Consider the following 57,671-nt stretch of genomic DNA (forward strand, 5'->3'; position numbering starts at 1 on the left):
TCTCCGGCAAGCAGGACATCGAGGCGTACGGCATCGCCGCCTTCAACGACAAGTGCCGCGAGTCCGTGCTCCGCCACACCGACGCCTTCTCCGAGCTGACGACCCGCATGGGCTACTGGGTCGACCTCGACGACGCCTACGTCACGATGGACCCCGAGTACATCGAGTCGGTCTGGTGGTCGCTGAAGGAGATCTTCAACAAGGGCCTGCTGGTCCAGGACCACCGCGTCGCCCCCTGGTGCCCCCGCTGCGGCACGGGTCTGTCCGACCACGAGCTGGCCCAGGGCTACGAGACGGTCGTCGACCCCTCCGTGTACGTCCGTTTCCCGCTCACCTCCGGTCCGCTCGCCGGCGAGGCCGCCCTCCTGGTGTGGACGACGACCCCCTGGACGCTGGTCTCCAACACGGCCGTGGCCGCGCACCCCGAGGTCGCCTACGTCGTGGCGACCAACGGCGAGGAGAAGCTCGTCGTCGCCGAGCCGCTGGTGGCCAAGGCGCTCGGCGAGGGCTGGGAGACCACCGGCCAGACCTTCACCGGCGCCGAAATGGAGCGCTGGACCTATCAACGTCCGTTCGAGCTCGTGGAGTTCCCGGAACCCGCCCACTACGTGGTGAACGCCGAGTACGTCACCACCGAGGACGGCACCGGTCTGGTCCACCAGTCCCCCGCCTTCGGTGAGGACGACCTCAAGGTCTGCCGCTCCTACGGCCTGCCGGTCGTCAACCCGGTACGCCCGGACGGCACCTTCGAGGAGTCCGTCCCGATGGTGGGCGGCGTCTTCTTCAAGAAGGCGGACGAAAAGCTCACCGAGGACCTCCAGCAGCGCGGCCTGCTCTTCAGGCACATCCCGTACGAGCACAGCTACCCGCACTGCTGGCGCTGCCACACCGCGCTCCTCTACTACGCGCAGCCGTCCTGGTACATCCGCACCACGGCCGTCAAGGACCGCCTCCTCCAGGAGAACGAGAAGACCAACTGGTTCCCCGACACGGTCAAGCACGGCCGGTACGGCGACTGGCTGAACAACAACATCGACTGGGCGCTCTCCCGCAACCGCTACTGGGGCACCCCGCTGCCGATCTGGCGCTGCGAGGACGACCACCTCACCGTCGCCGGCTCCCGCGCGGAGCTCACCGAGCTGACCGGCACCGACCAGTCCGAGCTGGACCCGCACCGCCCGTACATCGACGCGGTCACCTTCGCCTGCCCCCACGACGACTGCGGGCGGACGGCCACGCGCGTGCCGGAGGTCATCGACGCCTGGTACGACTCGGGTTCGATGCCGTTCGCGCAGTGGGGCTACCCGTACAAGAACAAGGACCTCTTCGAGTCCCGCTACCCGGCGCAGTTCATCAGCGAGGCCATCGACCAGACCCGCGGCTGGTTCTACACGCTGATGGCCGTCGGCACGCTGGTCTTCGACAAGTCGTCGTACGAGAACGTCGTCTGCCTCGGCCACATCCTCGCCGAGGACGGCCGCAAGATGTCCAAGCACCTGGGCAACATCCTCCAGCCGATCCCGCTGATGGACCAGCACGGCGCCGACGCGGTCCGCTGGTTCATGGCGGCCGGCGGCTCCCCGTGGGCGGCCCGCCGCGTGGGCCACAACACCATCCAGGAGGTCGTCCGCAAGACGCTCCTGACGTACTGGAACACCGTCGCCTTCCAGGCCCTGTACGCCCGTACGTCCGGCTGGGCGCCGAGCGAGGCCGACCCGGCCCCGGCCGACCGCCCGGTCCTGGACCGCTGGCTGCTGTCCGAACTCCACGCGCTCACCGACCAGGTGACGCAGGCTCTGGAGGCGTACGACACCCAGCGCGCCGGCAAGCTGCTCTCCGCGTTCGTCGACGACCTGTCCAACTGGTACGTCCGCCGCAGCCGTCGCCGCTTCTGGCAGGGCGACAAGGCCGCGCTGCGCACCCTGCACGAGGTCGTCGAGACGGTCACCAAGCTGATGGCCCCGCTGACCCCGTTCATCACCGAGCGCGTCTGGCAGGACCTCGTCGTGCCGGTCACCCCGGGCGCCCCGGACTCCGTCCACCTGGCCGCCTGGCCGGAGGCCGACCTCGCCGCGATCGACCCGGAGCTGTCGAAGCAGATGGTCCTGGTCCGCCGCCTGGTGGAGCTGGGCCGCGCCACCCGCGCGGAGTCGGGCGTGAAGACCCGCCAGCCCCTGAAGCGCGCCCTGATCGCCGCGAGCGGCTTCGGCTCCCTCGACCCCGAGCTGCACGGGCAGATCACGGAGGAGCTCAACGTCGAGTCGCTGGCGTCCCTCTCCGAGGTCGGCGGCAGTCTGGTCGACACGACCGCCAAGGCCAACTTCCGGGCCCTGGGCAAGCGGTTCGGCAAGCGCGTCCAGGACGTGGCCAAGGCCGTCGCCAATGCCGACGCCGCCGCGCTCTCCCTCGCCCTGCGCGAGGGCACGGCCTCGGTGGAGGTCGACGGCGAGACGATCACCCTGGCCCCAGACGAGGTCATCATCACGGAGACCCCGCGCGAAGGCTGGTCGGTCGCCTCCGACTCCGGCGCGACGGTCGCCCTCGACCTGGAGATCACCGAGGAGCTGCGCCGCGCGGGCCTGGCACGGGACGCGATCAGGCTGATCCAGGAGGCCCGCAAGAACAGCGGCCTCGACGTCGCCGACCGCATCGCGCTGCGCTGGACCGCGACCGACCCGGCGACCGCCGACGCGCTGTCCGGCCACGCCGGCCTCATCGCCGACGAGGTCCTCGCCACGGACTTCGCCCAGGGTGAGGCGGACGACACCTACGGCGCCCCGTTCACGGACGAGGGCCTGACGCTGACGTTCCGTCTGCGCAAGGCGTAAGGCACCTCCGCGAGGGCCCGGCTCCCCCGGTGGGGGCCGGGCCCCGCGCATGTCCGGCGTGCGGACTCCCGGCGGCCTCACGGGGGAAATCGCGCGCATGATCGCCGTCAACACGCGTAAAAAGGGCGGGACCCCGGATGGTGATCCGGGGTCCCGCCCTTTGAACGCTGCCGACGCCTAAGGCGTACTACAGGCCGTCAGTTGTCGTCCTCGTCGATGAGGAAGCCACGCATCGGCGAGGGAGCCTGGCCCATGGGCGACGGGCCCTGCGGCCGCACCGGCGCCATCGGCTGGGTCATCGCCGGGGACATCTGCTGCTGCCCGCCGTAGGACGGAGCGGCCGGGCTGGGAGCACCCATGCCCGGGTTGCCGCCGTAGGACGGAGCACCGGCGCCGGCCGGAGCCATGGAAGGCGCCGGGGACGGCGGCAGCGATGCCGTGGCCGGAGTCCGCGGCGGAGCGAGCGAGTCGTCGGCCTGGGTCTCCAGCTGACGCAGCTGGGACTCGAGGTAGGACTTCAGACGCGTGCGGTACTCGCGCTCGAAGCCACGCAGGTCCTCGACCTTGCGCTCCAGCGTGGCGCGGGCGGACTCCAGGGAGCCCATCGCGACGCGGTGCTTCTCCTGCGCGTCCCGCTCCAGGGCGTCGGCCTTGGCACGGGCGTCCCGCTCGAGACCCTCGGCACGCGAACGCGCCTCACCGACGATCTTGTTGGCCTCGGAACGGGCCTCGGCGATCGCCTGGTCGGCGGTCTGCTGGGCCAGCGAGAGGACACGGGCGGCGCTGTCGCCACCGGGGCCCTGACCGGGGCCGCCCATCGGACCGCCCATCGGGCCACCCATCTGCTGCTGCATGGGGTTCTGACCCATCGGACCCTGACCCATGGGGCCCTGACCCATCGGACCCTGACCCATCGGACCCTGACCCATGGGGCCCTGGCCCATCTGCTGCTGCATGGGGTTCTGACCCATCGGACCCTGGCCCATCGGACCCTGGCCCTGCGGACCACCCTGACCACCGCCAGGACCGGCGGGCAACTGCGGCGCACCGCTGGGCAGCTGGGGCGGGCCACCCATGGGGCCACCCATCTGCTGCTGCGGCGGGCCCGATATGCCGGCGGGCACCGGGGCGCCGGGGCCTCGCATGCCCTGCTGCGGCATGCCCTGCGGAGGCATCCCCTGCTGGGGCATGCCCTGCTGCTGCATACCGCCCTGCTGCATGCCGCCTTGCTGGGGCATGCCACCCTGCTGCTGGTCCTGTTCGGGCGGCTTGCGCATGTTCTGCTGGTTCTGGGCAGCAGCGCGCGTGGCCGCGGCCAGCTTGGCCCGCAGGTCCTCGTTCTCACGAAGCAGGCGGGTCAGTTCGGCTTCGACCTCATCGAGGAAGGCATCGACCTCGTCCTCGTCATAGCCTTCTCGGAGGCGGACGGTCGTGAACTGCTTGTTCCGCACGTCCTCGGGGGTCAACGGCATCTCTTCACCTCAACGTAGTCTTCGGCATCGGCAAGACGGTAGTTCACATCGCTCACAGCCGACTCACGATCGAGATCAGGATGTAGACGATGATCATCAGTACGAAGAAGGACAGGTCGAGCGCCACGCCCCCGAGACGCAACGGCGGGATGACCCGCCGCAGAAGCTTGAGCGGTGGATCGGTGACAGTGTAGGTGGCCTCCAGAACGACCACCATCGCCTTGCCGGGCTGCCATGAGCGGGCGAACTGGAAGACGTAGTCCATGACCAACCGGAAGATGAGCACGATGAGGAAGACCATCAGCGCGATGTAGACGACATCCAGGACCACGCTCATGTTCGGTGCTTCCCTCTCCCCTGTTCCGTGCTTCTCTGTACTGCCGTTTCCGGTCGAGCGTCTCAGCTCTGGTTGAAGAACCCGCCCTCTGCGATGCGGGCCTTGTCCTCCGCCGTGACATCGACGTTAGCAGGCGACAACAGGAACACCTTCTGCGTCACCCGCTCGATGCTGCCGTGAAGACCAAACACCAAACCGGCTGCAAAGTCGACAAGTCGCTTCGCGTCTGTGTCATCCATCTCAGTCAGATTCATGATCACCGGGGTGCCCTCACGGAAGTGTTCCCCGATGGTACGGGCCTCGTTGTAGGTCCGGGGGTGAAGCGTGGTGATCCGGTACGGCTCTCGTTCCGACACGACCTTGGGCATGATCACCGGTGCGTTCTTCTCCAGGGACTGACGTTCTTGTGTGATGGATGCCACGGGCGCGATGCGCGCCGGACGCCCGGATTCCGCGCCTAGCGAAGCGGAACGAGCCACCGGCTCACGCGGCGCGGGCGGCTGTACGATTCGCACCTCTTCGTCCCTTTGGGACTGATGTGCGCCATGTGACTGGTGGGACGGCTCGTGTCGCCGGTGGTCCCGCTCGGGCTCCGGGTCGAGCTCGGGTTCGAAGTCGTCGTCGGGGTCGAATCCCCGGCCGTCGTACCCATCGTCCTCCACGAGGCCGAGGTAGACCGCCATCTTGCGCATCGCGCCGGCCATTCTCTGAGTCCTCCGCTCTGTGGTGGATCGACTTTCAACTGCCAAGTCCCGCGATCCACGTGGCCCTTGTGTCCGCCCTTCGGCGGTAATGACCATATTTTCTGCTGTGGTCCGACTTCCTGGCGACGTTACCCGAGCCTGGGGCGGACTCCGAGTACCGCAGTGCCGACGCGTACATGTGTCGCTCCGGCCGCCACTGCGTCCTCGAGGTCCGCACTCATCCCTGCCGACACCATGTTCGCAGCCGGATGGGCTCGGCGCAGGTCAGTCGACAAATCCATCAACCGCCCGAAGGCCTCGCGTTGGCGCCCGGCGTACTCCCCGGTCAGAGGTGCGACGGTCATCAGTCCGTCAAGCCGCAGCCCCGGCGATCCGGCGACCAGAGCGGCCAACTCCCCGACGCCGCCCGGAGCCACACCGCCCCGCTCGCCCCGCTCGCTCGCCCCGGCGTCGAGCGCCACCTGAAGCAGACAGCCCACCTCACGCCCGGCCCGCACCGCCTCCTTCGACAGGGCCGTCACCAGCCGGGCCCGGTCGACGGACTGCACCACATCCGCGTAACCGACGACGGAACGGACCTTGTTGGTCTGCAACTGGCCGACGAAGTGCCACCGCAGCGGCAGCTCGGCACACTCGGCCGCCTTGGGCGCCGCGTCCTGGTCCTTGTTCTCGGCGACATGGCGCACACCGAGTTCCGACAGCAGCCGCACATCGCTCGCCGGGTAGGTCTTGGTGACCACGATCAGGGTCACCTCCTCCCGAGCGCGGCCCGCGGCCGCGCAGGCGGCGGCGATCCGCTCCTCCACCTTCGCGAGGTTTGCGGTGAGTTCGTACTTACGGTCCGTCATGCCCCATCAGTCCAGCCAGACATATCCCGCGAGTCGCCCCGTGGAGCGGTCGCGGCGATACGAGAAGTGATCGTTCGACTCCCGTGTGCACACCGGCGAACGCTCCCGGTCGTGCACCCCGAGCCGGTCGAGCTGCGCGTGCACCCCGGCGATCACGTCGACGGCGGGGGTGCCCCAGCTCGTCTCGGCACTCGCCGCCGGCTCGACGGCGGCCACCTCGGCGCGCATCGCCTCCGGCACCTCGTAGCACCGCCCGCACACGGCGGGCCCGGTGCGGGCGACGATCCGGGAGGGGACGGCGCCGAGCGACTCCATCGCGTCGACGGCCGCCGGCACGATCCCCTTGACCATGCCGGGCCGTCCCGCGTGCGCGGCCGCGACCACCCCGGCGACGGGGTCGGCGAGCAGGACGGGCACACAGTCCGCCGTCAGCACGGCGAGGGCGAGTCCACGGGTCGCGGTCACCAGACCGTCGACCGGCGGGGTGAGCCCGGTGGTCCACGGTCCGTCGACCTCGGCGACGTCGTTGCCGTGCACCTGGTTCATCCAGACCACCAGGCCGGGGTCCAGACCCAGCGACTTGGCGGCCAGTTCACGATTGACGCGTACGGCGTCGGGGTCGTCGCCGACCGCTCCGCCGAGGTTGAGCTCCTCATACGGAGCGGCGCTCACCCCGCCCCACCGGTCGGTGAAGGCGAAGTGCGCGCCGCTCACGCTCTCGCGCTGTCCTATCACTTCAGGAAGTCCGGCACGTCCAGCTCCTCGGCCGCGCTGTCCGAGTAGGAGCGCGACGGCGGCACCGGAGGCGAGACCGGCAGGTCGGCCACCGGCTCGGGCGCCGGCAGCACCTCCTCCTTGGGAGTCACGCTGCCGAGCGAGCCGAAGGACGGCCGGCTCTCGGGCTGCCGTACCGGAGTGGGCTCCTCGCGGCGCGCCGAGGACGAGGACGAGCCCATGACGGTCTCCCGGCGGGCCGGGGGCTGACCCCCGTCGAAGCCGGCCGCGATGACCGTGACCCGCACCTCGTCGCCGAGGGCGTCATCGATGACCGCACCGAAGATGATGTTGGCCTCGGGGTGCGCGGCCTCACTGACCAGCTGGGCGGCCTCGTTGATCTCGAACAGGCCGAGGTCGGAGCCGCCGGAGATGGAGAGCAGGACGCCCCGGGCGCCGTCGATCGAGGCCTCCAGGAGCGGCGAGGAGATCGCCATCTCGGCGGCGGCCACCGCGCGGTCGTCGCCACGGGCCGAGCCGATGCCCATGAGGGCCGAACCGGCCTCGGACATGACCGACTTCACGTCGGCGAAGTCGAGGTTGATCAGACCGGGGGTGGTGATCAGGTCGGTGATGCCCTGGACACCGGAGAGCAGGACCTGGTCGGCCGACTTGAAGGCGTCGAGGACCGAGACCTGGCGGTCCGAGATGGAGAGCAGCCGGTCGTTGGGGATGACGATGAGGGTGTCGACCTCTTCGCGGAGTTCGGCGATGCCGTCCTCGGCCTGGTTGGCGCGGCGCCGGCCCTCGAAGGTGAAGGGGCGGGTGACCACGCCGATGGTGAGGGCGCCGAGGTTGCGTGCGATGTTGGCCACGACGGGCGCGCCGCCGGTGCCGGTGCCGCCACCCTCTCCGGCCGTCACGAAGACCATGTCGGCCCCCTTGAGGACCTCCTCGATCTCCTCGCGGTGGTCCTCGGCGGCCTTGCGGCCCACGGCCGGGTTGGCGCCGGCGCCGAGTCCGCGCGTGAGTTCACGGCCGACGTCGAGCTTGACGTCGGCGTCGCTCATCAACAGCGCCTGCGCGTCGGTGTTGATGGCGATGAACTCGACGCCCTTGAGACCGACCTCGATCATCCGGTTGATGGCATTGACACCACCGCCGCCGACACCGATGACTTTGATGACTGCGAGGTAGTTCTGCGGTGCTGCCACGTCGAAGGCCTCTCGCCTCGAGTTACGTGTCGTCGCCTCGCAGGTGATGCGATCCGACGACTGATGCCGAATGGGACGGTCCGTTTCGCCGACCCGAACCCTAACGCTGAAGTTTAGGGTTACCAGTGTGTCTGTTCCTTGGAGTCTTCCGAACAGGACACTAAGTCGACAAGTGGCGCCCGTTCAACGAACACGCCGAACCTCCCGTTTTTCTTTTCACCCTATGTGATCAGGCGTGTCACTGCCCAACCAGGGTGCTGGCCTGCGCGGACGTGCGTCAACTCCCCGCTGACGCAGGGGCGGTGGGAGCGCTGACATCGAAGTGCCGCGCAGCCGGGGCGGCTTTCATGAGAGCGGTGAGTGTACGGCCCTTCGCCGCGGCCTTCTCGGCACTTCCCCACGCGACCGTGCGACCGCCGCTCAGCTCCAGCGAGATGTCGTCGTAGGAACGGACCTTGACGACCCGGGTGGCCCGCGCGACGCCGGCAGGCAGGGAACCGGCCGCCTTCACCGCCTCCCGCACCAGCCGGGCCTCGCCGAAGCGGCGCAGGCTCGCGGCGGCCGAACGCGACGAGGAAACGGTCATCTCCAGCATCGGGACGCCTTTCGGGGCCTCGGAAACCGTGGCGAAACGGACGCCTTCGTCGTCCACTTCCACGAAGTTCGACCCCTTTCGCACGAGCAGAACCGGCGTACGCTCCGTCACTTTCAGGCCGATTCCATGGGGCCACGAACGCACCACGTCGACCGAGTGAATTCGGGGCAGTTCCGTACGCAGCCGGGCCTCGATCGCGTCGATGTCGACCGAGACCAGCGGCGATCCGACCGGTACGGCGGCGGCTTCACGCACCTGCGGCGGCGTCAGCACCTTCGTGCCGGACACGGAGACCCGCTCCACGCGCAGCCACTGCGAGCCGTACAGCACCCAGCCGGTGCCCCCGCCCAGGAGCACGACGGCCAGCGCGAGAATGATGATCGTACGAAGTCGGCGCGGCCCCAACCACCGGACGAGGGGCGGGCCGGACGTCTCCTGCTGGCGTGCACCACGCTCGGCGGTGGCGGATCCGGCCACGCACACTCCCTTTCCTGGCTCGGTTCACCTCCAAAGCGCCACAGCCGGTGCCGAGAGCACGGCCGCGCTCGGCCTCTCGGGCCTTTGCGGGCTCGGCCCTCGACACCGACGCGCCCCTTCGGCTCACTCGCCGACGCGTTTCCTAACGGCGTGCACGACTGGCGGCGATCGCCTCGTACACCATGCCGACGAGCAGCTCGTCGGCGTCCCTGCGGCCGAACTCGCTGGCGGCGCGGGACATCTCGTACAGCCGGTGCGGGTCGGCGAGGACGGGCAGGACGGTCTCCCGGACCCACTCGGGGGTCAGTTCCGCGTCGTCGACCAGCAGGCCGCCGCCCGCCTTGACCACCGGCTGGGCGTTCAGCCGCTGTTCACCGTTGCCGATGGGCAGCGGGACGTAGGCGGCCGGAAGCCCGACGGCGGAGAGTTCGGCGACGGTCATCGCGCCCGCGCGGCAGAGCATCATGTCGGCGGCGGCGTACGCGAGGTCCATCCGGTCCACGTACGGTACCGGGATGTAGGGGGGCATCCCCGGCATCTGCTGCACCTGCGGCAGTTCGTTCTTCGGGCCGACCGCGTGCAGGATCTGGATACCGGCCTGCTGGAGCCAGGGCGCGACCTGCTGGACGACCTCGTTGAGGCGGCGGGCGCCCTGCGAACCGCCGGAGACCAGCAGGGTGGGCAGGTTGGGGTCGAGCCCGAACATGTGCCGTGCCTCGGGGCGCATGGCAGCGCGGTCCAGGGTGGCGATGGAGCGGCGCAGCGGGATGCCGATGTAGCGGGCGTCCCGCAGCTTGCTGTCGGGCGTGGAGACGGCGACCCGGGCCGCGTAGCGCGAGCCGATCTTGTTGGCCAGGCCGGGGCGGGCGTTCGCCTCGTGGACGACGATCGGGACGCCCAGGCGCTTGGCGGCCAGGTAACCGGGCAGCGCCACGTAGCCGCCGAAGCCGACGACCGCGTCCGCCTTGGTGCGCTCCAGGATCTGCTCGGCGGCCTTGATCGTGCCGCGCAGCCGGCCCGGCACGGTGATCAGTTCGGGGGTGGGCTTGCGCGGCAGCGGGACGGCGGGGATCAGCGCGAGGTCGTAGCCCCGCTGCGGAACGAGCGTGGTCTCCAGACCGCGCTCCGTGCCCAGTGCCGTGATCCCCACAGTGGGGTCCTGCCTGCGCAGGGCGTCCGCGAGGGCGAGCGCGGGCTCGATGTGGCCGGCGGTCCCCCCACCAGCGAGTACGACATGCACCGAAATTCACCGCTCTCCGGACGGACGCGCCGCCGAGGCACGCCGTCGCATCGTGTTCCATCTCCGGGGGCTCCGGTCGAAAGCGGAGCCCCCAGCCCCCCGCTTTCTACCAAAGCGGGGGTGCCGCATCGCAAGCGCCGCCCGCGCACCGGGCTCGTCGCGTGCGAAAGCGATGAGCAGCCCGATGGCGAACATGGTCGGCAGCAGGGCGGAACCCCCGTAGGAGAACAGCGGGAGCGGGACGCCGGCGATCGGCAGCAGGCCGAGCACCGCACCGATGTTGATCACCGCCTGAGCGGTGATCCAGGTGGTCACGCCTCCCGCGGCATACCTCACGAAGGGGTCCTCCGTGCGTCCGGCCACGCGGATACCCGCATAGCCTAGAGCCGCGAACAGGGCGAGTACCGACAGCGTCCCCGCGAGACCCAGTTCCTCGCCGGTGACGGCGAAGATGAAGTCGGTGTGGGCTTCGGGGAGTTGGCCCCATTTCTCCACACTCGCACCGAGTCCCGAGCCGAAGATCCCGCCGGAGGCCAGGGCGTAGATCCCGTGCACCGCCTGCCAGCAGGCGTCGCCGGGGCCGGGGTCGGTCGCGCCGATGCACTGCAGGCGGGCCATCCGGTTCGGGCTGGTCTTGATAAGGATCACACCGAGGGCCGCCGCGATCGACAGCACCCCGACGAAGAGCCGCGTGGGCGCTCCCGCCAGCCACAGGAGCCCGAACAGGATCGCCGTCAGGATGATCGCCGTGCCCATGTCGCCGCCGAGCATGATCAGCCCGAGCAGCATGAACGCGACCGGCACCAGCGGCACCAGCATGTGTTTCCACTGCGCGAGCAGCTTCTTGTCCTGTTTGCGGGCGAGCAGATCGGCGCCCCAGAGCACCAGCGCGAGCTTGCCGAACTCGCTGGGCTGGATCTGGAAGGAGCCGCCGAGCGAGATCCAGTTCTGGTTGCCGTTGACCGACATCCCTATCCCGGGCACCTGCACCAGCGCCATCATGAACACGGCGCCCGCGAGGATCGGGTAGGCGAGCCCCCGGTGCAGTTTCACCGGCATCCGGGAGGCGACCAGCAGCAGCGCGGCCCCGATGGAGGCGGCCAGGAACTGTTTGCGGAAGAAGAACGATCCCGGCAACGACATCTGGAGCGCGGTGATCTGGGAGGCCGAGTAGACCATCACGAGGCCCAGGACGGTGATCAGCAGGCTGCCGCCGAAGATCAGGTAGTACGCGGTCAGCGGCCGGTCCCAGGCCTTCTGCGCACGCGTGTAGAGCCGTCGTACGGGGTTGTCGCGCAGCGGGCGGGAGGCTGTCGCGGGTCTGCGGACGGTCCGCTGGACAGGCGGACGCCCGGTACGGCTACCGGGCATCGGCTGCTCCCCGGTGCGCGGCGCAACCGCTGTACCCGGCTGCCGCGCCGTACGTCGGCCGTGACGGTCCCACGCGTCCCTCCCAAGGTCGCCCGGCAGGCGGCCGGGTCAGGTTCCGAGTTCGCCAACCGCCTGGGCGAACATGTCACCGCGCTGGTTGTAGTTGACGAACATGTCCATGGAGGCGCAGGCCGGGGCGAGGAGCACCGTGTCGCCTTCGACGGCGAGGCGCCGAGCCTCCTGGACAGCCGCGAGCATCGCCCCAGTGTCCGTCCGCTCGAGGTCGACGACGGGTACTTCCGGGGCGTGTCGCGCCAGGGCTTCACGGATCAGGGCGCGATCGGCACCGATGAGCACCGCCGCGCGAAGCCGCTTGGCCGACTTGGCGACCAGCTCGTCGAAGGTGGCGCCCTTCGCCAGTCCGCCGGCGATCCAGACGATCGACTCGTAGGCCGCCAACGAGGCTTCCGCCGCGTGCGTGTTGGTCGCCTTGGAGTCGTCGATGTACGCGACGCCGTCCACGTCCGCCACGTGGGCGATGCGGTGGGCGTCCGGTGTGAAGGCCCGCAGGCCGTCCCGTACGGCCTTGGCGGGCACCCCGAAGGCGCGCGCGAGGGCCGCCGCGGCAAGGGCGTTGGCGATGTTGTGCGGGGCGGGCGGGCGGACGTCGGAGACCTCGGCGAGCTCCTGGGCGTTCTGCTGCCGGTTCTCGACGAAGGCGCGGTCGACCAGGATGCCGTCCACGACGCCGAGTTGGGACGGCGCGGGGGCGCCCAGGGTGAAGCCGATCGCCCGGCAGCCCTCCTCGACGTCCGCCTCCCGGACCAGGTCCTCGGTGGCCTTGTCGGCGACGTTGTAGACGCAGGCGACCTGATTGCCCTCGTAGGCACGGCCCTTGTCCTTGGCGTACGCCTCCATGGAGCCGTGCCAGTCGAGGTGGTCGGGGGCGAGGTTCAGGACGGCGGCCGAGTGGGCGCGCAGCGAGGGCGCCCAGTGCAGCTGGTAGCTGGACAGCTCCACGGCGAGGACGTCGTACGGCTCCTCGCCGAGGACGGCGTCCAGCAGGGAGACACCGATGTTGCCGACGGCCGCCGTGCGCAGGCCGGCCGCCTTCAGGACGGACGCCAGCATCTGGGTGGTGGTCGTCTTGCCGTTGGTGCCGGTGACGCACAGCCAGGGGGCGGCCTTTCGGCCGTCCAGTTCCCTGAGCCGCCAGGCGAGTTCGACATCGCCCCAGACCGGTACCCCGGCCTCGTGCGCCGCCGTGAACAGCGGCTTGTCGGGCTTCCAGCCGGGTGCGGTGACGACGAGTTCGGTGCCCTCGGGCAGGGTCGCCCCGTCACCGAGGCGCACGGTGACGCCCAGTGCCTGAAGCTCGGCGGCCTGCTCACGCGCGCGTGCGTCGTCTCCGTCGTTGACGACGGTGACCTTCGCGCCGAGCCCGTGCAGCACCTTGGCCGCCGGGATGCCGGAGACGCCGAGCCCGGCGACGGTGACGTTCTTCCCCTGCCAGTCGGTCACTTGTCCGCTGCCCATCCCGCGTAGAAGATGCCCAGTCCGACGATCACGCAGATGCCCTGGATGATCCAGAAACGGACCACCACCAGGACTTCGGACCAGCCCTTGAGTTCGAAGTGGTGCTGAAGCGGCGCCATCCGGAAGACGCGCTTGCCGGTGAGCTTGAAGGAGCCGACCTGGATGACCACCGACATGGTGATCAGCACGAACAGGCCGCCCAGGAGGGCGATCAGCAGCTCGGTGCGGGAGCAGATCGCGAGGCCGGCGAGCACACCGCCGAGCGCCAGTGAACCGGTGTCGCCCATGAAGATCTTGGCCGGCGAGGTGTTCCACCACAGAAAACCGAGGCAGGCGCCCATCAGCGCCGAGGCGATGACCGCGAGGTCCAGCGGATCGCGTACCTCGTAACAGGCGCTGGGGTTGGTCAGGGTCTCGCCGTTGGCGCAGGACTCCTGGAACTGCCAGACGCCGATGAAGGTGTAGGCGCCGAAGACGAGGACGGAGGCGCCGGTGGCGAGGCCGTCCAGACCGTCCGTCAGGTTCACGCCGTTGGACATCGCGAGGATCATGAACAGCGCCCAGACGACGAACAGCACCGGGCCGATCGTCCAGCCGAAGTCCGTGATGAACGACAGCTTCGTGGAGGCCGGGGTGTTGCCGCGCGAGTCGGAGAACTGCAGCGAGAGCACCGCGAAGGCGATACCGACGATCAGCTGGCCGGCCATCTTCGCCTTGGCCCGCAGACCCAGCGAACGCCGCTTGACGATCTTGATGTAGTCGTCGAGGAAACCGACCAGACCCATGCCCGTCATCAGGCCGAGCACCAGCAGACCCGAGTAGGTCGGGGGCTTGCCGGTGATCACCTTGGACAGGAAGTAGGCGGCGATCGTCGCGAAGATGAAGGCGATGCCGCCCATGGTCGGCGTACCGCGCTTGCTGGCGTGCTCGCGCGGGCCGTCGTCGCGGATGTACTGGCCGTAACCCTTGCGCGCCAGCAGCTTGATCAGCAGCGGCGTACCGACCAGCGTCAGGAAGAGGCCGATCACACCCGCGAACAGGATCTGATTCATCATCGGGCGGCGACCTCACCCTCGGTGCCGGTCGCGAGCAACGCCTGCGCGACGCTCTCGAGGCCGACCGAACGGGACGCCTTCACGAGTACGACATCCCCCGGGCGCAACTCGCTGCGCAACAGGTCGACCGCCGCCTGTGCGTCGGACACGTGCACCGACTCCTCACCCCACGAACCCTCGTTATATGCGCCCAGTTGCAGCCAGGCGGCTTCCCTGCCCCCGACCGCGACGAGCTTGCCGACATTGAGCCGGACGGCGAGCCGTCCGACCGCGTCGTGCTCGGCGAGCGCCTCGTCCCCGAGCTCGGCCATCTTGCCGAGCACCGCCCACGTACGGCCCCCCTTGCCCATGGCCGCGAGCGCGCGCAGAGCGGCTCGCATGGACTCGGGGTTCGCGTTGTAGGCGTCGTTGACGATCGTCACGCCGTCCGGGCGCTCGGTGACCTCCATCCGCCAGCGGGAGAGGGAGCCCGCCTCGGAGAGCGCGGTGGCGATCTCTTCCGCGGACATGCCCAGCTCATGGGCGACGGCGGCCGCTGCGAGCGCGTTCGACACGTGGTGCTCACCGTACAGGCGCATGGTCACGTCGCTGCACCCGGAGGGTGTGTGAAGGCTGAAGGCGGGCTGTCCGCTGTCCGTGAGTCGCACGTTCTCGGCCCGTACGTCCGCTTCGCCGGACTCTCCGAAAAAGACCACCTTCGCCTTCGTTCGGGGGGCCATGGCCCGTACCAACGGGTCGTCGGCGTTGAGGATCGCGACGCCCCCCTCGTCGGCCGGCGGCAGGCTCTCGACGAGCTCGCCCTTTGCCTGTGCGATCTGTTCGCGGCCGCCGAACTCGCCGATGTGCGCGGTGCCGACGTTGAGGACGAGGCCGATCTTCGGGGGCGTCAGATCGGCGAGGTAGCGGATGTGGCCGATTCCGCGGGCGCCCATCTCGAGCACGAGGAACTTCGTCTCCTCGGTCGCGGACAGGGCGGTCAGGGGCAGCCCGATCTCGTTGTTGAGCGAGCCCGGTGTGAAGACGGTGGGCGCCTTGCGGCGCAGGACCTGTGCGATGAGGTCCTTGGTGCTGGTCTTGCCGGCCGAGCCGGTGAGCGCGACGAGGGTCGCGCCGAGCTTGCGTACGACGTGCCGGGCGAGGGCGCCCAGCGCCGTCTGGACGTCGTCCACGACGATCGCGGGGGCGCCGACGGGGCGCGAGGCCAGTACGGCCGCCGCGCCCGCCTCGACGACCGCGGCCGCGTAGTCGTGGCCGTCCACGCGTTCGCCGACGAAGGCGACGAAGAGGCTGCCGGGCACCACCTCACGGGAGTCCCGGACGACCGGTCCGGTGACTTCCGCGGACGGATCCGGTATGTCGTGGGTCTGCCCGCCGACGACTGCTGCGATCTCGGCGAGGGAGAGGGCGATCACAAGTTCATCCCTGGGTCTGCTGGATAGCTTCGCGAAGCACCTGGCGGTCGTCGAACGGACGGACCACCCCGGCGATGTCCTGGCCCTGCTCGTGGCCCTTGCCCGCGACCAGCACGGTGTCCCCGGCGTGCGCGCGGCCGACGACCGCGGCGATCGCGGCGGCCCGGTCCTCGAACAGCAGGACCTCACCGCGCTCGTGCGCGGGCACGGACGCCGCGCCCTGGAGCATCGTCGCGAGGATCGCGAGGGGGTCCTCGGAGCGGGGGTTGTCGGAGGTGAGTACGGCGGTGTCGGCGAGCCGGGCCACCGCGGCGCCCATCGGGACGCGCTTGGTGCGGTCCCGGTCGCCGCCGCAGCCGAGGACGACGTGCAGCCGGCCCTTGGTGACCTTGCGCAGCGCCTTCAGGACCGACTCGACGGCGTCCGTCTTGTGGGCGTAGTCGACGACCGCGAGGTAGGGCTGCCCGGCGTCCACGCGCTCCAGCCGGCCCGGCACGCCCGGTACCGCGGCGACACCGTCGGCGGCGGTCCGCGGGTCGATCCCGGCGACGGCGAGGGCGACGATCGCGGCGAGGGTGTTCGCCACGTTGAAGGAACCCGGCAGCGGCGCCCTGGCGGCGACCCGCACCCCGTCCGGGCCCACGACGGTGAACGTCGAGTCCAGCGGACCGATCTCGACGTCGGCCGCGCGCCAGTCGGCGTCCGGATCGCCCTCGGCGGAGAAGCTCACGACCGGGACCTCCGCCTCCCGGATCAGCCGGCGGCCGTACTCGTCGTCGAAGTTGACCACGCCGAGTTTGCTGCGTTTCCGGGTGAACAGCTGCGCCTTGGCCTGGAAGTAGTCCTCCATGCCGGAGTGGAACTCCATGTGCTCCGGGCTGAGGTTGTTGAACACGGCGACGTCGAAGACGCAGCCGTCGACCCGGCCGAGCACCAGGGCATGGCTGGAAACCTCCATGGCGACCGCCTCGACACCGCGCTCGCGCATGACCGCGAACAGCGCCTGGAGGTCGGTGGCCTCGGGGGTGGTGCGCTCGGACTTGATCCGCTCGTCGCCGATGCGCGTCTCGACGGTGCCGATCAGTCCGGTCGACCTGACCGGCTTGAGGCCGCCCTCCATGAGGTACGCGGTGGTGGTCTTGCCGGAGGTGCCGGTGATGCCGATCTGGAGCAGGTCGCGGCCCGGGGCTCCGTAGATCGTGGCCGCCAGTGTGCCCATCCGCCCGCGCGGGTCGTCGACCACCAGGACCGGCAGGCCGGTCGCGGCGGCGCGTTCCGCGCCGGTGGGATCGGTCAGGACGGCGACCGCGCCCAGGCCCGCGGCCTGGGTGACGAAGTCGGCGCCGTGCAGGCGGGCGCCCGGCAGGGCGGCGTACAGGTCGCCGGGGCGGACCGCGCGCGAGTCGTGGGTGATTCCCGTGACCTCGACGGCGGCGCTTCCCGGCTGTTCGGCACCCAGCTGATCGGCGAGCTCCGCGAGGGGTGTGGCGGAGACCTGAGCCGGTCGCGGCGGTCCCGGATATGTCACGGAAGCGCCCTTCTGGGGGGTTTGGGACTGATCAGCGTGTGGCACGGCGGTGAGCGTACCGGGCGCACCCGCCTGCGGGCGAAGCGAGGGCGGGGCCGCGGACGGCGATGCGGGCGGCGCGGGGTTCCCGGGGTCGGGAGTGATCATGGTCACGGGCTGGTTCCTGGCTTGTTCGGCGCTGAACAGTGACGGGGCGGGGGTCGGAGGCGGGGGTGCGGGACGGTCAGGGAGTGAAGGAGACCGGGAGGCTCGCGGCCTTGGCGCCGGTCGGTGGGATCTGGAGGGTCTTCAGGGCGAACTCCATGACCTTCTTGAAGACGGGACCGCAGATCTGGCCGCCGAAGTAGCTGCCCTTGGTGGCGTTCTGGATGGCGCAGTACACGGTGACCCGGGGGTTGTCGGCGGGCGCGAATCCGGCGAACGAGGAGGTGTAGCCCTTGTAGGTGCCGGTGGCCGGGTCGACCCGGTTGGCGGTACCGGTCTTACCCGCGACGCGGTAGCCGGGGATCCGCGCCTTGGCGCCCGTGCCCTCCTCGTCGTCCACGACCGACTCCAGCATCTGGGCGAGGGTCTTCGCCGTCTTCTGGCTGACCACCCGGGTCTTCGCGGGCGCCTCGGCGGGGGTGAAGCGTCCGTCCGGGCCCTTGGTGCCGCGCACCAGGGTGGGCTCGACACGGACGCCGCCGTTGGCGATCGTCGAGTACACGGAGGCCGCCTGGAGCGCGTTCAGCGACATGCCCTGGCCGAAGGGGATCGTGTACTGCTGCGAGGTCGACCACTTGCCGGGCTGGGCCAGGATGCCCTTCGTCTCGCCGGGGAAGCCGAGTCCGGTCTGGCTGCCGATGCCGAACTTGCGCAGGTACGAGTAGAGCACCTGGTTGGCCTGGGCCTGTGTCTTGCCGAGCTGGCCGGTGGCCAGGATGGTGCCGATGTTGCTGGACTTGGCGAGCACGCCGTTGAGCGTGAGGTACCAGGTGGCGTGGTCGATGTCGTCCTGGAAGAGCCGGTCGCCGCGGTGCAGCCGGTTGGGCACGGTGACATGCGTCAGCGGTGTGGCGGCGTTCTCCTCCAGCACGGCGGCCATCGACATGACCTTGGCCGTGGAGCCGGGTTCGTAGGCGTCCTGGACGGAGGCGTTGCCCATGTCCGCGGACCTGGCCTGCGAGAGGTCGCCCGGGTCGAAGCCCGGCGAGTTGGCCATGGCGAGGATCTCGCCGGTGCGGTTGTCCTGGACGATGACGTATCCGCGGTCCGCCCGGGACTCCTCCACCTGCTCGGTGATGGCGTTCTGCGCGGCCCACTGGATGTCGCGGTCGATCGTCAGCTCGACGTCGGAGCCGGGCACCGCGGGGGTCTCGGTGGAGCCCACGGTGGGCACCTGGCGGCCGCCGGACTGGGCGTAGCGGATCTTGCCGTCCTTGCCGGTCAGGGTCGCGTTCAGCTGCTGCTCGACACCGCCGCCGCCCTTGCCGTCGGCGTTGACCCAGCCCAGTATCCCGGCGGCGAGGTTCCCGTTGGGGTACACGCGCTTGCTGCTGGGAACGGAGAAGACGCCGGCGAGGACGTTGGCGGTGGACTTGTCCGTCTCCGCCTTGGTGGACAGGGCGGACCTCAGGTCCTTGATCTGCTTCCAGACCTGCGGGGTCTGCCGGCCGGCCAGCTTGACGTAACGCAGGCTCGCGTCCTTCGGCCGCAGCTTCTTGACCAGCGCGGACTGCTCCTGGCCGAGGATCGGCGCGAGGAGGGCGGCCGCCTGCTCGGGGGCGTCGTCGACCTTCAGCTGCGCGCGCGTGAACATCGTGGGGTCGGCCGTGATGTCGTAGGCGTCCACGCTGGACGCGAAGGCCACTCCGGCCCGGTCGGTGATCTCGCCCCGCTCGGCGGCCAGCACCTGGCCGACGTACCGGTTCTGCTGGGCCTTGGCGGCGTAGGCGCTCGCGTCGACGGCCTGCACCTGAAGCAGCCGGACGACGAAGGCGATCAGCACCAGGGTCAGCGCGAGGCCGACCATCCGCAGGCGCGGACGGGGACTGCCGAGCCGGATGGCATTCTGCGCGGCGGGGCGTGGAGCGGGTGCGGTCGGGCGGCGGGCGGGACGGGCGCCGGGGCCCGGCCGCCGCTGGGCGGACACGGGGCGGGAGGGCCGGGCGGGGCCGGGCACGCGCCGGCGCGGCGGTTCCCTGTCGGACACTTCCGTCACCTGCCGGGGGTCTCGGGGATGGCTTCGGTCTGGGCGGCGCTGGGGGCCGGGGGCTCGGAAAGCGTGTTCGGCGAGGGTGTCGCGGGGGACGGCGGCGCCTCGATCGTCTGGGGGAACAGGATGGCCTCCGGCGGCCGTACGGCGGCGGGAGCCTCCTCCAGGGACTGCTGGGCGGCGGGCGAGGGGACGCCCTTCACGGTGCCGTCGGGGTTCAGGAAGGCCGGGTCACCGCCGGGGACCATGCCGAGTTCGCGCGCGCGGCGCTGGAGGGCGTCAGGGGCGGAGTAGGAGTCGATGTCCCGCTGGAGCGCCTGCTCCTCGTCGGTGAGGCTCTTGGTGTCCTTCTGGAGGTCGTCCATCTTGAACGAACCCTCGCTGAGCGCGGAGTTCAGCACCAGCAGTCCGATGAGACCGCCGCCCAGGAGAAGGACGACGAGGAGGACGAACGGGGTACGGGCCGCCTGCCGCGGGCCGGCCGGGAAAAGCCGCGCGAGCCGGGCGGCCCTCCCCTTCAGTTCGGGTTTCCTACTCACTCGGCCTCCCCCGGGTCGGAATTGCGAACCCTCGGCTCACGCCCGTCATTCGATGGACTCCCTGATTCGCTCGGCCCCGCGCAGGCGCGCCGGGGTGGCACGCCGGTTCTCGGCGATCTCTTCCTCGGTGGGAAGTTCGGCACCGCGGGTGAGCAGCTTGAGCCGGGGCTGGTAGCGCTCGGGGACGACCGGCAGGCCGGGCGGCGCGGTGTTGGCGGCACCGGCCGCGAACACCTGCTTCACGAGCCGGTCTTCGAGCGACTGGTAGGACAGGACGGCGATCCGCCCGCCCACGTCGATCGCCTCCACCGCCGCCGGGATCGCCCGCTCCAGGACGGAGAGTTCGCCGTTGACCTCGATGCGCAGCGCCTGGAAGGTGCGCTTGGCAGGGTTGCCGCCGGTGCGCTTGGCGGCCTGGGGAAGGGCGTTGCGGATCAGCTCCACGAGCCGCGCGCTGTTGGTGAACGGCTCCTTGTCGCGCTCGCGCACCACCGCGGAGACGATCCGCTTGGCCTGCTTCTCCTCGCCGTACGCCCGCAGGATCCGCACCAGTTCACCGGGCGGGTACGTGTTGAGGACCTCGGCCGCGCTGACGCCGGTCGTCTGGTCCATCCGCATGTCGAGCGGGGCGTCCTGGGCGTAGGCGAAGCCGCGGTCGGCCTCGTCGAGTTGCATGGAGGACACGCCGAGGTCGAACAGGACGCCCTGCACGCGCGCGATGCCGAGCCGGTCCAGTACCTCGGGCAGCTCGTCGTAGACGGCGTGCACGAGGGTGGCGCGGTCGCCGAACGGGGCGAGGCGCTCACCGGACAGGCGCAGCGCCTCCTTGTCGCGGTCGAGGGCGACGAGCCGGACCTCGGGGAACTGCGTCAGCAGGGCCTCGCTGTGGCCGCCGAGGCCGAGCGTGCAGTCGACCACCACCGATCCCGGCCGCTGGAGGGCGGGGGCCAACAGGTCCAGGCACCGCTGGAGCATCACCGGGACGTGTCGACTGTGACTCAAGGGGCCCTCTCAGATCCGGCGGGTGTACGCATCGCCGGGTCCCCGCCCCCTGAGGAAGGGAAGGCCTGCCGGCGCCGCGGGGAGATCTCCGGCGGCCGGGCCGGGGTCTCACGGGTTCAGTCCAGCAGGGAGATCGTCGCCTCCCGCTTCGCGTCACTTTAGTCCACGGTGTCTCGCGGTCAATCAACCGGCCTGCGCGGCGCGGCCCGACGGGGTCCCCCTCCCCGCCTCCCCTGTGGCTTACCTCACAAAGAGGACGTGATGACACTCTTTTTCCCTCCTCACAGCAGGCCCGGACCGCACGTGACCAGTACCGTCATCGGTATGACGACTTCTGCATCGGTTCCCGCACGGCCCGAAGGCGCCATAACCGACGACACCGTCACCGACCGCCTCGTCGAGGCGAACGAGCGGTACGCGGCCGCCTTCTCCGACCCCGGCATGGACGCCCGCCCCGTTCTGCACGTCGCGGTCGTGGCCTGTATGGACGCCCGTCTCGACCTGCACGCGGCGCTCGGCCTCGAGCTCGGCGACTGCCACACGATCCGCAACGCCGGCGGTGTGGTCACCGACGACGTGATCCGCTCGCTCACCATCAGCCAGCGCAAGCTGGGCACGCGCAGCATCGTCCTCATCCACCACACCGGCTGCGGCCTCGAGGCGATCACCGAGGAGTTCCGCACCGAACTGGAGATGGAGGTCGGCCAGCGTCCGGCCTGGGCGGTGGAGGCCTTCCGGGACGTCGACCAGGACGTACGGCAGTCGATGCAGCGGGTGCGCACCTCCCCGTTCCTGGTGCACACCGACGACGTGCGCGGCTTCGTGTTCGACGTGAGGACGGGCCTGCTGCGCGAGATCGACCCCGCGTAATCGCCGCCGCGGTCCCGTGCGAGCGTTCACGGACGCCGTCGTTCGCTGTCGTTTGGCTGTTGATTTCCGCACCCCGGACGCCCGAATGGTCATAACACCGACATATCGCGGACAGTTGTCCACAGGCGAGTGACACGAATCGGTAACGGCAGCAAGAATGCGAGTGTGACGTCACGCTGAGCAGTTCGTGCACGGCGTCCGTGATTCGGGGTGGGCCGGTTTGCCGCACAGAGCGTCGGCCCGGAGAAAGTTTGGGCCGAGGAGGGCCGGGTGACGACCTATGACGAGCGAGCGAGCCTCACAGATCTGACCGCCACTGCGGAGCGTGTCCGCAGTTCGGTGGAGGGAGTGATCGAGGGCAAGCCCGAGGTCGTACGGCTTTCGCTGACCGTGCTCCTCGCCGAGGGGCATCTGCTGATCGAGGACGTGCCGGGCGTCGGCAAGACGATGCTGGCCAAGGCGCTGGCGAAGTCCATCGACTGCTCGGTCCGCCGTATCCAGTTCACGCCCGACCTGCTGCCCTCGGACATCACCGGGGTGTCCATCTGGGACCAGCAGCGCCGGGAATTCGAGTTCAAGCCGGGCGCGATCTTCTCGCAGATCGTGATCGGCGACGAGATCAACCGCGCCTCGCCCAAGACGCAGTCGGCGCTCCTGGAGTCGCTGGAGGAGCGCCAGGTCACCATCGACGGGACGACGTACGAGCTGCCCAGTCCCTTCATGGTGGTGGCCACCCAGAACCCGGTCGAGATGGAGGGCACCTACCCGCTGCCCGAGGCCCAGCGCGACCGTTTCATGGCCCGTGTCTCCATCGGCTACCCGAGCCCGGAGGCCGAGCTCCAGATGCTCGACGTGCACGGCGGGATCAGCCCGCTGGACGACCTCCAGCCGGTCGCGCACGCCCACGAGATCGTCAAGCTGATCGACGCCGTCCGCGGTGTCCACGTCGCCGACTCGGTCCGCCGCTACGCGGTCGACCTGGTCTCCGCCACGCGCACCCACCCGGACCTCAGACTCGGCGCCTCCCCGCGCGCGACGCTGCACCTGGTGCGCGCGGCCAAGGCGACCGCCGCCCTCAGCGGCCGGGACTACGCGCTCCCGGACGACGTGCAGAACCTCGCCGTGGCCGTCCTGGCCCACCGTCTGCTGCCCACCGCACAGGCGCAGCTGAACCGCCGCACGGCGGAGCAGGTCGTCGAGGAGATCATCCAGCACACCTCGGTGCCCGCGAGCCCCCAGCAGCACGGATACGGACTCGGCCACGGCCCACAGGCGTACGGCCAGCAGCAGTCGCGGAGGCTGTGATGACCGCCGGGGGCACCGGGCAGCCGTCCACGGGCCACGGGGAGAAGAGCGAGAAGGGCGGCGCACGCACGGCCCTGGCCGGTCTGACCACCCGCGGCCGCTCCTTCCTCGCCGCCGGCATCGCGGCCGCCATCTGCGCCTATGTTCTCGGGCAGCCCGACCTGCTGCGGGTCGGGCTGCTGCTGGCCGCGCTGCCGCTGATCTGCGCGGCCGTCGTCTACCGCACCCGCTACCGGGTCGCCGGCAGCCGCCGGCTCTCTCCCGCGCGCGTGCCCGCCGGCAGCGAGGCCCGGGTCCACCTGCGGATGGACAACGTCTCGCGGCTGCCCACCGGCCTGCTGATGCTCCAGGACCGGGTGCCGTACGTCCTCGGTCCGCGCCCCCGCTTCGTCCTGGACCGGGTCGAGGCGGGCGGCCGCCGCGAGGTGTCCTACCGGGTCCGCTCCGACCTGCGCGGCCGCTACCCGCTGGGCCCGCTGCAACTGCGCCTGAGCGATCCCTTCGGCATGTGCGAACTCACCAGGGCCTTCTCCACCTACGACACACTGACCGTGATCCCGCGCGTGGAGCCGCTGCCCCCGGTCCGCCTGAGCGGCGAGGCCAAGGGGTACGGCGACGGACGGCTGCGCGCGCTGGCGCTGGCCGGCGAGGACGACGTGATCCCGCGCGGCTACCGCTACGGCGACGACCTGCGCCGGGTGCACTGGCGTCTGACCGCCCGCTACGGCGAGCTGATGGTGCGCCGCGAGGAGCAGCCGCAACGCTCCCGCTGCACGGTGCTGCTGGACACCCGGGGCCTGTCCTACCAGGGCGCGGGCCCGGACTCCGCCTTCGAATGGGCGGTCTCGGGCGCCGCGTCCGTCCTGGTGCACATGCTGGAGCGGGGCTTCTCGGTGCGGCTGCTGACGGACACGGGCAACTCGGTACCCGGTGAGGGCTCCGACGGGTTCGCCGGCGCGAGCCAGGAGTCGGCGGACGCGGCCGGGCTGATGATGGACACCCTGGCGGTGGTCGACCACTCCGACGGCACGGGCCTGTCCCGGGCGTACGACGTGCTGCGCGGCGGCAACGAGGGACTGCTGGTGGCCTTCCTCGGCGATCTCGACGAGGAGCAGGCGGCGGTGGCCGCGAAGATGCGCCAGCGCAGCGGAGGCGCGGTCGCCTTCCTGCTGGACGGCGACAGCTGGGCGCGTGAACCGAACGGCGCTCCCGATCCGATGAACAGGCAGGAGGAGCGGCTGCGGATGCTGCGCGAGGCGGGTTGGACGGCCCTCGGCGTGCCGCGGGGCGCTCCGCTGAGCGGGCTGTGGCGCCAGGCGGACCGCGAGCGGGCGGGCGCGATGACGACGAGCGGCGGGGAGGGACGGTCATGAGCGGGCGGGCACGACTGACGCTGTGCTCGGCGGCGGCGACGCTGATGGCCTCGTGCGCCCTGCTGCCCCTTGTCACCCCGGCCACCTGGCTCCTCCAGGCGGCGTTCCTGCTGGCCGTCCAGTCGGGGGTGGGCGCGGCGACCCGGCGGGTGCCGCTGGCCCGGCCGCTGACCGTGGCCGCCCAGAGCCTGGTCACGCTGGTACTGCTGACCCTGCTCTTCGCCCGGGAGCACGCCCTCGCCGGCCTGATCCCCGGCCCGGAGGCCTTCCGCCATTTCGGTGACCTGCTCCAGGCGGGCACCGACGACGTGGGGCGTTACGCGATCCCGGCCCCGCTGTCCGACGGCATCCGGCTGATGGTGCTCGGCGGGGTGCTGGTGATCGGTCTGGCGGTGGACACCCTCGCGGTGACCTACCGCAACGCCGCCCCGGCCGGCCTGCCGCTGCTGGCCCTGTACTCGGTCGCCGCGGGTCTGTCCGACGGGGTGACCGACTGGCTGTGGTTCCTGGTCGCCGCGGCCGGCTATCTGATGCTGCTGCTCGCCGAGGGCCGGGAACGGCTCTCGCAGTGGGGCCGGGTCTTCGGCGGGGCGCCGCGCGGCCCGGGCGCACCGTCCGGCCCGGTGGCCCCGGTGCGCACCGGCCGCCGCATCGGCATGGCCGCGCTGGGCGTCGCCCTCGTGGTGCCGCTCCTGCCGCTGCCGGCGATAGAGGGCGGCCTGCTGGGCGGGGCGGGCACCGGCGTCGGCGCGGGCACCGGCAGCGGGGGCACGATCTCCGCGGTCAACCCGCTGGTGTCGCTGCGCGACAGCCTGAACGTGGACGAGGACCGCACGGTCCTGACCCTGCGGACCACCACCAGCAACGTCTCGGACATGTACCTGCGGATCGTGTCGCTGGACGACTTCGACGGCACGACGTGGAAGCCGGCGAAGCGTCACATCATCGCCGTGCCGGACGAGTTCCCCTCGCCCACCGGCCTGGGCCAGGACGTCAAGCGCACGGAGGTCACGACCCGGATCGCGGCCGCCGCCGGTTACGGCCAGGACTGGCTGCCGATGCCGTACCCGCCGAGCAGCGTGCAGATCAAGGGCAACTGGCGGTACGAGCCGGTCGGCATGACCCTGGTCGGCGACCACGGCCAGAAGACCAACGGCAAGACGTACCAGGTGACGAGCCTCGATGTGCAGCCGACGGCGGAGCAGCTGGCCTCGGCGCCCGAGGCGCCCGGCTCCGTGAAGAGCACCTACACCAAGGTCCCGGACTCCCTGCCCTCGGTGGTGGCGCAGCAGGCCCGGGAGATCACCAAGGGTGCCACCAGCGACTACGAGAAGGCGGTTGCGCTCCAGGACTACTTCGCGGTGACGGGCGGCTTCGAGTACGACACCGACGTCGAGGTCGGCAGCGGCCCCAACGCGATCGCCCGCTTCCTGAAGGACAAGCAGGGCTTCTGCGTCCACTTCTCGTTCGCGATGGCCGCGATGGCCCGCACGCTGGGCATACCGGCGCGGGTCGCGGTGGGCTTCGCGCCGGGTTCCCCGCAGGCGGACGGTTCGTTGGCGGTGGGCCTGAAGGACGCGCACGCCTGGCCGGAGCTGTACTTCGAGGGCGTCGGCTGGACCCGTTTCGAGCCGACCCCGACCCGGGGCTCGACGCCCACGTACACGCTGCCGGACAGTTCGGGCGAGACCGTTCCCGACCTGCCGCAGGCCTCCCGTTCGGCGGACGCGGCGCCTTCGACCGAGCCGTCGGCTAGCACCAGCTGCTCGGCCCAGGACAAGAAGATCGAGGGCTGCGCCGCCGCGCTGCCGCTGGACCCGACGGAGCAGGACGGCGGTGGTACCCCCTGGTACGCGGTCGCCGGCTGGACGCTGCTGGGGGCGGCGGCGCTCGCCCTGCCGCTGCTGCCGATGCTGTGGCGGCTGAGACGACGTGCGGTGCGGCTGGCGTCCGCCCAGCACTCCGCCTCCTCGCCCGCCGCGGCACCCCCGGGCCGACTCAGGGACGGCGGTGAGGTCGGGGACGGCCGGCAGCCGGGCGACCCCGGTCCTGCGGTGCTGCTGGACGTGCCGCAGCCGGAGGCCGGTGAGGCGGCCGTCGCGCATGTGCTGGCGGTGTGGCGCGAGCTCACCGACTCGGCCTGGGACTACGGCATCGAGCCGGACGGCGCCCTGACCCCGCGGCGAGCGGCCGCGCGCATCGTCCGGATCGGGGAGCTGGACGAGACGGTGGGCCGTTCGGTGCACCGGGTGGCCGGCGCCGTGGAGCAGGTGCTGTTCGCTCCGGAGCCCAGAGCCGAGGCCGGCCTGGCCGACGAGGTGCGCAAGGTACGGGGGGCCCTGCGCGAGCGGGTCGGCTGGACCACGCGCGTGCGTGCCGTCGTGGCACCGCGTTCGGCCATCCGCGCGGTCTGGGACCTCAACGACCGCTGGACGGCCCTCAAGGCGTCCTGGGCGGCCCGTCTGACGACTCTCGTACGCCGCCCGTCCGGGCCGCAGGGCCAAGAGCAGAGCGGCTGAGAAAGGGCCGAGCCGGCGCCCGGCTGGGCCCGTGCTCAGCCCCAGCCGGGCCCGAGCCAGGCTCGAGCCCGGCCTGGACACCGGTCGGCCCGAGCACCGATCGGCCCTTGCAGAACACCGGCCGCCCGTGCCGAGCAACAGCCCACGTGCGGCCCGCACGGCCCGCGGGGCTCACCGAGGCTCCGCGGAAGCCGGGGACGCGCGGGACCGGGACGGCGAAACGTTGAGGGGGCGACCACCCGGCCGGGTGGGCGCCCCCTCAACGTTTCTTCGCATGGGGGTGGTGCTGCGGTCAGTGACCGCCCTGCTCGTCACGGCGGCGCTGCCAGCGCTGCTCGATCCGGTCCATCATGGAGCGCTTCTGCCGACCCTGACCACGACTGTGCGGGGTACCCGGGGCTCCTGCCGCGGGTTGCTCGCCCGGCTTGGGCGCCTTGCGCCAGCCGGTCACGGCGAGAACCGCGCAGCCCAGCATGACGAGGAAGCCCACCACGCTCAGCCAGACCTGCTTGGCGACCATACCGGCCATGAGGAGCGCGATACCCACGAGGAAGCCTGCGACCGCCTGGTAGACCCGCCGCCGGGTGTACGTACGCAGCCCGCTTCCCTCGAGCGCCGACGCGAACTTGGGATCTTCGGCGTACAGCGCTCGCTCCATCTGCTCGAGCATGCGCTGCTCGTGCTCCGAGAGCGGCACGGAGTCCTCCTCATCGTGCAGTCGCCGGGGCGACCCGGGGGGTCCCTTCAGGATAGGCAGGGAATCGCCCCCGTGAAACCCGCCCCTCTACGCCAATTGGCCAACCGGAGCCCGTCATGGACGTCCCGGCCCGCTGAGGTTTCCATTCCCCAGGAGCCGACCCGTCATGCCGGGCGGTCTCCCTCGATCATACGGCGCACTGCGCCCGAACGGGGGGCCTGTGGCGTACTCCATGCGCTGCCAAGGCCCTGATCAGCGGTGCGCCCCAGGAGGCGCTCAGCTCCCGTCGGCCCCCTGCGTCTCCCCCAGCACGTGAAGCTGGGTCGCCACGGAGTGGAAGGCGGCGAGTTCGGCGGCGGCCTCCTCGAGCTTCAGCAGGGCTTCCATGGCGCCGGGCTCGGTGTCCACGAGCACGCCGGGGACGAGGTCGGCGAAGACCCGCACGCCGTGCACCGACCCGACCCGCAGGCCCGCGCCCTCGACCAGGGCGGTGAGCTGCTCGGCCGTGAAGCGGCGCGGCACCGGGTCGCCCTCGCCCCAGCGGCCGTCCGGGCCGGTGAGGGCCTGCCGGGCCTCCTTGAAGCGGCCGGCGAGGGCACGCGCGAGCACGGCTCCGCCGAGACCGGCGGCGAGCAGGCTGAGGACGCCGCCGGCGCGCAGGGCGGCCACCACGTTGCGGACGCCCTCGGCCGGGTCGTCCACGTACTCCAGGACGCCGTGGCACAGGACCGCGTCGTAGCCGCCCCGCTCGACCACGTCGAAGAGCCCGTGGGCATCGCCCTGGACGCCCTTCACGCGATCGGCGACGCCGGCCTCGGCGGTACGGCGCTCCAGGGCGAACAGCGCGTTGGGGCTGGGGTCGACGACGGTGACCCGGTGCCCGAGGAGGGCGACGGGCACCGCGAAGTTCCCGCTGCCGCCGCCGGTGTCGAGGACGTCGAGCGACTCACGCCCGGTCGTCTTGACCCGGCGCTCGAGGGCGTCCTGAAGGACCTCCCAGACCACGGCCGTACGGAGAGCGGCGCGGGGCCGAGGGGGGTCGGAGCGTAGCGGCGTCGAGTGCGGGCTGTGGTGGGAGACGGGCGGGCGCATCGGGTCCGACACGGCAGTTGACTCCTCGGCGCGGCACCGCCTCTTGCGCGGCGGAGCGAACGGGCTGCCTTCCCGGCCCGATCCGATCCGGCCCGGTGAGCGGGCGGGGCGGGGTGGGCCGGGGAAAGGCTTCAGGCGTCTTCCACCCTATTGCCTCCGACGCCTTTGCCCGGTCACGGTGGTGCGCCCCGGCGGCGGGCATGTCAGCCCGCGTCCGGCAGGTCGCGCCCCGCACCGGAGCCGTCCGGGCCGTCCCCCTCCTGTCGCGGCTGCGGGAGGACCGGCTGGAGCACCAGCATGCGTTCGACGAGGCGGAGGAACATCGCCACGTCGCGTATCAGGTCGTCGGCGTCCCGGCGGGTGGCCGCGCCCTGGATGCCCGCCTCGGCCCGGGCACGGCGCCGGGCCCCGGAGGCGAACAGCGCGCTCCACTCGGTGAGTTCGGGCGCTATCTCGGGGAGCACTTCCCAGGCGCTCCGGATGCGGGCCCGGCGGCGCGGTGCGGGATCCGGGCGGCCCCGGGCGGCGAGCACGGCCGCCGCGGTGCGCAGGGCCGCCAGATGCGCCGTGGCGTAGCGCTCGTTGGGGGTTTCGAGGACGGCCGCCTCGTCCAGCCCGGCGCGGGCCTGGGCGAGCAGGTCGAGGGCGGCGGGCGGGGCCGTGGTGCGGCGCAGCACGGGGTGCACATCGCTCGCCGGGCCGTTCAGTGAGGGGGCAGGGCCGGCGGCGCGGCGCCGGTTTGCGGCGGCTGCGTGGTGGGTGGCCATGACGAACCTCCTGTCGTCTGTGTGACGGCACGCCCTGATACGGGTTGCCGTATGTGCCCATCGTGGGGTATGGCACTGACAATCCGTTCTGACCTGGGCTTTTGCTTCGATCGAAGGTTCGGGCTAGTTTTTGCACTGACCAGTCAGTTCAAATAGTCGTCAACCAGGGGGACCTGTGGACGGAGTCGGTGTCACCGCCGACGGCTTCGGGCTCCGAGGCCCTCACGGATGGGCGTTCCGGGGCGTCGGCCTCGACGCGGAACCGGGCTCGTTGATCGCCGTCGAGGGGCCGTCAGGCTCCGGGCGGACCAGTCTGCTGCTCGCCCTCACCGGGCGGATGAAGGCCACCGAGGGGACGGCGGCCGTGGGCGGGGCACGGCTGCCGAAGCAACTGGCCGCCGCGCGGCGCGTCAGCGCGCTCGCGCACGTCGCCGGCGTCACCGACCTCGACCCGGCCCTGACCGTCGGGGAGCACCTGCGCGAACGGGCTCTGCTGGAGCGGCGGTTCGGCGGCCCCGTACGGGAGTTGCTGCGACCGCGCGCGGAGCGGGCGGCCGCGGTGGGGCTGCGGATCGACACCGCGCTCGCCGCCGCCGGGCTCGACCGGGAGGCCCTGCCCAAGGGGTCGCGGACCGCCGTCCGCGATCTGGAGCGCCTCGAATCGCTGCGGCTGTCCGTGGCGCTGGCGCTCATCGGGCGCCCCGGGCTGCTCGGTGTCGACGACATCGACCTGAAGCTGACGGACGCCGAGCGGGGGGAGGTCTGGGCGCTGCTCGGATCCCTCACCGAGGCGGGGACGACCGTCCTCGCGGTGTGCGGCGAGGCCCCCGAGGGCACGGTCACGGTCCGCACCGGCCCGCAGGCGGCCCCGCTCGACCGTGAGGAGGCCGAGGAGGCCCCTGCCCGCAAGGACGCCGTCGAGGCCCGTGGCCCAGAGGACGACATCGAGTCCTGTGACGAACCCGCCGCCGAATCCGGCCGAACGACAGCCGAGTCCGCCGAGTCCAGTGAGCCCGCCGGGTCCGAGCAGGAAGAGGAGAAGACGGATGCGATCGCCGAGACTGGCCGCCCTTGAGCTGCGGCGCTTCGGCCGGGGCAAACTTCCCCGGGCGGCCCTCGTCGCCCTCCTGCTGCTGCCCCTGCTGTACGGCGCGCTGTACCTGTGGTCCTTCTGGGACCCGTACGGCCGCCTCGACCGCATTCCGGTGGCCCTCGTGAACGACGACAAGGGCGCCACCGCCGACGGCAAGAGGATCAGCGCAGGGGACGACATCACCAAGGGCCTGCGCGACAGCGAGGTCTTCGACTGGCACGAGGTGAGTGCCGCCGAGGCACGCGCGGGCGTGGAGGACGGCAGGTACTACCTGTCGCTGACCATGCCGGCCGACTTCAGCGGGCGGATCGCCTCCAGCGCGGGCGACTCGCCCGAGACGAGCGCCCTCCAGGTGCGCACCAACGACGCCAACAACTACATCGTCGGGCAGATCTCGCGAACGGTCTTCAGCGAGGTGCGCACGGCCGCGTCCACGAAGACCGCGCGGTCCTTCCTGGACAAGATCTTCGTCTCCTTCTCCGACATCCACGGAGCGACCGCGAAGGCCGCCGACGGGGCCGACGACCTCACCGGCGGCATCGGGAAGGCCGAGAAGGGTTCCAAAGACCTCGCCGACGGGCTGAGCGACGCCAAGGACGGCAGCGGCAAGCTGGCGAAGGGCCTGAAGAAGCTCGACAAGGGCGCCGACGACCTCGAGGACGGCTCACAGAAGGTCGCGGACGGCACCCAGACGCTCGCCGACAAGGTCAACGGGGTCGCCGACACGCTGGGGCCCTTCGTCAAGGACAACGAGAAGACCATCGGGGACACCGCCCAACTGGTCGCCGACTCGGCCAAGGTGATCCGCGACAACCTCGCCACCCTGGTGAAGCTGGCGCCGACCGCAGCCGAGGGCGCCCACACGGCCTCGGACACCCTCGCCGCCGTCCACAAGGCGCGCTGCGAGACGCCGGTACTGCCCGACCCGGCGTGCGCCGACCTCAAGAAGGCGAAGGACGCGGCCGCCGACGTGGCGAAGGTCGCCGACGACCTCGACACGCTGATCGCCGACCAGGACGGCGACCTGAAGACGCTCCGCACGAACCTCGCCACCCTCCAGAAGCAGGCGCAGTCGCTCGCCGACAGCGCCCCGCACCTCTCCGAGGACCTGGACGACGCCGTGACCAAGGTCAACGCACTCAACACGGGCGCAGCGAAGGTCGCCAAGGGCGCCAAGAAGCTGCACACCGGGCTCGGTACGGCCAAGACCGGGTCGGTCGACCTCGACGAGGGCGTCACCAAGCTCGAGACGGGCGCCCAGGACCTCAACGGCGGCATCTTCAAGCTCTCCGACGGCTCGGGAAAGCTCGCCGACGGCCTGCACGACGGCGCCGAACAGATCCCCGACTACGACACGCAGCAGCGCGACGCGCGCACCGCCGTCATGGCCGACCCCGTGCAGCTCGCCTCCGAGGACCTGCACAAGGCGCCCAACTACGGCACCGGCTTCGCCCCGTACTTCATCCCGCTGTCGCTGTGGGTCGGCGCGATGGTGGCGTACATGCTGATCGCGCCGATGAACCGGCGCGCGCTCGCGGCGGGCGCCCCGGCGTGGCGGATCGCGCTGGCGGGCTGGCTGCCGGTGGTCGCGATCGGGGTGCTCCAGACGACGGCCCTGATGGCCGTGCTGCACTGGGCGATCGGCCTGGAGATGGCGCGGGCGGCCGGCACGGTGGGCTTCCTGTTCCTGGTGACGGCGTGCTTCGCGGCCCTCGTGCAGTGGCTCAACGCGCGGTTCGGGGCAGCGGGCCGGATCCTCGTACTCGCCCTGCTCATGCTTCAGTTGACGTCGGCGGGCGGCACCTATCCGGTGCAGACCAGCCCCGGCTTCTTCAACGCGATCCACCCCTACCTGCCGATGAGTCACGTCGTCGACGCGCTCAGGAGGCTCATCACGGGCGGCGGCCTGACACCGGTGTGGCACGCGTGCGTGGTGCTCGTCGCCTTCACCGCGGGCGCCCTCACGCTGACCGCCCTGTCGGCGCGGCGCCGCCAGGTGTGGACCCTGGACCGGCTGCACCCGGAGCTGAGCCTGTGAGGATCCGGCGCCCGGCAGGCCGGGTTCCTGTGACAATCAGGACCATGGAAAGCAGCACCACCCCGGGCGGCAGCACCCGCCGCGAGGCCACCCGGCAGAAGCTCTACGAGGCAGCCGTCACGCTCATCGCCGAGCAGGGCTTCTCCGCGACGACCGTGGACGAGATCGCCGAACGGGCCGGCGTCGCGAAGGGCACGGTCTACTACAACTTCGCGAGCAAGTCGGTCCTCTTCGAGGAGTTGCTGAGGCACGGTGTGGGCCTCCTCACCGCCTCGCTGCGGGAGGCGGCCGAGCGCACCGCACGGGACGGCGGCAGCAAGGTCGACGCCCTGGACGCGATGGTCCGCGCGGGCCTCGTCTTCATCGACCGCTACCCGTCCTTCACCCAGCTCTACGTGGCCGAGCTGTGGCGCACCAACCGCGCCTGGCAGTCCACCCTCATGGTGGTCCGGCAGGAGGCGGTGGCCGTCGTCGAGGGGGTGCTGCGCGAGGGCGTCGAGAACGGCGAGTTCAGCGACGCGATCGATGTCCCGCTGACGGCGGCCGCCCTGGTGGGCATGGTGCTGGTGGCCGCCCTGGACTGGCAGGCCTTCCAGCCGGAGCGCTCCCTGGACGACGTCCACTCGGCGCTGTCCCGGCTGCTCCAGGGGCGGGTGAGCGGTCACCGGTAGCACGCACGCGCGTGCGGTGCGGCGCTGAACCGCACCGCACGCGCGTGGGCACACGAAAGCGCCGGTCCGCGGTGCCCCCGTCCCCCGTGGGCCGCCGCGAACCGGCGCTTCCTCGTGCTCCCCCGTTCCCCCGTTGTCTCCCCCGTTCCCCCGTTCGGTCGTTCCCCCGGGGTGCCCCCCGCGCCTCACTCCCGCCGAACCGGCCGGCGGAAGGAGCGGATCGAGGGCCGCTCCGTTCCGGCGCCCCGTGTCGCCGGTGCCGGAGCCGCGCCTCTTTCCGTGCCACCACTCTCTCGTTCGCGCAGGTCCGCCCCCATCCGCGCGCGCACTCAACTCACTCACTAGGTACGCGTACTCAGCTCTGCGCACTCATCCCCAGGACGCCGCGCGGCCGACTGGTTACGATCGCGTCCGTGTCCGTACTCCCCCTTGTGTTCACCAGCGGCTGGGCCAGCGGCATCAACGCCTACGCGGTGGTGCTGCTGCTCGGCGTGTTCGGCGCGACCGGGCTGAGCGAAGACGTCCCCGAGACGCTCCAGCGGCCCGAGGTGCTCGCCGCCGCCGGCCTCCTGTTCCTCTGCGAGGCGGTCGCCGACAAGATCCCCTATGTGGACTCGGCGTGGGACACCGTGCACACGGTCGTCCGGCCGGCGGCGGGAGCCTGGGTGGGGGCGGTGCTCGCCGGGCAGAGCGGTTCGCTCTCCGACGCCGCGGCCGGCCTGCTCGGCGGTTCGACGGCGCTGGCCAGCCACGCCGTCAAGGCCGGCACCCGGATGGCGGTGAACTCCTCGCCGGAGCCGTTCAGCAACGTGATCGTGAGCCTGGCCGAGGATCTCGGGGTCGCCGGGATCGTGACGTTCGCGATGTTCCACCCGCGAGCGGCCGCGATCATCGCGGCGGCCCTGCTGCTGGCCGGTCTGGCCGTCCTCTTCCTCCTCGTCTCGCGGATCCGCCGGTTCCTGCGGCGCAGGGCGCAACGGCGGGAGGAACGCCGGCTCGCCCGGCTCCCGTGGCCGCCGCCACCGGGCTGACGGCGTGACTGTCGGTGGCGGCCGATAAAGTCGCAGGCATGGCAGGGATTGCGGTGATCGGCGCCGGGATGGGCGCGCTGGCGGCGGCCGCCCGGCTGGCCGTCGCGGGCCACCGGGTGACGGTGTACGAGCGTACGCAGACGTACGGCGGAGCGGTGCGCCGCTTCGAGCGGGACGGCTTCGGTTTCGACACCGGTCCCGGTCTGCTGCCCCTTCCCGCCGTCTACCGCGACCTCTTCGTCAAGACCGGCAGGGAGCCGCTGGAGGCCTGCGTCGAGCTGGTCCAGGTCGATCCGTCCGCACGGCACGTCTTCGCGGACGGCACCGAGGTGGCGCTGCCGAACGCCTCGCGCGCGGGGGTCGTCGCGGCGCTGGACACGGCGCTCGGGGCACCGGCCGGGCAGCGCTGGGGCGACTTCCTGGTCCGGGCCCGTGAGGCCTGGGACCGCACCCGCCGTCCGCTCCTGGAGGAGCCCCTGTGGGACGACTGGTCGGTGCTGGCGGCGCGCGAGCCCTACCCTGCGGTCCCGCACAAGCGCCTGCTGCGCACCCGTCGGGCGGGCACCCTCGCCGAGGTCGGCGCGTGGGAACTGCGTGACCCCCGGCTCGCCGCGCTGCTCGAGGGCCACGCGCTCGCGTACGGCCTTGACCCGCGGGTCACCCCGGCGAGCGCGGCCGTGCTGCCGTACATGGAGCACGCCTTCGGCACCTGGTACGTGCGCGGGGGGATGCGCGAGCTGGCCCGCGCGGTCCACGAGCGGTGTCTGGCGCGCCGGGTGGAGTTCGTCTTCGGCGCCGAGGTCACCCGGATCCTGGAGAAGGACGGCCGGGCGGTGGGCGTGGAACTCGCCGAGGGCGAGGTGCGGGAGGCGGACTTCGTGGTCGCCCCCGGCGGCGCGGGCGGGCTGCCCGCCCGCGCGGACGGCGAGGTCGCGCCCCAGCTGGGCCTGCCGAGCCGGCTGACCGTACTGCTCGCGCTGCGCGGCGCCCGGCCGGAGGGCACCGCGCACCGGACGGTGGTGCACTCGGCGGACCGTGACGGCGAGTTGGAGAGCCTCTTCGGTACGACGCCGTCAGTGCCCGCGCGGCCGACGGTGACGGTTCTGCGGCCCGACGACGCGGCCCTGGTGCCGGACGGCGCCCATGAGGCGGTCACGCTCGGTGCGGTGGTGCCCGCGGGCGCGGAGATTCACGACGCACACGTGGACGCGCTGGTCGCGGCCGCCGAGCGAGCCGTCCCCGGTCTGCGCGACCGTGTCCTGTGGCGCGAGGTGCGCACCCCCGCCGACATCGCGCGGGAGACCGGCGCGGTGGGCGGGGCGGTCCCGGCTCCGGCACTGGCCGCGGCCGGGGGGCGGCTGCTGCATCCCGCCAACTCCACAGGCCTGCAAGGGCTGTTCACGGTCGGCGGCTGGTCGCACCCGGGCGGCGGACTGCCGCACGCGGGCATGTCGGGCGCGCTGGTGTCCGGACTGATCGTGGAGGGCCCGCAGTTCCGGGGCTCGCAGTGAGCCACCGAGGTTCCCGGCGGCGGCCCCGACAGCAGGCGTTCCCGGGAAGCCGCGGCCGTCAGAACCGATACTGCTCGTCGTAGCCGGTGCCCTGGCCGTGGCCCTGCTGCTGGCCGTCGCCCTGGTACGGGTACTGCTGCTGCTCGGGCGGGAGTTCGCCGCCCAGCGGGTCGTCGGTGCTGCGCTGCTGCGGGACCCAGACGCCGCCCGCCGGGGTCTCCCCGTAGCCGCCGGTGCCGTACTGCTCCTGGCCGTAGCCCTGCTGCCCGTACTGCTGCTGGTCGTAGCCGGCGTCGTAGGAGCCGCCGCCGTAGGTCTGGGTGCCGATGTACGGGTCGGAGTAGGCGGCGTACTGCTGCTCGCCGGTGGCGTCGTAGCCGTACTGCTGCTGGTGGTACCCGGAGTACGTGTCGTACCCGTAGTTCTGGTCCGTGCCCTGGGCGGCCGTCGCGTACTGGTCCTGGGGCTGGCCCTGCGACTGACCCTGGCCGCCCGCGGCCGCGTACGCGGTGTCGCTGTATACGCCGTAGGAGCCGGTGTCGTCGGGCAGGGGCTGCGGCTCGTACACGGACGTGGTCTCGGCGGCCGAGGGGTCGGCGCCGCGGGCCGCGGGCGTGAAGACGTCGTCGCGGTCGTAGTCGTCGTCGCCGAAGGCGTTCTTGCCGCCGAAGGCGTTCCTGTCCTGACCGAACGCCACGTCGTCGGAGCCGTACTGCGCATCGGAGCCGATACCGGCCTCCCCCGCCTCCAGGCCGGAGACCTCGAGCGTCGGGTCCTTGCGCTCGGCCTTGCCGCGGCGCCGCTTGGTGACGGCCCCGCCCTCACCGTCCGTGTCCGTGTCCGCGTCCCCGCGCCGGAAGGCCCAGCCCTCGGCGAAGCCGCGCCGGAAGGACAGCGTGACGTAGGTCTGGCCGACCGCGAAGGCGGCGGCGCCCAGGGCGATGACGACGACCGACGGGATCAGTACACCGAGGACCACGCCGAGGAAGCCGACGAAAGCCAGCAACCGCCAGCGCAGCCGCGCCTTGTACTGCAGCAGAACCTCGCCGAGCAGCCACAGCGCGACAAAGCCAAACGCGATGTAGAGGACCGTCCAGCCCATGTACGCCCCTCTCCCAGTGGCCGCTACGCAGTGTGTCGTATGTGGATGCGACCGGTCTAGGCCTGCGGCGGATGGTGCAGGCCCAGGTTCTCGTAGATTTCCAGCGTCGCCGTGGAGTTGTTGAGCGTGATGAAGTGCAGTCCGGGCACTCCCTCGGCCAGCAGCCGTGCGCAGAACTCCGTGGCGAAGTCGATGCCAATGGAGCGTACAGCGGCCGGATCGTCTTTGGCTGTGAGGATCCGCTCTTTCAGGGCGGCCGGGAAGTGGGCGTTGCTGAGCTTGGGCAGGCTCTCCAGCATCTTCACACTCGTCACCGGCAGGACCTCGGGGATGACCGGAGTCACACAGCCGGCCGCCTCGACGCGGTCACGCAGCCGCAGATAGGACTCGGGCTCGAAGAACATCTGCGTGATGGCGTAGTCGGCGCCGGCCCGGCACTTGTCGACGAAGTGCGTGACGTCCGTGTCCCAGTCGCCGGAGCGCGGGTGCATCTCGGGGAAGGCGGCGACACCCACGCAGAAGTCGCCCGACTCCTTGATGAGCCGGACGAGTTCGGCGGCGTACGTCAGGCCCTGGGGGTGCGGTACCCATGCGCCCATGGGGTCGCCGGGCGGGTCGCCGCGCACGGCGAGCATGTTGCGGATCCCGGCGTCGGCGTACTGGCCGATGATGTTGCGCAGTTCGGCGATGGAGTGGTCCACGGCGGTGAGGTGCGCGACCGGCGTGAGGGTGGTGTCGACGACGATCTGCTGGGTCTCCCTGACCGTGGTCGCCCGGGTCGAGCCGCCGGCACCGTACGTGACCGAGACGAAGTCAGGGGCGACCGCCTCGACCCGGCGCAGCGCGTTCCACAGGCTCCGCTCACCCTTGGGCGTCTTCGGCGCGTAGAACTCGAACGAGTACGTCGTCTTGCCGGTCGCCAGGATGTCGCGCACGGTGCGCGCGCGGTCCGTCCTGGTGGATGCGGTTCCTAGGGCCATACCCGCAGGTTAGTCAGGGGTGGGCGGTCTCCCAACCCGATGCGGGAAATTTGCCCGGATTGTCGACTTGTTGTCCACCCCTTGGGACAGCCGTACCAGAGGTCCCGACCGGGCCGGACGTACCGGCCGGGACCGGTCGGGGCCTGCCTGGACCTGCCGGATCACGCCTCGCGCAGCCGCTTCGCGAACTCCGCCGCCGCTGCACCCGGGTCGTCCGCGTCCGTGATCGCCCGGACGACGACGACCCGGCGGGCGCCCGCCGCCAGCACCTCGTCCAGGTTGCCGAGGTCGATGCCGCCGATGGCGAACCAGGGGCGGTCGGCGCCGAGGGCGGCCGTGTGCCGGACCAGGTCGAGGCCGGGGGCGGGCCGGCCGGGCTTGGTGGGGGTGGGCCAGCACGGGCCGGTGCAGAAGTAGTCGACACCCTCCTGGACGGCGGCGGCCTCGGCCTCCGCCTCCGTGTGCGTGGAGCGGCCGACGAGGACGTCCTCGCCGAGGATCGCGCGGGCCGCGGGGACCGGCAGGTCGCCCTGGCCGAGGTGGAGCACGTCGGCGGCGGCCGCGTGCGCGACGTCCGCGCGGTCGTTGACCGCGAGCAGCCTGCCGTGCCGGGCGCAGGCGTCGGCGAACACCTCGAGGTGCTCCAGCTCCTCGGCCGCCTCGATGCCCTTGTCCCGCAGCTGGACGATGTCGACACCGCCCGCGAGGACCGCGTCCAGGAACTCCGGGAGGTCCCCCTCGCGGGTGCGGGCGTCCGTGCAGAGGTACAGCAGGGCGTCGGCCAGGCCGGTGCGGGCGGTGTCGGGCATAGGAAGGTCCCCCAGTGCGGTGGCGTACGGAAGCGAGCGCCCCCGCACGCCGCGTGTGTCGGTTCGAATACGCGGGTCAGACGGCGAGCGCCTGGGCGCGGCGCTTCACCTCCGTGCCGCGGTTCTCACTCAGGGCCTGCGCGGGGGTGCCCGGCAGGCTCGGGTCGGGGGTGAAGAGCCACTCGAGCATCTCTTCGTCCTTGAAGCCGTCGTCCCGCAGCAGGGTCAGGGTCCCGACCAGGCCCTTCACCACCTTGTCCCCGTCGATGAAGGCGGCGGGGATGTGCAGCGCGCGGTTCTCACCGCGGCGCACGGCGATGAGCTGGCCGTCCTTGATCAGCTGCCGGACGCGGATCACGTCGACATCGAGCATCTCCGCGATGTCGGGCACGGTGAGCCAGTCGGGGACGAGGGCGTCGGTCTTTGCGTCAATCTCGGTCACGGGAACAAGCCTGCCATCTGCCGCTGACAGTCGGAAACCGAGCCGGTCCGACCAGGCGCTCAGGTCGCCGCCGTCGCCGCCTTCAAAGGCCTCGCCGGATCCACGAGGAGCCGCGGGTTCATGGGCGTGCCCGCCTGGATCAGCCGCTTGCCCTGGGCGAGGTCGCGCGCCCGGCCCACGGCCAGCAGGGCGACCAGCCGGTCCTCGCGCAGCCAGCACACCGACCAGGCGGGTCCCGACGGGTCGCCGCGCCACAGCACGCGGTCGGCGTCGGCGTGGTGTCCGGCGTACTGGACGAAGCGGCCGAACTGCTCGGACCAGAAGTACGGGACGGGGTCGTAGACGGCCAGGGGCTCGTCGGTGGCGGCGCCGACGATGTTCGTCGCGACCGTGCGCGGTCCCTGGAGGGCGTTGTCCCAGTGATGCACGAGGAGCCGCTCGCCGTACCGCCCCGAAGGGAAGGAGGCGCAGTCGCCGACCGCGTACACATCGGGCACGGAGGTCCGCAGATGGACGTCGGCCACGACCTCATGGTGGGCGCCGAGTGCGACGCCGGAGCCGGCCAGCCAGGCGGTGGCGGGGCGGGCGCCGATGCCCACCACGACGGCGCCCGCGGGCAGCCGGGAGCCGTCGTCCAGGACGACCGCACCGGGCTCGACGCGCTCCACGCGCGCGTGGGTGCGCAGCTCGACTCCGCCGTCGGCGTACCAGGCGGCCATCGGGGCGGCGACCTCGGCGGGCAGGGCCCCGGCCAGCGGCCGGTCGGCGGCCTCGACGACGGTGACCGCGCAGCCGGCCTCCCGCGCGGCCGTGGCGAACTCGGCGCCGATCCAGCCGGCGCCGACGACCACGACGTCGTGCTGCCGGGCGAGCACGGGCCGCAGCCGTTCGGCGTCGTCCAGGGTGCGCAGCAGGTGCACGCCGGGCACGCCCTCGGCGCCGGGCAGCCGGACCGGTTCGGCGCCGGTGGCGAGGACGAGGACGTCGTAGGGGACGGGCCCGGCCTCGGTGTCCAGCTCGTGGTCGGCGGGGCGAAGGCCGCCGACCTCGCGGCCGAGCACCAGCTCGATGCCCAGACCCTCGAAGTCGACGTCGAAGGCGGAGCCCTCGGCGTTGCCGAGCAGGACGGCCTTGGACAGCGGGGGCCTGTCGTAGGGCTGGTGGGGCTCCGCGCCGATCAGCGTCACCGTGCCGTCGAAGCCCTGTTCACGCAGGGCCACGGCGGTCTGCACCCCGGCCATGCCCGCGCCGACCACCACCACGCGCCGCCCGGACGGACCGCCTGCTACCTGCCTCTGCTCGCTCACCTGATCACCTTAGGCGGCTGACGAATCGTCAGTCAGCCGTCGTGCGCCGTGACCTGCTCCACAACGCTGGTGCCGCTGCCCTCCTGCGACTCCCACGCCCAGCTCTCCTCGAGCCGCACCCGTCCGTCGCCGAGCTCCACGACCGTCGAGACGCAGTGTCCCGAGGACGTCGTCCCGTCGTGCTTGAGCTGTACGTACCGGAAGTCGAGCCGGTCGCCTTCCCGGGTACCCACCAGATGCCCGCGTACGACGTCACCGCCCGCGTACTCCGCCCAGATCTCGCCGTCGCGCTCGTGGTACGTGAAGCGGGTGCGGGTGCCGACCTGGCCCGGGGCCTGGTCGGCGACGGGCGCGAGGACGAGGCCGTCCAGCGAGCGGGGCATGACGAAAGGCTCCCTTACAGAGGCGCCGGACCACGGGCTAGGGTGGCCAACCTAGAGCACACGCGGGAGTCCGGACGCACCGGGCTGAGAGGGAGGCTGGCGGCCTCCGACCGTCGAACCTGATCCGGGTCATGCCGGCGAAGGGAGGGGCTGGACGCCCATGTCGTCTCCACGTACGTCAGACGTCCTCGTCATCGGGGGCGGGATCATCGGCCTTGTCACGGCCTGGCGGGCCGCGCAGCGCGGCTTCGCCACGGCGGTGGCCGACCCGGCGCCGGGCGGCGGGGCCGCCCAGGTGGCGGCCGGGATGCTGGCCGCCGTCACCGAACTGCACCACGGCGAGCAGACCCTGCTCGGCCTCAACCTGGCGTCCGCCCGCCGATACCCGGAGTTCGCGGCCGAGCTGACGGAGCTGACCGGGCACGACCTCGGTTACCGGCGCTGCGGCACGCTCGCGGTCGCGCTGGACTCCGACGACCGCGCCCATCTGCGCGAACTGCACGCGCTTCAGCAGCAGTCGGGGCTGGAGTCGGAGTGGCTGTCCGGGCGTGAGTGCCGGCGCCTGGAGCCGCTGCTGGCGCCCGGGGTACGGGGCGGGCTGCGGGTGGACGGCGACCACCAGATCGACCCGCGGCGGCTGACCGCGGCGCTGGTGGCCGCGTGCGAGCGGGCCGGGGTGGCCTTCCACCGCGTACGGGCCGAGCGGCTGTCCGTGGTGGGCGGGCGCGCCACGGGGGTCGTCACGCGGGACGGTACGGCCCTGGAGGCGGGGCAGGTGGTGCTCGCCGGCGGCAGCCTGAGCGGACGGCTCGCGGGCGTGCCGCAGGACGTGCTGCCTCCGGTACGGCCGGTGAAGGGCCAGGTGCTGCGGCTGACCGTGCCGCCGCGGTACGCGCCGTTCCTGAGCCGGACCGTGCGGGCCGTGGTGCGCGGCAGCCAGGTCTACCTGGTCCCCCGGGAGAACGGCGAGCTGGTCGTGGGCGCCACCAGCGAGGAGCTGGGCTGGGACACCACGGTGACGGCGGGGGGCGTGTACGAGTTGCTGCGCGACGCCCATGAGCTGGTCCCGGGGATCACCGAGCTGCCGCTCACGGAGACGCGCGCGGGGCTGCGGCCCGGGTCCCCGGACAACGCGCCGCTGCTCGGGCCGACGGAGCTGGCGGGGTTGCTGCTGGCCACCGGCCACTACCGCAACGGCGTACTGCTGACGCCGGTGACGGGTGACGCGATGGCGCACGCCCTGGCCACCGGGGAGCTCCCGGACGAGGCCCGTCCCTTCACGCCCCGGCGCTTCGGCGCCGCCGCACTCTCGGAGCAGCCCGCATGAACGCCCAGGAGAACGTCCAGGAGAGCGCCCGCAAGAACGCACACGTGCGTGTCTCGGTGAACGGAGAGCGGCGCGAGTTCGCTCCCGGTACCGCCCTCGACAGCGTCGTACGGTCCCTGACGCCGGCGCCCTCCGGGGTGGCCGCCGCGCTCAACGAGACCGTCGTCCCGCGCGCGCAGTGGCCGTCCACGGCGCTGCGCGACGGTGACCGGGTGGAAGTCCTCACCGCGGTCCAGGGGGGCTGAGCCATGGCCGACGATCCCTTCGTCCTCGCGGGCAGGTCCTTCTCGTCCCGTCTGATCATGGGCACCGGGGGTGCGCCCAGCCTGGAGGTGCTGGAGCGGGCGCTGGTGGCGTCCGGGACCGAGCTGACGACGGTCGCGATGCGCCGGGTGGACCCCTCGGTGCACGGTTCCGTGCTGTCGGTGCTGGAGCGCCTCGGTATCCGGGTGCTGCCGAACACGGCGGGGTGCTTCACCGCAGGGGAGGCGGTGCTGACGGCCCGGCTGGCGCGGGAGGCGCTGGGCACCGATCTGATCAAGCTGGAGGTCATCGCCGACGAACGCACGCTGCTGCCGGACCCGATCGAGCTGCTGGAGGCGGCGGAGACGCTGGTGGACGACGGGTTCACGGTGCTGCCGTACACGAACGACGATCCGGTGCTGGCCAGGAAGCTGGAGGACGTGGGGTGCGCGGCGGTGATGCCGCTGGGCTCGCCGATCGGCTCCGGGCTGGGCATTCGCAACCCGCACAACTTCCGGCTGATCGTCGAGCACGCGCGCGTGCCGGTGATCCTGGACGCGGGGGCGGGCACCGCGTCGGACGTGGCGCAGGCGATGGAGCTGGGGTGCGCCGGGGTGATGCTGGCGTCGGCGGTGACGCGGGCGCGGGACCCCGAGCGGATGGCGTCGGCCATGCGGGCCGGCGTCGAGGCCGGAAGGCTCGCCCGGCTGGCCGGGCGGATCCCGCCCCGCTACTTCGCGGAGGCGTCCTCGCCCGTGGAGGGCCGGGCCGTGCTGGACCCCGAGCGCCCCGCGTTCTGACCGCCGCCGCGCCACCGTCCGGTCTGCGGATACGGGAGGCGCGGGACTCGTGGGTTGCGTCACAGGTCGGCTCCAGTCGCGCTGCGATCGCGGTGGAACCGCCGGAGGTGTCAGCGTCGGCTCGTACACTCACCTGCGTGGACACGACCCTTCAGGACCCTCTGGTCGGGCAGTTGCTCGACGGCCGGTATCGCGTAGAGGCGCGGATCGCGGTCGGCGGGATGGCCACGGTCTACCGGGCCGTGGACACCCGCCTGGACCGTGTGCTCGCGCTCAAGGTGATGCACCCGGCGCTCGCCGCCGACGGGGCCTTCGTCGAGCGGTTCATCCGGGAGGCGAAGTCGGTCGCCCGGCTCGCCCACCCGAATGTCGTTCAGGTGTTCGATCAGGGTGCCGATGGGTCGTACGTCTATCTCGCCATGGAGTACATCGCCGGATGCACGCTGCGCGACGTGCTGCGCGAGCGCGGGGCGCTCCAGCCGCGGGCCGCGCTCGACATCCTGGAGTCCGTGCTGGCCGCGCTCGGCGCCGCGCACCGGGCCGGGTTCGTGCACCGGGACATGAAGCCAGAGAACGTGCTCATAGGGGACGACGGGCGGGTCAAGGTCGCGGACTTCGGGCTGGTGCGGTCCGTCGACACCGTGACCAGCACCACGGGAGCCGTGCTCGGCACCGTCGCCTATCTCGCCCCCGAACAGATCGAGCAGCCCGGCGCCGCCGACCCCCGCGTCGACGTGTACGCGTGCGGGGTGGTGCTCTACGAGATGCTCACCGGTGAGAAACCTCACGACGGCGACTCCCCCGCGATCGTGCTCTACAAGCACCTCCACGAGGACGTTCCGCCGCCGTCGGCCCTCGTCCCCGGGATGCCCTTCGAGCTGGACGAGCTCGTGGCGTCGGCCACCGCCCGCACCCCCGACGTCCGGCCGTACGACGCCGTCGCGCTGCTCGGGCTGGTACGGGAGGCGCGCGCTCCGCTCAGCGTGGACCAGCTGGACGCGATGCCGCCGCAGGCCGTCTCCGCCGGACACGACAACGCCGAGGACCGGACGAGCGTGATCCCGCGCTCGCTCACCGTGCCCCGTCCGCTGCCCGTCAACGACGACGACCCCGCCGACGGCGAGGACCCGCTCAACCGCACCTCTCGCTTCCAGAGCGGGCCGCCCCTGCCGCCCCGGCGCCGTACCGCACGGCCCCGGCGCGGAGTGCTCGCGCTCGTCGCCGCCGTCCTGCTGGTGTTCGGCGTGGGCGCCGGTGTCTGGTACATCAACTCCGGCCAGTTCACCAAGGTCCCCGCGGTGCTCACGCAGAAGGAGGCGGAGGCCAGGACACGGCTGGAGGCCGCCGGCCTCGAGGTCGGCAAGGTGCGGCACCAGCACAGCGACACCGTGAAGCGCGGCACCGTCATGGACACCGACCCCGACCCGGGCGCCCGGATCCGCAAGCACGACTCCGTGACGCTCACCGTCTCCGACGGCCCGGAGATCGTGAAGGTGCCGGATGTGACGGGCTCCCGGCTGGACAAGGCCGAGGAGCTGCTGAAGACGGACGGACTGGAGCCTGGGCTCGTCACCCAGGAGTTCAGCGAGGACGTCGTCAAGGGCTTCGTGATCAGCACCGACCCGGAGGCGGGCACGAAGCGCCGCGCGGGAAGCGCGGTGTCGATCGTGGTCAGCAAGGGCGCCCCGATCGACATCCCGGACGTCACCGGCGATGCCCTGAACGACGCCAGGGCCGAACTGCAGGAGGCCGGCCTGAAGGTGAAGGTCGCCACCGGGCAGGTCAACTCCGAGTTCGACAAGGGCCTGGTCGCGACACAGACCCCGGAGGAGGGCAGCGAGGCCGCCGAGGGCGACACGGTGACGCTGACGGTGTCCAAGGGGCCGGAGATGGTCGAGGTCCCGGACGTGGTCGGCGCGAGCGTCGACGACGCCAAGTCGCTCCTGAAGCAGTCCGGGTTCGAGGTCGAAGAGGACCGGGGGCTGCTCGGACTGTTCGGCGACACCGTGAAGAGCCAGTCCGTGGACGGCGGCGACACGGCGCCCAAGGGATCGACGATCACGATCACCATCCGCTGACCGGGCGGTGCGCGGGGCATGACACCCTGAACGGGTGAGTTCTCCAGCCCCCCTCCCCGCCCGCAACCCCATCGGCGGTCACGTCCCCGTGGCCGGCGGTCTGCACGACGTGGGCATGTCGTACGCGCACGACCTCGCCGCCGAGACGGTCCAGGTCTTCGTCGCCAACCCGCGCGGCTGGGCCACTCCGGTCGGCAACCCGCGACAGGACGAGGCCTTCCGGGAGGCGTGCGCGGCGCAGTCGGTCCCGGCCTACGTACACGCGCCCTACCTGATCAACTTCGGCTCGCACACCGAGGCGACGGCCGAGCGGTCGGTGGAGTCGATGCGGCACTCGCTGCGCCGCGGGCGGGAGATCGGCGCGCTGGGCGTGGTCGTGCACACGGGAAGCGCGACGGGCGGGCGGGACCGGTCGGTGGCGCTGAAGCAGGTGCGGGAGTACCTGCTGCCGCTGCTGGACGAGCTGACCCACGACGACGACCCGTTCCTGCTGCTCGAGTCCACCGCCGGCCAGGGCGCCTCGCTCTGCTCCCGGACCTGGGACTTCGGGCCGTACTTCGAGGCGCTGGACGCCCATCCCAAGCTGGGCGTCTGCCTCGACACCTGCCACATCTTCGCGGCAGGGCACGATCTGACCGGCCCGGCCGGTATGCACCAGACCCTCGATCTGCTGGTGGACACGGTCGGCGAGGGCCGGCTGAAGCTGATCCACGCCAATGACTCCAAGGACGTGGTCGGCGCCCACAAGGACCGGCACGAGAACATCGGCGCCGGTCACATCGGGGAAGACCCGTTCCGGGCACTGATGACCCACCCCGCCACCGCGGGCGTACCGCTGATCATCGAGACGCCCGGCGGCAAGGAAGGGCACGCGGCGGACGTGGAGCGGCTGAAGAAGCTGCGGGACGGCTGACGAGAGCCCGGCGCGGCTGACGCCGCACCGGGGAGGTCAGAGTTCCGGGCCGTCCCCCGGCCCCTCCTGGTACGAGTAGCGCTGTTCCTTCCACGGGTCGCCGAGGTTGTGGTAGCCGCGCTCCTCCCAGAAGCCACGGCGGTCGGCGGTCATGTACTCGACGCCGCGGACCCACTTGGGGCCCTTCCAGGCGTAGAGATGCGGAACGACCAGCCGCAGCGGAAAGCCGTGCTCGGCGGTGAGCAGCTCGCCGTCCTTGTGGGTGGCGAAGATCGTGCGCTCGGCGGCGAAGTCGGCCAGGCGCAGGTTCGAGCTGAAGCCGTACTCGGCCCACACCATCACATGGGTGACGTTCGGGGCGGGCGGAGCGCTCTCCAGGATGGTGCGGGCCTGGATCCCGCCCCACTCGGCGCCGAGCATGCTGAACTTCGTCACGCAGTGCAGATCGGCCACGACGGACGCGTACGGAAGGGCCGTGAACTGCTCGTGGTTCCAGCAGCGCTTCTCGCCGTCGGCGGTGGCGCCGAAGACCCTGAACTCCCAGCGCTCGGGCCGGAACTTGGGCACCGGACCGTAGTGCGTGACGGGCCATCCCCGCTGAAGTCGCTGCCCCGGCGGAAGCTCGGACACTGCTTCTTCTCCAGATTCGCGCTCCACCGGCTGACCCATGACTCCATCCTGACAGACCCCGGACGGTGCACATGACCAGCCATGACCGGGCATATCCCGAATCGGGCAACTGCTACTAAGCATGCACTAACTTACTAAGTACGCACTTACTGGACGATCTTCGACGCCGATGCAATCATGCGGCGGCAGCCTCCCCGTTCCTCACCCCGATTCCCCACGTGGAAGGAGCCTCTGCGATGCAGGGCGACCCCGAGGTCATCGAGTTCCTCAACGAGCAGCTCACCGGCGAGCTCACCGCGATCAACCAGTACTTCCTCCACGCCAAGATGCAGGAGAACTTCGGCTGGACGAAGCTCGCCAAGTACACCCGGCACGAGTCGTTCGACGAGATGAAGCACGCCGAGGTGCTCACCGACCGGATCCTGTTCCTGGACGGGCTGCCGAACTACCAGCGGCTCTTCCACGTGCGGGTCGGGCAGACGGTCAAGGAGATGTTCGAGGCCGACCGTCAGGTCGAGGTCGAGGCGATCGACCGGCTGAAGCGCGGAATCAAGGTGATGCGCGAAAAGGGTGACATCACGTCCGCGAACATCTTCGAGTCGATCCTCGAGGACGAGGAGCACCACATCGACTACCTCGACACGCAGCTCGAACTGGTGGAGAAGCTCGGTGAGGCGCTGTACCTCGCGCAGCTGATCGAGCAGCCGGAGAGCTGAGCCCCTGGCTAGGCGGCTTCCTCGAGCTCTTCGAACTCCCCGACTCCGGCGAGGACCGGCCTGCCCTGGTCGGCGAGGTCACGGCGCGGACAGGCGCCCCGGCCGAGGATCGCCTGGATGCGACGGACGCACGACCCGCAGTCCGTGCCCGCCTTGCAGGCGGAGGCGATCTGGCGGGGGGTACAGGCTCCGTTGTCCGCGTGCTGCTGGACCTGCGCCTCGGTCACGCCGAAGCAGCTGCATACGAACACGCGGATTCACCTCCTGCCGAGATCAATAAGGCTAACCTAACCTTACCCGGCGGTCGGCTGACACAAAAGTGGAGTGGGGCGCGGATCGTATGTGTTCCGCGCCCCACTCCATGACCGAAGGTCACTGGTCCCGGTACATCTCCGCCACGAGGAAGGCCAGGTCCAGGGACTGGCTGCGGTTCAGGCGGGGGTCACAGGCCGTCTCGTAGCGCTGGTGCAGGTCGTCGACGAAGATCTCGTCGCCGCCGCCCACGCACTCGGTGACATCGTCACCGGTCAGCTCCACGTGGATGCCGCCCGGGTGGGTGCCGAGCGCCTTGTGGACCTCGAAGAAGCCCTTGACCTCGTCGAGCACGTCGTCGAACCGGCGGGTCTTGTGACCCGAGGCCGCCTCGTAGGTGTTGCCGTGCATCGGGTCGGTGATCCAGGCGACGGTCGCACCCGAGGCGCTGACCTTCTCGACCAGCTCGGGCAGCTTGTCGCGGACCTTGTCGGCGCCCATGCGGACGATGAAGGTCAGCCGGCCCGGCTCGCGGTCGGGGTCGAGGCGCTCGATGTACTGCAGCGCCTCCTCGGCCGTGGTCGTCGGGCCGAGCTTGATGCCGATCGGGTTGCGGATCTTCGAGGCGAACTCGATGTGCGCGTGGTCCAGCTGCCGGGTGCGCTCACCGATCCACACCATGTGCGCCGAGACGTCGTACAGCCGCCCGGTGCGGGAGTCGACCCTGGTCAGGGCGGACTCGTAGTCGAGCAGCAGCGCCTCGTGCGAGGAGAAGAACTCGACGGTCTTGAACTCCTCCGGGTCGGCCCCGCAGGCGTGCATGAAGTTCAGCGCGTTGTCGATCTCGCGGGCGAGCTGCTCGTAGCGCTGACCGGACGGGGACTGCTTCACGAAGTCCTGGTTCCAGGCGTGCACCTGGCGCAGGTCGGCGTAGCCGCCGGTGGTGAAGGCACGCACCAGGTTGAGCGTGGAGGCGGAGGCGTTGTACATCCGCTTCAGGCGCTCGGGGTCCGGGATACGGGACGCCTCGTCGAAGTCGAAGCCGTTCACCGAGTCGCCGCGGTACGTCGGCAGGGTCACGCCGTCGCGGGTCTCGGTGCCCTTGGAACGCGGCTTGGAGTACTGGCCGGCGATCCGGCCGACCTTGACGACCGGCACCGAGGCCGCGTACGTGAGCACGGCGCCCATCTGGAGCAGCGTCTTGAGCTTGTTGCGGATCTGATCGGCGGAGACCCCGTCGAACGCCTCGGCGCAGTCGCCGCCCTGGAGAAGGAACGCCTCTCCCTTGGCGACGGCCGCCATCCGGGCACGCAGCTGGTCGCACTCGCCCGCGAAGACGAGCGGCGGATACGACTCGAGTTCCGCGATCACTGCGCGCAGAGCCTCGGTGTCGGGGTACTCGGGCTGCTGCGCCGCGGGCAGGTCTCGCCAGGTGTTGCCAGCGCTGGCGCTGGTCTTAGCGTTCACGGTCACGCCCTCAACATTACGGGGTCGTGTCGAGTCGTTTTCGCCCGGCTCGACAGGTGAGACGCCCCTGTGCTCAGGTGCGCGTGGGGTAGGGTGCGTCGCATGTTCGCGCTTTCGACCCAGAACTGGTGGTGGACCGCTCATCCGGCGGCCCACTGAACTGCGCGTACGCAAGACTTCGCGAAGGCCGCCCGAGGGGCGGCCTTCGGCGTGTCCGGGGCCGTTCCTCACCGATACCGACATCGATCGAGATCGAGATCGACGGAAGAGGAACCCATGGACCTGGCACAGCTGCTCCACGACGACCGCCCGTTCGCCCTGCTCCGCCGCCGCACTCCCGGCCATGACGCGGACACGGTGGAGGTACTGCTCGGCCCGGTCGCCACCTACGACCGGCTCGCCGACCTGCCCGAGGAGTGCCTGGCGCTCGTCCCGTTCCGGCAGATCCGCGAACGCGGTTTCGACGTCCGCGACGACGGCACTCCGCTGGCGGTGCTGGTTCCCGAGGAGCGTCACGTCCTGCCGCTGACGGATGTCCTGGACCGGCTCCCGGCCAGGGACGTGCGGGTCGAGGACGGCGGCTTCGACGTGGCCGACGAGGAGTACGCGCAGATCGTCGGGCGGGTGCTGCGGGACGAGATCGGCCGGGGCGAGGGTGCCAACTTCGTGATCCGGCGGACCTACCGGGGGCGGATCCCGGGGTTCGGCCGGGCCGACGCGCTGGCCCTGTTCCGGCGGCTTCTCGAAGGCGAGCGGGGCGCCTACTGGACGTTCGTCGTGCACACCGGGGACCGGACGCTGGTGGGAGCCAGCCCCGAGGTGCACGTGCGGATGTCCGGCGGCACGGTCGTGATGAACCCGATCAGCGGGACGTACCGGTATCCGGCGCAGGGTCCGACGCCCGAGCGGCTGCTGGACTTCCTCGCCGACGGCAAGGAGATCGAGGAGCTGTCGATGGTCGTCGACGAGGAGCTCAAGATGATGTGCACCGTCGGCGACATGGGCGGGGTGGTGATCGGCCCCCGGCTGAAGGAGATGGCGCATCTCGCGCACACGGAGTACGAGCTGCGCGGCAGGTCCTCGCTGGATGTGCGGGAGGTGCTGAAGGAGACCATGTTCGCGGCGACCGTCACCGGCTCGCCCGTGCAGAACGCCTGCCGGGTCATCGAGCGGTACGAGCCTCTCGGGCCGGACGGGGTCGGGCGGGGCTACTACGCCGGCGCGCTGGCGCTGCTGGGCCGGGACCCGGGCGGGGCGCAGACCCTCGACTCCCCCATCCTCATCCGCACCGCCGACATCGACGCGGCCGGGCGGCTGCGGGTGCCGGTGGGCGCCACCCTCGTGCGCGGCTCGGATCCGGCGGGCGAGGTCGCGGAGACGCACGCGAAGGCGGCGGGTGTGCTGGCCGCGCTCGGCGTCCGGCCGGGCAGGCCACGGACGGACGGCGCGCGGCCCCGGCTGGCCGACGACCCCCGGGTGCGGGCGGCGCTGGACGGCCGCCGGGCCTCGCTGGCGCCGTTCTGGCTGCGGATGCAGGAGCGGACGCAGGAGCTGACCGGGCACGCGCTCGTCGTCGACGGCGAGGACACCTTCACCGCGATGCTCGCGCATGTGCTGCGTTCCAGCGGTCTCGAGGTGAGCGTCCGGCGCTACGACGAACCCGGGCTGACGGAGTCGGTGCTCGCGCACGAGGGGCCGGTCGTGCTGGGCCCCGGCCCCGGCGACCCGTCCGACCTGACCGACCCGAAGATGCGGTTGCTGCGGGGGCTGACCGCGCGGGTGATCAGGGAGCACCGGCACGGTGTCCTCGGGGTCTGCCTCGGGCACGAGCTGATCGCGGCGGAGCTGGGGCTGGACATCGTGCGCAAGCAGGTGCCCTACCAGGGGGCGCAGACGACCGTGGACCTGTTCGGGCGGGCGGAGACCGTCGGGTTCTACAACAGCTTCGTGGCGCTGTGCGACGACGAGGCGCTGCGGGAGCTGGCCGCGCACGGCGTGGAGGTGAGCCGGGCCGCGAACGGCGAGGTGCACGCGCTGCGCGGGCCGGGGCGCGCCGAAGGCGCACCCATGAACGCGGTCGCCGGGGTCCAGTTCCATCCCGAGTCGGTGCTGACGCTGAACGGGGCTGCCGTGGTGCGGGAGTTGGTGGCCCGGGTGGGCGCCGAACCGCGGCCGGCCCGTTAGCGGTCCGTCAAGGGTCCGTCAGCGGTCCGTCAGCCGAAGAACACGCCGGCCTCCGCGTACAGCTTCGGGTCCACCGTCTTCAGTTTCGCGGTGGCCTCGGCGATGGGTACGCGGACGATGTCCGTGCCGCGCAGGGCGACCATCGTGCCGAAGTCGCCCTCGTGGACGGCGTCGACGGCGTGCAGGCCGAAGCGCGTGGCGAGCCAGCGGTCGAAGGCGCTCGGCGTGCCGCCGCGCTGGACGTGGCCGAGGACCGTGGTGCGGGACTCCTTCCCCGTCCGCCGTTCGATCTCCTTGGCGAGCCACTCGCCGACGCCGGACAGCCGGACGTGCCCGAAGGGGTCCAGCGACCCGTCCTTCAGCACCGCGTCGCCGTCCCTGGGCATCGCCCCCTCGGCGACGACCACGATCGGGGCGTACGACGCCCGGAAGCGGGAGGTCACCCAGGCGCAGACCTGCTCGATGTCGAAGCGCTGCTCGGGGATGAGGATGACGTTGGCGCCGCCGGCCAGGCCCGAGTGCAGGGCGATCCAGCCGGCGTGACGGCCCATCACCTCGACGACGAGGACGCGCATATGGGACTCGGCGGTGGTGTGCAGCCGGTCGATGGCCTCGGTCGCGATGCCCACGGCGGTGTCGAAGCCGAAGGTGTAGTCGGTGGCGGACAGGTCGTTGTCTATGGTCTTCGGGACGCCCACGCAGGGCACCCCGTACTCGTCGGAGAGCCGGGCCGCCACCCCGAGGGTGTCCTCGCCGCCGATGGTGACGAGGGCTCCGACCCGCTGCCGGGCGAGGGTGTCCTTGATCCGGCGGATGCCGTCCTCCTCCTTGAGGGGGTTGGTCCGCGAGGAGCCGAGGATCGTGCCGCCGCGGGGCAGGATGCCGCGCACGACGGGGATGCCCAGGCGGATCGACCTCCCTTCCAGGGGGCCCCGCCAGCCGTCGCGGAATCCGACGAACTCATGGCCGTACTCCTGGACGCCCTTGCGGACGACGGCCCGGATGACGGCGTTGAGGCCGGGGCAGTCCCCGCCCCCGGTCAGTACTCCGACGCGCATGGAAGTGTCCCTTCGCCGCGGTTGGCCGACGAGGGTCACGGTAATGGTGATCCAGGTCACACAGGTATGCCTTTGCAGGTCCAATTCCGGTGAATCGTCCGGGGATTGGCCGCGGCGCGCTCACTCGTCGTCGAGGCCGCGCTCTATCGCGTACCGGACCAGTTCCACCCGGTTGTGGAGCTGGAGCTTGCCGAGGGTGTTCTGGACGTGGTTCTGGACCGTACGGTGGGAGATGACGAGGCGTTCGGCGATCTGCTTGTAGCTCAGGCCCTTGGCCACCAGCCGCAGCACCTCGGTCTCCCGGTCCGTCAGCCGGGGCGCGTTCGGTTCGTCGCCGCCGCCCGCGGCGGGGCCGGGGTCCGAGGCCAGCCGGCGGTACTCGCCGAGGACCAGCCCGGCCAGGCCCGGGGTGAACACCGGGTCGCCGACGGCCGTGCGGCGCACCGCGTCCAGCAGTTCCTCCGTGGACGCCGACTTCAGCAGATAGCCGGTCGCGCCGGACTTCACCGCCTCCAGCACGTCGGCGTGCTCACCGCTCGCCGACAGTACGAGGACCCGCAGGGCCGGGTTCGCCGCGACGACCTCCTTGCAGACCTGGACGCCGGGCTTGGCCGGCAGGTTCAGGTCCAGCACCAGCACATCGGGCGTGGTGGCCTTGGCCCGGCGCACGGCCTGCTCTCCGTCGCCCGCGGTGGCGACCACGTCGAGGCCGGCCTCGGCGAGGTCCCGGGCGACGGCGTCGCGCCACATGGGGTGGTCGTCGACCACCATGACCCTGATCGGATCCTGCTGACCGCTCATCGCTGCTCCGCCTTCCCCCGCCGCACGTTCTTCTCCTTCGGCACCGTCAGTTCGACCTCCGTGCCCTGCCCCGGGGTGGAGATCAGCTCGGCGCTGCCGCCGAGGTCACGCAACCGGCCCCGGATCGACTGGGCGACCCCGAGCCGCCCCTCGCCCTCCGCCTGCGCGAGCCGCCCCTCGGGGATGCCGGGCCCGTCGTCCCGCACGGTGATGATCACCTCGTCGGGCTCGTCCTCCACCAGGATCCAGGCCCGGGCGTCCGCCCCGGCGTGTCTGCGTACGTTGTCCAGGGCGGCCCCGACCGCCGCGGCCAGCTCCTTCGCGGCGGGCGCGGGCAGCATCACCGGGGCGCCCGGCTCGGCGAGGTTGACGCGGGCGGCGGCGAAGGGGGCGAGCAGCGAGCGCAGGTCGACCGGACCGGTCTGCTCGGCCGGCTCCTCCACCACCCGCACGACGGCGCCCTCGGCCGCGTCCTGCGACACCCGCGAGACGGGCACCAGGCCGCCGGCGACCAGGGTGCGCAGCGCGACCTCCTGTTCCCCGGCCATCCGGCCCAGTTCGGCCGCCTCACCGCCGAGCACCGCGCCACGTCGCTGCACCATGGCCAGCACCTGGAGCACGCCGTCGTGGATGTCCCGGGCCAGCCGCTCCCGCTCCCGGGTCGCGGCCTCGATCTCCAGCGCGCGGGCCAGGGTGCGTTCGGAGGCGCGGGCGACCTCGACGACGTAGCCGATGGCGATGGAGGCGACCCAGACGAGGATCACGTTGTGGATGGTGTCGCGGGCCGGGGTACCGCGCTCGACCAGGTTGGCGACCGCCACAGCCGTGGACGCGAAGGCCGCCCAGCGCCAGCCGCCCTTGATCGCGAAGGCCAGGACGGAGCCGGCGGTCCATATCGACGGCAGGGTCGGGCCGCCCGACTGGATGCGCTCGTGGGTGTCGGCCACGGTGGTGAGCAGGATGCCGGTGAGCGCGATGGTGAGGTCGGCGGCGAGGAATCGCTTGGTGCAGCTCGCCGCGCTCGCGACCTTGGGCAGGGTGGCCACGGTCCAGACGAACAGGACGAAGTAGTAGCCGACGGCGACCCAGGGCCGGACGAACCCGTCGTAGGCGGTGGCGAAGAAGCCCACCGCGTACAGCATGGTGAGCACCCGGTAGCCGGCGAGCGCACGCCACAGCGGCAGCTCGACCGACATTCTCATGACTCTCTCGCGCCTGGCCATCCGTCCCCCGCCCCCGGGCCCCGACTACCGACTGCCGCCCACCGACCGCCGGACTACTGCTCTTTGTCCTTCTTGGCCTGGTCCTTCTCGGCCTGCGCGAGCGCCGCCTTCGCGGCCCTCTCCGCCTCCCTCTCGGCCTTCGCCGCCTCCGTGATCTGCCGCTTGGCGGCAGTCGCGTAGATGTCGACGTACTCCTGGCCGGAGAGCTTCATGATCTCGTACATGACCTCGTCGGTCACGGCGCGCAGCACGAAGCGGTCGTGATCCATGCCCTGGTACCGGGCGAAGTCCAGCGGCTTGCCGATGCGTATACCGGGCCGCATGATCTTCGGCAGCACCTTCCCGGGCGGCTGGATCTTCTCGGTGTCGATCATCGCGACCGGGATCACGGGCGCGCCGGTGGCGAGCGCCACGCGCGCGAGGCCGCCCGGCTTGCCACGGTAGAGCCGGCCGTCGGGCGACCGCGTGCCCTCCGGGTAGATGCCGAACAGCTCGCCCCGCTCGAGCACCTCCACGCCGCTGCGGATCGCCGCCTCGCCGGCCCCGCGACCGCCGGAGCGGTCCACCGGGAGCTGGCCGACGCCCTTGAAGAAGGCCGCCGTCAGCCGGCCCTTCACACCGGGCGTGGTGAAGTACTCGGCCTTCGCGATGAAGGTCACCTTGCGGTCGAGGACCGCGGGCAGGAAGAACGAGTCCGAGAAGGACAGGTGGTTGCTCGCCAGGATCGCGGGGCCCTCGGCGGGAATGTTCTCGAGGCCTTCCACCCAGGGCCTGAAGGTGACCTTCAGCGGTCCCCCGATAGCGACCTTCATCGCGCCGTACAACAAGCGAGTGCCTCCTGTTTGTGTCGCTCAGACCTTAACCCGGAGTGGCCGCAAAGGCTCCGACGACCCTGGTCGGTGTCAGTGCGGTCGCGTACGGTGAAGGACACGTCCCTCCCACGAAGAACAGACGAAGACAGGAGACCGAGGTGCCGGTCCTTCCTGGAGCCGAGCCGTACCGCCATGAGGGCGGAGAGGTCGGGGTGCTCCTCTGTCACGGCTTCACCGGTTCCCCGCAGTCGCTGCGCCCCTGGGCGCGGTACCTGGCCGGACAGGGCCTGACCGTCTCGCTGCCGCTGCTGCCGGGACACGGCACGCGCTGGGAGGACATGGCGCTGACCGGCTGGCCGGACTGGTACGCGGAGGTGGACCGCGAGCTGCGCGCCCTGCGCGACCGGTGCTCGCGGGTGTTCGTGGCCGGTCTGTCGATGGGCGGCGCACTGGCCCTGCGGCTCGCCGCGAAGCACGGGGAGCGGGTGGAGGGCGTCATCGTCGTCAACCCGGCGAACAGGGTGCACGGCCTGTCCGCGTACGCCCTTCCGGTGGCCCGGCATCTCGTCCGGACGACGAAGGGGATCACCAGCGACATCGCGAAGGAGGGCGTGCTGGAGAGCGGGTACGACCGGGTGCCGCTGCACTCGGCGCACTCCCTGCGCACCTTCCTGCGGATGGTCGACGGCGAACTGCCGCAGGTCACCCAGCCGCTGCTGCTTCTGCACAGCGTCCAGGACCATGTCGTACCGGCCGCCGACTCGGCCCGGGTCCTCGGCCGGGTGTCGTCGGCCGACGTGACCGAGATCCTGCTGGAACAGAGCTACCACGTGGCAACGTTGGACCACGATGCGGACCGGATCTTCGAGGAGAGCTACGCGTTCATCGCCCGGATCGCGCCCAGTGTCGGCAAGGAAGGGACGGCCGTAGGTGGCTGAGCACGACTCCGACCGTGAGGACCGGGAGAACCGGGACGAGCGGGACGGCCCGGAGGGCCGCGCGTCGGAGGAGCAGAGCGTGCCCTTCGACGAGGCCGCCGCGTGGGCGGCGATCGTCGCGGGATACGGCGAGGAGCCGGCGGACCCGCCGGGCTCCAAGCCGTTCAAGTCGATCGAGGACCTGGCGCTGCTCGAGGTCGGGACGAACGACGAGGAGTCCGGGGCAGAATCCGACCAGGAACCCGCGAAGGACTCCGCCGAAGAGCCCGTCAAGGAGCCCGGCGAGGAGAAGGAACCGGCCAAGCCGCTGGGCGGCTCGATCGCCTTCGCGCCCGGTGTCGGCCCGCGCGACTACACGGCGCCCGAGGCCGCGGAGGAGGACTTCGACGGGGACGACGAGGGTCACTTCGTCCCGCCGGAGCCGCCGCCGCTGCCCGCCGCCGACACCACGGCCAAGTTCGCCTGGCTAGGGGTGATCGGCGGGCCGTTGCTGCTCCTGCTCGCGGTGCTGCTGGGCTGGGAGATGACCTGGTGGCTGTCGACCGTCGGCATCGGCGGCTTCCTCGGCGGCTTCGCCACGCTGGTGATGCGGATGCGCACGGACGACGAGGAGGACGGGGATCCGGGACGGGGAGCGGTCGTCTAGGGCCTGTCCGCGGGGATCCTGAGGGCGGCGAGGACCGGAAGGTGGTCCGTGGCCGCCCTCAGGTCGCTCCCGGTGACTCCGGGAAGCCCGATCGGCACACCGCAGCCCAGCACCTCCACGCCCTTCGTCACGAAGATCCCGTCGATGCGGCGGTTCGGCCCGGTGGACGGGAAGCTGTCCTCGGCGCCCCAGGGGGCGGCGGCGCGGCAGTCCTGGAGCGCGGTGGCCAGGCGGCCGAAGGTGCGGCCGCCGGGGCTCTCGTTGATGTCGCCGCCCGCGACCGTGTGCTCCACGCCCATCCCGGCGAGACGGTCGAGCAGCATGCCCGCCTGCTCGTAGCGCTCGGCGGCCGTCAGGCCGAGGTGGCAGCCGGCCACGCCGAGCCGGGCACCGGCGAAGCGGACCACGGCGGTCGCGAGGCCCCGGCGGTGCTCACCGGGGGTGAGCGGCAGCAGGACGTCCTCGGCGCGTTCGACGGTCGCCCGCAGCGAGCACAGGACGGCCGGGCCGGCCGCCGTGCCGCCGCC

The 57,671-nt window shown here is 71.5% G+C and carries 53 protein-coding genes (2 of these 53 running past the window's edge); 20 read left to right on the forward strand and 33 right to left on the reverse strand.

The features are described from left to right. Positions 1-2,828, forward strand: the 3' portion of a protein-coding gene (ileS, locus tag QQM72_RS22260; protein WP_314222619.1) for an isoleucine--tRNA ligase. Its footprint begins 340 nt before the window's first position; 2,828 of the gene's 3,168 nt are visible here — the last part of the coding sequence; the start codon falls outside the window, past its left edge; the stop codon is at positions 2,826-2,828. Between the two features lie 197 nt (positions 2,829-3,025). On the opposite strand, the gene QQM72_RS22265 is transcribed toward ileS, so the two are convergent. The 16 genes from QQM72_RS22265 to rsmH all read right to left on the reverse strand — a co-directional run bounded on the left by QQM72_RS22265 (position 3,026) and on the right by rsmH (position 21,066). Beyond that, the gene (locus QQM72_RS22265; RefSeq protein ID WP_314222620.1) at positions 3,026-4,300 is read right to left on the reverse strand and encodes a DivIVA domain-containing protein; all 1,275 of its coding nucleotides are present in this window, start codon (positions 4,298-4,300) and stop codon (positions 3,026-3,028) included. Positions 4,301-4,352: 52 nt separating this feature from the next. After that, entirely contained in the window at positions 4,353-4,637 is a 285-nt protein-coding gene (locus QQM72_RS22270) for a YggT family protein (RefSeq protein ID WP_020129925.1), read from the reverse strand. A 62-nt stretch (positions 4,638-4,699) separates the two neighbouring features. Then, a complete protein-coding gene (locus tag QQM72_RS22275) occupies positions 4,700-5,341 on the reverse strand; it encodes a cell division protein SepF (protein ID WP_020129926.1) in 642 nt (213 codons plus the stop codon). A gap of 128 nt (positions 5,342-5,469) precedes the next feature. Beyond that, complete coding sequence (locus QQM72_RS22280; protein ID WP_314222621.1) at positions 5,470-6,189, reverse strand: YggS family pyridoxal phosphate-dependent enzyme; 720 nt, start codon at positions 6,187-6,189, stop codon at positions 5,470-5,472. A gap of 6 nt (positions 6,190-6,195) precedes the next feature. After that, positions 6,196-6,924, reverse strand: coding sequence for a peptidoglycan editing factor PgeF (gene pgeF, locus QQM72_RS22285; RefSeq protein WP_314222622.1), 729 nt, complete (start codon positions 6,922-6,924; stop codon positions 6,196-6,198). Next, positions 6,921-8,117 carry a cell division protein FtsZ gene (gene ftsZ, locus QQM72_RS22290; RefSeq protein ID WP_314222623.1) on the reverse strand — a complete coding sequence of 399 codons (1,197 nt, stop codon included), beginning with the start codon at positions 8,115-8,117 and terminating at the stop codon, positions 6,921-6,923. The genes pgeF and ftsZ overlap by 4 nt, the downstream gene beginning before the upstream one ends. A gap of 277 nt (positions 8,118-8,394) precedes the next feature. After that, positions 8,395-9,189, reverse strand: coding sequence for a cell division protein FtsQ/DivIB (locus QQM72_RS22295; RefSeq protein WP_314222624.1), 795 nt, complete (start codon positions 9,187-9,189; stop codon positions 8,395-8,397). A 142-nt stretch (positions 9,190-9,331) separates the two neighbouring features. After that, entirely contained in the window at positions 9,332-10,429 is a 1,098-nt protein-coding gene (gene murG, locus QQM72_RS22300) for an undecaprenyldiphospho-muramoylpentapeptide beta-N-acetylglucosaminyltransferase (protein WP_028806861.1), read from the reverse strand. A 6-nt stretch (positions 10,430-10,435) separates the two neighbouring features. Next, positions 10,436-11,800 (reverse strand): putative lipid II flippase FtsW, encoded by a 1,365-nt coding sequence (ftsW, locus tag QQM72_RS22305; RefSeq protein WP_314222625.1) that lies wholly within the window; start codon positions 11,798-11,800, stop codon positions 10,436-10,438. Positions 11,801-11,908: 108 nt separating this feature from the next. Further along, the gene (murD, locus tag QQM72_RS22310) at positions 11,909-13,336 is read right to left on the reverse strand and encodes a UDP-N-acetylmuramoyl-L-alanine--D-glutamate ligase (RefSeq protein WP_314222626.1); all 1,428 of its coding nucleotides are present in this window, start codon (positions 13,334-13,336) and stop codon (positions 11,909-11,911) included. Continuing rightward, positions 13,318-14,391 (reverse strand): phospho-N-acetylmuramoyl-pentapeptide-transferase, encoded by a 1,074-nt coding sequence (mraY, locus tag QQM72_RS22315; RefSeq protein WP_020129934.1) that lies wholly within the window; start codon positions 14,389-14,391, stop codon positions 13,318-13,320. Before mraY ends, murD begins: the two co-directional genes overlap by 19 nt. Continuing rightward, entirely contained in the window at positions 14,388-15,803 is a 1,416-nt protein-coding gene (locus QQM72_RS22320) for a UDP-N-acetylmuramoyl-tripeptide--D-alanyl-D-alanine ligase (protein WP_314222627.1), read from the reverse strand. Before QQM72_RS22320 ends, mraY begins: the two co-directional genes overlap by 4 nt. A 4-nt stretch (positions 15,804-15,807) precedes the next feature. Further along, a complete protein-coding gene (locus tag QQM72_RS22325; protein ID WP_399078184.1) occupies positions 15,808-17,484 on the reverse strand; it encodes a UDP-N-acetylmuramoyl-L-alanyl-D-glutamate--2,6-diaminopimelate ligase in 1,677 nt (558 codons plus the stop codon). 70 nt (positions 17,485-17,554) lie between these two features. After that, positions 17,555-19,522: a peptidoglycan D,D-transpeptidase FtsI family protein gene (locus QQM72_RS22330; protein WP_314222629.1), complete on the reverse strand. Its 1,968-nt coding sequence runs from the start codon at positions 19,520-19,522 to the stop codon at positions 17,555-17,557. A 5-nt stretch (positions 19,523-19,527) separates the two neighbouring features. Next, positions 19,528-20,064, reverse strand: a complete 537-nt coding sequence (locus tag QQM72_RS22335; RefSeq protein WP_314222630.1) for a septum formation initiator family protein — start codon at positions 20,062-20,064, stop codon at positions 19,528-19,530. Between the two features lie 45 nt (positions 20,065-20,109). Continuing rightward, positions 20,110-21,066, reverse strand: coding sequence for a 16S rRNA (cytosine(1402)-N(4))-methyltransferase RsmH (gene rsmH / locus QQM72_RS22340; RefSeq protein ID WP_314222631.1), 957 nt, complete (start codon positions 21,064-21,066; stop codon positions 20,110-20,112). Between the two features lie 324 nt (positions 21,067-21,390). Between rsmH and QQM72_RS22345 the strand changes: the two genes are divergently transcribed. The 4 genes from QQM72_RS22345 to QQM72_RS22360 all read left to right on the forward strand — a co-directional run bounded on the left by QQM72_RS22345 (position 21,391) and on the right by QQM72_RS22360 (position 27,133). Beyond that, on the forward strand, positions 21,391-21,936 hold the full coding sequence (locus QQM72_RS22345; RefSeq protein ID WP_314222632.1) for a beta-class carbonic anhydrase: 546 nt from the start codon (positions 21,391-21,393) through the stop codon (positions 21,934-21,936). 270 nt (positions 21,937-22,206) lie between these two features. Beyond that, positions 22,207-23,241, forward strand: a complete 1,035-nt coding sequence (locus tag QQM72_RS22350) for an AAA family ATPase (RefSeq protein WP_314222633.1) — start codon at positions 22,207-22,209, stop codon at positions 23,239-23,241. After that, positions 23,241-24,614 carry a DUF58 domain-containing protein gene (locus QQM72_RS22355; RefSeq protein ID WP_314222634.1) on the forward strand — a complete coding sequence of 458 codons (1,374 nt, stop codon included), beginning with the start codon at positions 23,241-23,243 and terminating at the stop codon, positions 24,612-24,614. The genes QQM72_RS22350 and QQM72_RS22355 overlap by 1 nt, the downstream gene beginning before the upstream one ends. Beyond that, a complete protein-coding gene (locus QQM72_RS22360) occupies positions 24,611-27,133 on the forward strand; it encodes a transglutaminase family protein (RefSeq protein ID WP_314222635.1) in 2,523 nt (840 codons plus the stop codon). The genes QQM72_RS22355 and QQM72_RS22360 overlap by 4 nt, the downstream gene beginning before the upstream one ends. Before the next feature lie 292 nt (positions 27,134-27,425). On the opposite strand, the gene QQM72_RS22365 is transcribed toward QQM72_RS22360, so the two are convergent. The 3 genes from QQM72_RS22365 to QQM72_RS22375 form a co-directional block, all read right to left on the reverse strand. After that, positions 27,426-27,830 carry a DUF3040 domain-containing protein gene (locus QQM72_RS22365; protein WP_314222636.1) on the reverse strand — a complete coding sequence of 135 codons (405 nt, stop codon included), beginning with the start codon at positions 27,828-27,830 and terminating at the stop codon, positions 27,426-27,428. A gap of 276 nt (positions 27,831-28,106) precedes the next feature. Continuing rightward, entirely contained in the window at positions 28,107-28,934 is an 828-nt protein-coding gene (locus QQM72_RS22370; protein WP_314222637.1) for a methyltransferase, read from the reverse strand. Positions 28,935-29,125: 191 nt separating this feature from the next. After that, positions 29,126-29,689 (reverse strand): SAV_6107 family HEPN domain-containing protein, encoded by a 564-nt coding sequence (locus QQM72_RS22375; protein ID WP_314222638.1) that lies wholly within the window; start codon positions 29,687-29,689, stop codon positions 29,126-29,128. A 175-nt stretch (positions 29,690-29,864) separates the two neighbouring features. Between QQM72_RS22375 and QQM72_RS22380 the strand changes: the two genes are divergently transcribed. From QQM72_RS22380 to QQM72_RS22400, 5 genes are all read left to right on the forward strand, one after another. After that, complete coding sequence (locus QQM72_RS22380) at positions 29,865-30,764, forward strand: ATP-binding cassette domain-containing protein (RefSeq protein ID WP_314222639.1); 900 nt, start codon at positions 29,865-29,867, stop codon at positions 30,762-30,764. Further along, positions 30,736-32,820 carry a YhgE/Pip domain-containing protein gene (locus QQM72_RS22385; RefSeq protein WP_314222640.1) on the forward strand — a complete coding sequence of 695 codons (2,085 nt, stop codon included), beginning with the start codon at positions 30,736-30,738 and terminating at the stop codon, positions 32,818-32,820. The genes QQM72_RS22380 and QQM72_RS22385 overlap by 29 nt, the downstream gene beginning before the upstream one ends. A gap of 44 nt (positions 32,821-32,864) precedes the next feature. Then, positions 32,865-33,491 carry a TetR/AcrR family transcriptional regulator gene (locus tag QQM72_RS22390; RefSeq protein ID WP_314222641.1) on the forward strand — a complete coding sequence of 209 codons (627 nt, stop codon included), beginning with the start codon at positions 32,865-32,867 and terminating at the stop codon, positions 33,489-33,491. A gap of 413 nt (positions 33,492-33,904) precedes the next feature. Beyond that, complete coding sequence (locus QQM72_RS22395; protein WP_314222642.1) at positions 33,905-34,522, forward strand: DUF4126 domain-containing protein; 618 nt, start codon at positions 33,905-33,907, stop codon at positions 34,520-34,522. 38 nt (positions 34,523-34,560) lie between these two features. Next, positions 34,561-36,033, forward strand: coding sequence for a phytoene desaturase family protein (locus QQM72_RS22400; RefSeq protein ID WP_314222643.1), 1,473 nt, complete (start codon positions 34,561-34,563; stop codon positions 36,031-36,033). 58 nt (positions 36,034-36,091) lie between these two features. Here the strand turns inward: QQM72_RS22400 and QQM72_RS22405 are convergent, their stop codons facing one another. From QQM72_RS22405 to QQM72_RS22430, 6 genes are all read right to left on the reverse strand, one after another. After that, positions 36,092-37,135 (reverse strand): SCO2102 family sporulation regulator, encoded by a 1,044-nt coding sequence (locus QQM72_RS22405; RefSeq protein ID WP_314222644.1) that lies wholly within the window; start codon positions 37,133-37,135, stop codon positions 36,092-36,094. Positions 37,136-37,191: 56 nt separating this feature from the next. Then, entirely contained in the window at positions 37,192-38,115 is a 924-nt protein-coding gene (gene metF, locus QQM72_RS22410) for a methylenetetrahydrofolate reductase [NAD(P)H] (RefSeq protein WP_314222645.1), read from the reverse strand. Positions 38,116-38,276: 161 nt separating this feature from the next. After that, entirely contained in the window at positions 38,277-38,924 is a 648-nt protein-coding gene (thiE, locus tag QQM72_RS22415; protein WP_314222646.1) for a thiamine phosphate synthase, read from the reverse strand. A gap of 76 nt (positions 38,925-39,000) precedes the next feature. Next, complete coding sequence (locus tag QQM72_RS22420) at positions 39,001-39,366, reverse strand: Rv2175c family DNA-binding protein (RefSeq protein WP_314222647.1); 366 nt, start codon at positions 39,364-39,366, stop codon at positions 39,001-39,003. A 59-nt stretch (positions 39,367-39,425) separates the two neighbouring features. Next, entirely contained in the window at positions 39,426-40,673 is a 1,248-nt protein-coding gene (locus QQM72_RS22425; RefSeq protein WP_314222648.1) for an NAD(P)/FAD-dependent oxidoreductase, read from the reverse strand. A 32-nt stretch (positions 40,674-40,705) separates the two neighbouring features. Beyond that, entirely contained in the window at positions 40,706-41,056 is a 351-nt protein-coding gene (locus tag QQM72_RS22430) for a hypothetical protein (protein ID WP_314222649.1), read from the reverse strand. 160 nt (positions 41,057-41,216) lie between these two features. On the opposite strand from QQM72_RS22430, the gene thiO reads away from it, so the two are divergent. The 5 genes from thiO (at position 41,217) to QQM72_RS22455 (ending at position 46,417) form a co-directional block, all read left to right on the forward strand. After that, the gene (thiO, locus tag QQM72_RS22435) at positions 41,217-42,383 is read left to right on the forward strand and encodes a glycine oxidase ThiO (RefSeq protein ID WP_314222650.1); all 1,167 of its coding nucleotides are present in this window, start codon (positions 41,217-41,219) and stop codon (positions 42,381-42,383) included. A 44-nt stretch (positions 42,384-42,427) separates the two neighbouring features. Next, positions 42,428-42,628 carry a sulfur carrier protein ThiS gene (thiS, locus tag QQM72_RS22440; protein WP_314222714.1) on the forward strand — a complete coding sequence of 67 codons (201 nt, stop codon included), beginning with the start codon at positions 42,428-42,430 and terminating at the stop codon, positions 42,626-42,628. A gap of 3 nt (positions 42,629-42,631) precedes the next feature. Continuing rightward, positions 42,632-43,426, forward strand: a complete 795-nt coding sequence (locus QQM72_RS22445; RefSeq protein WP_314222651.1) for a thiazole synthase — start codon at positions 42,632-42,634, stop codon at positions 43,424-43,426. A 137-nt stretch (positions 43,427-43,563) separates the two neighbouring features. Beyond that, on the forward strand, positions 43,564-45,504 hold the full coding sequence (pknB, locus tag QQM72_RS22450) for a Stk1 family PASTA domain-containing Ser/Thr kinase (RefSeq protein WP_314222652.1): 1,941 nt from the start codon (positions 43,564-43,566) through the stop codon (positions 45,502-45,504). Between the two features lie 34 nt (positions 45,505-45,538). Then, positions 45,539-46,417, forward strand: a complete 879-nt coding sequence (locus tag QQM72_RS22455) for a deoxyribonuclease IV (protein WP_314222653.1) — start codon at positions 45,539-45,541, stop codon at positions 46,415-46,417. 36 nt (positions 46,418-46,453) lie between these two features. Here the strand turns inward: QQM72_RS22455 and QQM72_RS22460 are convergent, their stop codons facing one another. Continuing rightward, positions 46,454-47,086, reverse strand: coding sequence for a sulfite oxidase-like oxidoreductase (locus QQM72_RS22460; RefSeq protein ID WP_314222654.1), 633 nt, complete (start codon positions 47,084-47,086; stop codon positions 46,454-46,456). Between the two features lie 197 nt (positions 47,087-47,283). Between QQM72_RS22460 and bfr the strand changes: the two genes are divergently transcribed. After that, entirely contained in the window at positions 47,284-47,763 is a 480-nt protein-coding gene (gene bfr, locus QQM72_RS22465; RefSeq protein ID WP_314222655.1) for a bacterioferritin, read from the forward strand. 8 nt (positions 47,764-47,771) lie between these two features. On the opposite strand, the gene QQM72_RS22470 is transcribed toward bfr, so the two are convergent. Next, positions 47,772-48,014 (reverse strand): (2Fe-2S)-binding protein, encoded by a 243-nt coding sequence (locus tag QQM72_RS22470; RefSeq protein ID WP_314222656.1) that lies wholly within the window; start codon positions 48,012-48,014, stop codon positions 47,772-47,774. A gap of 121 nt (positions 48,015-48,135) precedes the next feature. Continuing rightward, complete coding sequence (locus tag QQM72_RS22475) at positions 48,136-49,488, reverse strand: class II 3-deoxy-7-phosphoheptulonate synthase (protein ID WP_314222657.1); 1,353 nt, start codon at positions 49,486-49,488, stop codon at positions 48,136-48,138. 96 nt (positions 49,489-49,584) lie between these two features. Between QQM72_RS22475 and QQM72_RS40920 the strand changes: the two genes are divergently transcribed. Both QQM72_RS40920 and QQM72_RS22480 read left to right on the forward strand, forming a co-directional pair. Beyond that, positions 49,585-49,641: a trp operon leader peptide gene (locus QQM72_RS40920; protein ID WP_078912442.1), complete on the forward strand. Its 57-nt coding sequence runs from the start codon at positions 49,585-49,587 to the stop codon at positions 49,639-49,641. 117 nt (positions 49,642-49,758) lie between these two features. Further along, positions 49,759-51,666 carry an anthranilate synthase family protein gene (locus QQM72_RS22480; RefSeq protein ID WP_314222658.1) on the forward strand — a complete coding sequence of 636 codons (1,908 nt, stop codon included), beginning with the start codon at positions 49,759-49,761 and terminating at the stop codon, positions 51,664-51,666. Between the two features lie 29 nt (positions 51,667-51,695). On the opposite strand, the gene QQM72_RS22485 is transcribed toward QQM72_RS22480, so the two are convergent. From QQM72_RS22485 to QQM72_RS22500, 4 genes are all read right to left on the reverse strand, one after another. Continuing rightward, positions 51,696-52,724 (reverse strand): 6-phosphofructokinase, encoded by a 1,029-nt coding sequence (locus QQM72_RS22485; protein ID WP_314222659.1) that lies wholly within the window; start codon positions 52,722-52,724, stop codon positions 51,696-51,698. Between the two features lie 120 nt (positions 52,725-52,844). Then, positions 52,845-53,525, reverse strand: a complete 681-nt coding sequence (locus QQM72_RS22490; RefSeq protein ID WP_314222660.1) for a response regulator transcription factor — start codon at positions 53,523-53,525, stop codon at positions 52,845-52,847. Further along, positions 53,522-54,748, reverse strand: coding sequence for a MacS family sensor histidine kinase (gene macS, locus QQM72_RS22495; protein ID WP_314222661.1), 1,227 nt, complete (start codon positions 54,746-54,748; stop codon positions 53,522-53,524). The genes QQM72_RS22490 and macS overlap by 4 nt, the downstream gene beginning before the upstream one ends. Before the next feature lie 53 nt (positions 54,749-54,801). Beyond that, complete coding sequence (locus tag QQM72_RS22500; protein WP_314222662.1) at positions 54,802-55,560, reverse strand: lysophospholipid acyltransferase family protein; 759 nt, start codon at positions 55,558-55,560, stop codon at positions 54,802-54,804. A gap of 158 nt (positions 55,561-55,718) precedes the next feature. On the opposite strand from QQM72_RS22500, the gene QQM72_RS22505 reads away from it, so the two are divergent. Next, positions 55,719-56,498, forward strand: coding sequence for an alpha/beta hydrolase (locus QQM72_RS22505; protein ID WP_314222663.1), 780 nt, complete (start codon positions 55,719-55,721; stop codon positions 56,496-56,498). Next, positions 56,491-57,144 carry a hypothetical protein gene (locus tag QQM72_RS22510; protein WP_314222664.1) on the forward strand — a complete coding sequence of 218 codons (654 nt, stop codon included), beginning with the start codon at positions 56,491-56,493 and terminating at the stop codon, positions 57,142-57,144. Before QQM72_RS22505 ends, QQM72_RS22510 begins: the two co-directional genes overlap by 8 nt. Here the strand turns inward: QQM72_RS22510 and QQM72_RS22515 are convergent. Beyond that, a protein-coding gene (locus QQM72_RS22515; RefSeq protein WP_314222665.1) for an endonuclease/exonuclease/phosphatase family protein crosses the window boundary here: on the reverse strand, positions 57,141-57,671 show its 3' portion. It continues 231 nt past the right edge of the window; the window shows 531 of its 762 coding nt (coding positions 232-762); its start codon lies beyond the right edge, outside the window; it ends in the stop codon at positions 57,141-57,143. The genes QQM72_RS22510 and QQM72_RS22515 overlap by 4 nt on opposite strands.

Origin of the sequence: Streptomyces zaehneri (assembly GCF_032248645.1) — a bacterium.
Classification (GTDB): Bacteria; Actinomycetota; Actinomycetes; order Streptomycetales; family Streptomycetaceae; genus Streptomyces; species Streptomyces coriariae.

Coding starts and splice junctions, on each gene's coding strand:
- QQM72_RS22265 (WP_314222620.1), bottom strand. CDS start 4,300: ATGCCGTTGACCCCCGAGGACGTGCGGAACAAGCAGTTCACGACCGTC.
- QQM72_RS22270 (WP_020129925.1), bottom strand. CDS start 4,637: ATGAGCGTGGTCCTGGATGTCGTCTACATCGCGCTGATGGTCTTCCTC.
- QQM72_RS22275 (WP_020129926.1), bottom strand. CDS start 5,341: ATGGCCGGCGCGATGCGCAAGATGGCGGTCTACCTCGGCCTCGTGGAG.
- QQM72_RS22280 (WP_314222621.1), bottom strand. CDS start 6,189: ATGACGGACCGTAAGTACGAACTCACCGCAAACCTCGCGAAGGTGGAG.
- ftsW (WP_314222625.1), bottom strand. CDS start 11,800: ATGCCCGGTAGCCGTACCGGGCGTCCGCCTGTCCAGCGGACCGTCCGC.
- murD (WP_314222626.1), bottom strand. CDS start 13,336: ATGGGCAGCGGACAAGTGACCGACTGGCAGGGGAAGAACGTCACCGTC.
- mraY (WP_020129934.1), bottom strand. CDS start 14,391: ATGATGAATCAGATCCTGTTCGCGGGTGTGATCGGCCTCTTCCTGACG.
- QQM72_RS22345 (WP_314222632.1), top strand. CDS start 21,391: ATGACGACTTCTGCATCGGTTCCCGCACGGCCCGAAGGCGCCATAACC.
- QQM72_RS22355 (WP_314222634.1), top strand. CDS start 23,241: ATGACCGCCGGGGGCACCGGGCAGCCGTCCACGGGCCACGGGGAGAAG.
- QQM72_RS22360 (WP_314222635.1), top strand. CDS start 24,611: ATGAGCGGGCGGGCACGACTGACGCTGTGCTCGGCGGCGGCGACGCTG.
- QQM72_RS22375 (WP_314222638.1), bottom strand. CDS start 29,689: ATGGCCACCCACCACGCAGCCGCCGCAAACCGGCGCCGCGCCGCCGGC.
- QQM72_RS22385 (WP_314222640.1), top strand. CDS start 30,736: ATGCGATCGCCGAGACTGGCCGCCCTTGAGCTGCGGCGCTTCGGCCGG.
- QQM72_RS22390 (WP_314222641.1), top strand. CDS start 32,865: ATGGAAAGCAGCACCACCCCGGGCGGCAGCACCCGCCGCGAGGCCACC.
- QQM72_RS22400 (WP_314222643.1), top strand. CDS start 34,561: ATGGCAGGGATTGCGGTGATCGGCGCCGGGATGGGCGCGCTGGCGGCG.
- QQM72_RS22405 (WP_314222644.1), bottom strand. CDS start 37,135: ATGGGCTGGACGGTCCTCTACATCGCGTTTGGCTTTGTCGCGCTGTGG.
- metF (WP_314222645.1), bottom strand. CDS start 38,115: ATGGCCCTAGGAACCGCATCCACCAGGACGGACCGCGCGCGCACCGTG.
- thiE (WP_314222646.1), bottom strand. CDS start 38,924: ATGCCCGACACCGCCCGCACCGGCCTGGCCGACGCCCTGCTGTACCTC.
- QQM72_RS22430 (WP_314222649.1), bottom strand. CDS start 41,056: ATGCCCCGCTCGCTGGACGGCCTCGTCCTCGCGCCCGTCGCCGACCAG.
- thiO (WP_314222650.1), top strand. CDS start 41,217: ATGTCGTCTCCACGTACGTCAGACGTCCTCGTCATCGGGGGCGGGATC.
- QQM72_RS22445 (WP_314222651.1), top strand. CDS start 42,632: ATGGCCGACGATCCCTTCGTCCTCGCGGGCAGGTCCTTCTCGTCCCGT.
- QQM72_RS22460 (WP_314222654.1), bottom strand. CDS start 47,086: ATGGGTCAGCCGGTGGAGCGCGAATCTGGAGAAGAAGCAGTGTCCGAG.
- bfr (WP_314222655.1), top strand. CDS start 47,284: ATGCAGGGCGACCCCGAGGTCATCGAGTTCCTCAACGAGCAGCTCACC.
- QQM72_RS22480 (WP_314222658.1), top strand. CDS start 49,759: ATGGACCTGGCACAGCTGCTCCACGACGACCGCCCGTTCGCCCTGCTC.
- QQM72_RS22485 (WP_314222659.1), bottom strand. CDS start 52,724: ATGCGCGTCGGAGTACTGACCGGGGGCGGGGACTGCCCCGGCCTCAAC.
- QQM72_RS22490 (WP_314222660.1), bottom strand. CDS start 53,525: ATGAGCGGTCAGCAGGATCCGATCAGGGTCATGGTGGTCGACGACCAC.
- macS (WP_314222661.1), bottom strand. CDS start 54,748: ATGGCCAGGCGCGAGAGAGTCATGAGAATGTCGGTCGAGCTGCCGCTG.
- QQM72_RS22500 (WP_314222662.1), bottom strand. CDS start 55,560: ATGAAGGTCGCTATCGGGGGACCGCTGAAGGTCACCTTCAGGCCCTGG.